The sequence below is a fragment of the Nocardia sp. NPDC003183 genome, from assembly GCF_053590715.1.
The window spans coordinates 679,276-736,282 of the sequence record NZ_JBSFTG010000001.1; the positions used below are offsets into that span (position 1 = coordinate 679,276).

50 protein-coding genes, 1 tRNA gene, 2 pseudogenes and 1 riboswitch (1 of these 54 cut by a window edge) are annotated in these 57,007 nt (G+C 66.0%); of the genes and pseudogenes, 30 read left to right on the top strand and 23 right to left on the bottom strand.

All coding sequences use genetic code 11. The features are described 5' to 3' along the window. Positions 1-425 (top strand): annotated as a pseudogene (locus tag ACWDXS_RS03050) (recombinase family protein); its annotated part reaches 484 nt to the left of the window's first position; the annotation flags it as partial. 733 nt (positions 426-1,158) lie between these two features. Here the strand turns inward: ACWDXS_RS03050 and ACWDXS_RS03055 are convergent. Next, positions 1,159-1,243, bottom strand: a tRNA-Leu gene (locus ACWDXS_RS03055). Positions 1,244-1,766: 523 nt separating this feature from the next. Between ACWDXS_RS03055 and ACWDXS_RS03060 the strand changes: the two genes are divergently transcribed. Continuing rightward, positions 1,767-2,738, top strand: a complete 972-nt coding sequence (locus ACWDXS_RS03060) for a DUF6670 family protein (protein ID WP_378990419.1) — start codon at positions 1,767-1,769, stop codon at positions 2,736-2,738. Positions 2,739-2,832: 94 nt separating this feature from the next. On the opposite strand, the gene ACWDXS_RS03065 is transcribed toward ACWDXS_RS03060, so the two are convergent. Together ACWDXS_RS03065 and ACWDXS_RS03070 are read right to left on the bottom strand one after the other, a co-directional pair. Next, positions 2,833-3,225: a hypothetical protein gene (locus tag ACWDXS_RS03065; RefSeq protein ID WP_378990417.1), complete on the bottom strand. Its 393-nt coding sequence runs from the start codon at positions 3,223-3,225 to the stop codon at positions 2,833-2,835. 86 nt (positions 3,226-3,311) lie between these two features. Next, positions 3,312-3,698, bottom strand: a complete 387-nt coding sequence (locus tag ACWDXS_RS03070; protein WP_449961381.1) for a hypothetical protein — start codon at positions 3,696-3,698, stop codon at positions 3,312-3,314. Positions 3,699-3,779: 81 nt separating this feature from the next. Here ACWDXS_RS03070 and ACWDXS_RS03075 point away from each other — a divergent pair, with 81 nt between their 5' ends. After that, a complete protein-coding gene (locus ACWDXS_RS03075) occupies positions 3,780-4,523 on the top strand; it encodes a hypothetical protein (RefSeq protein ID WP_449961383.1) in 744 nt (247 codons plus the stop codon). Positions 4,524-4,677: 154 nt separating this feature from the next. On the opposite strand, the gene ACWDXS_RS03080 is transcribed toward ACWDXS_RS03075, so the two are convergent. After that, entirely contained in the window at positions 4,678-5,589 is a 912-nt protein-coding gene (locus ACWDXS_RS03080) for a LysR family transcriptional regulator (RefSeq protein ID WP_449961386.1), read from the bottom strand. 226 nt (positions 5,590-5,815) lie between these two features. On the opposite strand from ACWDXS_RS03080, the gene ACWDXS_RS03085 reads away from it, so the two are divergent. From ACWDXS_RS03085 to ACWDXS_RS03095, 3 genes are all read left to right on the top strand, one after another. Then, the gene (locus ACWDXS_RS03085) at positions 5,816-6,550 is read left to right on the top strand and encodes an SDR family NAD(P)-dependent oxidoreductase (RefSeq protein ID WP_379218653.1); all 735 of its coding nucleotides are present in this window, start codon (positions 5,816-5,818) and stop codon (positions 6,548-6,550) included. 113 nt (positions 6,551-6,663) lie between these two features. Beyond that, positions 6,664-7,287, top strand: a complete 624-nt coding sequence (locus ACWDXS_RS03090; protein ID WP_449961389.1) for an NADPH-dependent F420 reductase — start codon at positions 6,664-6,666, stop codon at positions 7,285-7,287. Positions 7,288-7,339: 52 nt separating this feature from the next. After that, entirely contained in the window at positions 7,340-8,281 is a 942-nt protein-coding gene (locus ACWDXS_RS03095) for an SDR family oxidoreductase (RefSeq protein WP_449961392.1), read from the top strand. 677 nt (positions 8,282-8,958) lie between these two features. Here ACWDXS_RS03095 and ACWDXS_RS03100 read toward each other — a convergent pair. Then, on the bottom strand, positions 8,959-10,053 hold the full coding sequence (locus tag ACWDXS_RS03100) for a hypothetical protein (RefSeq protein WP_449961394.1): 1,095 nt from the start codon (positions 10,051-10,053) through the stop codon (positions 8,959-8,961). Positions 10,054-10,253: 200 nt separating this feature from the next. Here ACWDXS_RS03100 and ACWDXS_RS03105 point away from each other — a divergent pair, with 200 nt between their 5' ends. From ACWDXS_RS03105 to ACWDXS_RS03115, 3 genes are all read left to right on the top strand, one after another. Continuing rightward, positions 10,254-11,093 carry a S8 family serine peptidase gene (locus ACWDXS_RS03105; RefSeq protein ID WP_449961396.1) on the top strand — a complete coding sequence of 280 codons (840 nt, stop codon included), beginning with the start codon at positions 10,254-10,256 and terminating at the stop codon, positions 11,091-11,093. A 668-nt stretch (positions 11,094-11,761) separates the two neighbouring features. Then, entirely contained in the window at positions 11,762-12,097 is a 336-nt protein-coding gene (locus tag ACWDXS_RS03110) for a YnfA family protein (RefSeq protein WP_449961399.1), read from the top strand. A gap of 602 nt (positions 12,098-12,699) precedes the next feature. Further along, on the top strand, positions 12,700-13,494 hold the full coding sequence (locus ACWDXS_RS03115) for an SAM-dependent methyltransferase (RefSeq protein WP_449961401.1): 795 nt from the start codon (positions 12,700-12,702) through the stop codon (positions 13,492-13,494). Between the two features lie 83 nt (positions 13,495-13,577). Here the strand turns inward: ACWDXS_RS03115 and ACWDXS_RS03120 are convergent, their stop codons facing one another. After that, complete coding sequence (locus tag ACWDXS_RS03120; protein ID WP_449961404.1) at positions 13,578-14,558, bottom strand: zinc-dependent alcohol dehydrogenase family protein; 981 nt, start codon at positions 14,556-14,558, stop codon at positions 13,578-13,580. 103 nt (positions 14,559-14,661) lie between these two features. Between ACWDXS_RS03120 and ACWDXS_RS03125 the strand changes: the two genes are divergently transcribed. Beyond that, positions 14,662-15,225, top strand: a complete 564-nt coding sequence (locus tag ACWDXS_RS03125) for a TetR/AcrR family transcriptional regulator (RefSeq protein ID WP_449961406.1) — start codon at positions 14,662-14,664, stop codon at positions 15,223-15,225. Positions 15,226-15,318: 93 nt separating this feature from the next. Here the strand turns inward: ACWDXS_RS03125 and ACWDXS_RS03130 are convergent, their stop codons facing one another. Further along, complete coding sequence (locus ACWDXS_RS03130; protein WP_449961408.1) at positions 15,319-16,524, bottom strand: PucR family transcriptional regulator; 1,206 nt, start codon at positions 16,522-16,524, stop codon at positions 15,319-15,321. 140 nt (positions 16,525-16,664) lie between these two features. Here ACWDXS_RS03130 and ACWDXS_RS03135 point away from each other — a divergent pair, with 140 nt between their 5' ends. After that, a complete protein-coding gene (locus ACWDXS_RS03135) occupies positions 16,665-18,134 on the top strand; it encodes a long-chain-fatty-acid--CoA ligase (protein WP_449961411.1) in 1,470 nt (489 codons plus the stop codon). A 47-nt stretch (positions 18,135-18,181) separates the two neighbouring features. After that, positions 18,182-19,048 carry an alpha/beta fold hydrolase gene (locus ACWDXS_RS03140; RefSeq protein WP_449961414.1) on the top strand — a complete coding sequence of 289 codons (867 nt, stop codon included), beginning with the start codon at positions 18,182-18,184 and terminating at the stop codon, positions 19,046-19,048. An 86-nt stretch (positions 19,049-19,134) separates the two neighbouring features. Here ACWDXS_RS03140 and ACWDXS_RS03145 read toward each other — a convergent pair whose 3' ends face one another. The 4 genes from ACWDXS_RS03145 to ACWDXS_RS03160 all read right to left on the bottom strand — a co-directional run bounded on the left by ACWDXS_RS03145 (position 19,135) and on the right by ACWDXS_RS03160 (position 31,690). Further along, complete coding sequence (locus ACWDXS_RS03145; protein ID WP_449961418.1) at positions 19,135-21,624, bottom strand: FAD-dependent monooxygenase; 2,490 nt, start codon at positions 21,622-21,624, stop codon at positions 19,135-19,137. Positions 21,625-21,659: 35 nt separating this feature from the next. Further along, positions 21,660-28,823, bottom strand: a complete 7,164-nt coding sequence (locus ACWDXS_RS03150; RefSeq protein WP_449961421.1) for an amino acid adenylation domain-containing protein — start codon at positions 28,821-28,823, stop codon at positions 21,660-21,662. A gap of 309 nt (positions 28,824-29,132) precedes the next feature. Further along, positions 29,133-31,226 carry an MMPL family transporter gene (locus ACWDXS_RS03155; RefSeq protein ID WP_449961424.1) on the bottom strand — a complete coding sequence of 698 codons (2,094 nt, stop codon included), beginning with the start codon at positions 31,224-31,226 and terminating at the stop codon, positions 29,133-29,135. A gap of 293 nt (positions 31,227-31,519) precedes the next feature. Next, positions 31,520-31,690 carry a VOC family protein gene (locus tag ACWDXS_RS03160; protein ID WP_379318691.1) on the bottom strand — a complete coding sequence of 57 codons (171 nt, stop codon included), beginning with the start codon at positions 31,688-31,690 and terminating at the stop codon, positions 31,520-31,522. A gap of 106 nt (positions 31,691-31,796) precedes the next feature. Here ACWDXS_RS03160 and ACWDXS_RS03165 point away from each other — a divergent pair, with 106 nt between their 5' ends. Then, the gene (locus ACWDXS_RS03165) at positions 31,797-32,030 is read left to right on the top strand and encodes a winged helix-turn-helix transcriptional regulator (protein ID WP_449961428.1); all 234 of its coding nucleotides are present in this window, start codon (positions 31,797-31,799) and stop codon (positions 32,028-32,030) included. A 28-nt stretch (positions 32,031-32,058) separates the two neighbouring features. Here the strand turns inward: ACWDXS_RS03165 and ACWDXS_RS03170 are convergent, their stop codons facing one another. Continuing rightward, entirely contained in the window at positions 32,059-32,526 is a 468-nt protein-coding gene (locus ACWDXS_RS03170; RefSeq protein ID WP_449961430.1) for a VOC family protein, read from the bottom strand. 108 nt (positions 32,527-32,634) lie between these two features. On the opposite strand from ACWDXS_RS03170, the gene ACWDXS_RS03175 reads away from it, so the two are divergent. After that, positions 32,635-33,618, top strand: coding sequence for a helix-turn-helix transcriptional regulator (locus ACWDXS_RS03175; RefSeq protein WP_387448356.1), 984 nt, complete (start codon positions 32,635-32,637; stop codon positions 33,616-33,618). Positions 33,619-33,703: 85 nt separating this feature from the next. Then, on the top strand, positions 33,704-34,345 hold the full coding sequence (locus tag ACWDXS_RS03180; RefSeq protein ID WP_449961433.1) for a hypothetical protein: 642 nt from the start codon (positions 33,704-33,706) through the stop codon (positions 34,343-34,345). A gap of 88 nt (positions 34,346-34,433) precedes the next feature. Here ACWDXS_RS03180 and ACWDXS_RS03185 read toward each other — a convergent pair whose 3' ends face one another. Together ACWDXS_RS03185 and ACWDXS_RS03190 are read right to left on the bottom strand one after the other, a co-directional pair. Further along, positions 34,434-34,784 (bottom strand): histone-like nucleoid-structuring protein Lsr2, encoded by a 351-nt coding sequence (locus ACWDXS_RS03185; RefSeq protein ID WP_378990390.1) that lies wholly within the window; start codon positions 34,782-34,784, stop codon positions 34,434-34,436. A gap of 118 nt (positions 34,785-34,902) precedes the next feature. Beyond that, on the bottom strand, positions 34,903-35,205 hold the full coding sequence (locus tag ACWDXS_RS03190) for a hypothetical protein (protein WP_378990388.1): 303 nt from the start codon (positions 35,203-35,205) through the stop codon (positions 34,903-34,905). Positions 35,206-35,268: 63 nt separating this feature from the next. Between ACWDXS_RS03190 and ACWDXS_RS03195 the strand changes: the two genes are divergently transcribed. The 5 genes and pseudogenes from ACWDXS_RS03195 to ACWDXS_RS03215 all read left to right on the top strand — a co-directional run bounded on the left by ACWDXS_RS03195 (position 35,269) and on the right by ACWDXS_RS03215 (position 39,126). Further along, entirely contained in the window at positions 35,269-35,937 is a 669-nt protein-coding gene (locus ACWDXS_RS03195; RefSeq protein ID WP_387448348.1) for a TetR/AcrR family transcriptional regulator, read from the top strand. Between the two features lie 124 nt (positions 35,938-36,061). After that, positions 36,062-36,268, top strand: a pseudogene (locus tag ACWDXS_RS03200) (helix-turn-helix domain-containing protein); the annotation flags it as partial. 15 nt (positions 36,269-36,283) lie between these two features. Then, positions 36,284-36,862 (top strand): MmyB family transcriptional regulator, encoded by a 579-nt coding sequence (locus tag ACWDXS_RS03205; RefSeq protein ID WP_378990432.1) that lies wholly within the window; start codon positions 36,284-36,286, stop codon positions 36,860-36,862. Between the two features lie 355 nt (positions 36,863-37,217). Then, positions 37,218-38,867 (top strand): alpha/beta hydrolase, encoded by a 1,650-nt coding sequence (locus tag ACWDXS_RS03210; RefSeq protein ID WP_449961438.1) that lies wholly within the window; start codon positions 37,218-37,220, stop codon positions 38,865-38,867. Between the two features lie 28 nt (positions 38,868-38,895). Then, entirely contained in the window at positions 38,896-39,126 is a 231-nt protein-coding gene (locus ACWDXS_RS03215) for a LapA family protein (protein ID WP_378990384.1), read from the top strand. A 36-nt stretch (positions 39,127-39,162) separates the two neighbouring features. Here the strand turns inward: ACWDXS_RS03215 and ACWDXS_RS03220 are convergent, their stop codons facing one another. Then, entirely contained in the window at positions 39,163-39,996 is an 834-nt protein-coding gene (locus ACWDXS_RS03220; protein WP_449963389.1) for an alpha/beta hydrolase, read from the bottom strand. Positions 39,997-40,402: 406 nt separating this feature from the next. Between ACWDXS_RS03220 and ACWDXS_RS03225 the strand changes: the two genes are divergently transcribed. Both ACWDXS_RS03225 and ACWDXS_RS03230 read left to right on the top strand, forming a co-directional pair. Next, entirely contained in the window at positions 40,403-40,978 is a 576-nt protein-coding gene (locus ACWDXS_RS03225; RefSeq protein WP_449961442.1) for a hypothetical protein, read from the top strand. A 167-nt stretch (positions 40,979-41,145) separates the two neighbouring features. Beyond that, entirely contained in the window at positions 41,146-41,805 is a 660-nt protein-coding gene (locus ACWDXS_RS03230; RefSeq protein WP_378990382.1) for a DUF3159 domain-containing protein, read from the top strand. Here ACWDXS_RS03230 and ACWDXS_RS03235 read toward each other — a convergent pair. The 4 genes from ACWDXS_RS03235 to ACWDXS_RS03250 all read right to left on the bottom strand — a co-directional run bounded on the left by ACWDXS_RS03235 (position 41,752) and on the right by ACWDXS_RS03250 (position 45,127). Next, the gene (locus tag ACWDXS_RS03235; protein ID WP_378990381.1) at positions 41,752-42,591 is read right to left on the bottom strand and encodes an ABC transporter ATP-binding protein; all 840 of its coding nucleotides are present in this window, start codon (positions 42,589-42,591) and stop codon (positions 41,752-41,754) included. The genes ACWDXS_RS03230 and ACWDXS_RS03235 overlap by 54 nt on opposite strands. Beyond that, positions 42,584-43,423: an ABC transporter permease gene (locus ACWDXS_RS03240; protein ID WP_449961446.1), complete on the bottom strand. Its 840-nt coding sequence runs from the start codon at positions 43,421-43,423 to the stop codon at positions 42,584-42,586. Before ACWDXS_RS03240 ends, ACWDXS_RS03235 begins: the two co-directional genes overlap by 8 nt. Then, a complete protein-coding gene (locus ACWDXS_RS03245; RefSeq protein WP_378628503.1) occupies positions 43,401-44,423 on the bottom strand; it encodes an ABC transporter substrate-binding protein in 1,023 nt (340 codons plus the stop codon). Before ACWDXS_RS03245 ends, ACWDXS_RS03240 begins: the two co-directional genes overlap by 23 nt. Beyond that, positions 44,420-45,127, bottom strand: a complete 708-nt coding sequence (locus ACWDXS_RS03250) for a TenA family protein (protein ID WP_387448334.1) — start codon at positions 45,125-45,127, stop codon at positions 44,420-44,422. Before ACWDXS_RS03250 ends, ACWDXS_RS03245 begins: the two co-directional genes overlap by 4 nt. Continuing rightward, positions 45,118-45,214, bottom strand: a riboswitch (TPP riboswitch). Its footprint overlaps the gene before it by 10 nt. 165 nt (positions 45,215-45,379) lie before the next feature. Between ACWDXS_RS03250 and gndA the strand changes: the two genes are divergently transcribed. Then, positions 45,380-46,825, top strand: coding sequence for an NADP-dependent phosphogluconate dehydrogenase (gene gndA / locus ACWDXS_RS03255; RefSeq protein ID WP_449961451.1), 1,446 nt, complete (start codon positions 45,380-45,382; stop codon positions 46,823-46,825). Positions 46,826-47,149: 324 nt separating this feature from the next. Beyond that, the gene (locus tag ACWDXS_RS03260) at positions 47,150-48,358 is read left to right on the top strand and encodes an alpha/beta fold hydrolase (RefSeq protein WP_449961454.1); all 1,209 of its coding nucleotides are present in this window, start codon (positions 47,150-47,152) and stop codon (positions 48,356-48,358) included. 13 nt (positions 48,359-48,371) lie between these two features. Here ACWDXS_RS03260 and ACWDXS_RS03265 read toward each other — a convergent pair whose 3' ends face one another. After that, on the bottom strand, positions 48,372-49,019 hold the full coding sequence (locus ACWDXS_RS03265) for a TetR/AcrR family transcriptional regulator (RefSeq protein WP_449961458.1): 648 nt from the start codon (positions 49,017-49,019) through the stop codon (positions 48,372-48,374). A gap of 76 nt (positions 49,020-49,095) precedes the next feature. Here ACWDXS_RS03265 and ACWDXS_RS03270 point away from each other — a divergent pair, with 76 nt between their 5' ends. From ACWDXS_RS03270 to ACWDXS_RS03290, 5 genes are all read left to right on the top strand, one after another. Further along, the gene (locus tag ACWDXS_RS03270; protein WP_449961461.1) at positions 49,096-49,476 is read left to right on the top strand and encodes a DUF1761 family protein; all 381 of its coding nucleotides are present in this window, start codon (positions 49,096-49,098) and stop codon (positions 49,474-49,476) included. A gap of 25 nt (positions 49,477-49,501) precedes the next feature. Beyond that, a complete protein-coding gene (locus ACWDXS_RS03275; RefSeq protein ID WP_379315572.1) occupies positions 49,502-49,789 on the top strand; it encodes a DUF1905 domain-containing protein in 288 nt (95 codons plus the stop codon). 160 nt (positions 49,790-49,949) lie between these two features. Next, positions 49,950-50,909: a non-homologous end-joining DNA ligase gene (gene ligD / locus ACWDXS_RS03280; RefSeq protein ID WP_449961464.1), complete on the top strand. Its 960-nt coding sequence runs from the start codon at positions 49,950-49,952 to the stop codon at positions 50,907-50,909. 545 nt (positions 50,910-51,454) lie between these two features. Further along, positions 51,455-51,781, top strand: a complete 327-nt coding sequence (locus ACWDXS_RS03285) for a hypothetical protein (RefSeq protein ID WP_378990368.1) — start codon at positions 51,455-51,457, stop codon at positions 51,779-51,781. A gap of 75 nt (positions 51,782-51,856) precedes the next feature. Continuing rightward, the gene (locus ACWDXS_RS03290) at positions 51,857-52,453 is read left to right on the top strand and encodes a hypothetical protein (RefSeq protein ID WP_449961468.1); all 597 of its coding nucleotides are present in this window, start codon (positions 51,857-51,859) and stop codon (positions 52,451-52,453) included. 261 nt (positions 52,454-52,714) lie between these two features. Here ACWDXS_RS03290 and ACWDXS_RS03295 read toward each other — a convergent pair whose 3' ends face one another. The 3 genes from ACWDXS_RS03295 to ACWDXS_RS03305 all read right to left on the bottom strand — a co-directional run bounded on the left by ACWDXS_RS03295 (position 52,715) and on the right by ACWDXS_RS03305 (position 56,380). After that, positions 52,715-53,200, bottom strand: a complete 486-nt coding sequence (locus tag ACWDXS_RS03295) for a hypothetical protein (protein ID WP_449961471.1) — start codon at positions 53,198-53,200, stop codon at positions 52,715-52,717. 497 nt (positions 53,201-53,697) lie between these two features. Then, entirely contained in the window at positions 53,698-55,929 is a 2,232-nt protein-coding gene (gene katG, locus ACWDXS_RS03300) for a catalase/peroxidase HPI (RefSeq protein WP_449961474.1), read from the bottom strand. A gap of 22 nt (positions 55,930-55,951) precedes the next feature. Next, positions 55,952-56,380 carry a Fur family transcriptional regulator gene (locus ACWDXS_RS03305; RefSeq protein ID WP_449963392.1) on the bottom strand — a complete coding sequence of 143 codons (429 nt, stop codon included), beginning with the start codon at positions 56,378-56,380 and terminating at the stop codon, positions 55,952-55,954. 386 nt (positions 56,381-56,766) lie between these two features. On the opposite strand from ACWDXS_RS03305, the gene ACWDXS_RS03310 reads away from it, so the two are divergent. After that, positions 56,767-56,985 (top strand): hypothetical protein, encoded by a 219-nt coding sequence (locus ACWDXS_RS03310; RefSeq protein WP_449961476.1) that lies wholly within the window; start codon positions 56,767-56,769, stop codon positions 56,983-56,985. The last annotated feature ends 22 nt before the right edge of the window (positions 56,986-57,007 follow it).

Genomic DNA, 57,007 nt, shown 5'->3' on the forward strand with positions numbered 1-57,007 from the left:
GTCGACCTCCATACGGGTACCGACTCGCCGACGCCGGCCCGCATCCGCATCCGGGCAAAGCCGCCGACGGCAAAAGGCTGCACCGTCTCGAACCGGATCCCGTCGCTGCGCCCGTCGTCCAACGCATCTTCGCCACATATCTGTCTGGTGTGGGTGTTTTCGCCATAGCCCAGCAACTGACGGCCGATGACATCGCTAGCCCTTCGGCTCACGACCCCGCGCGCAACCGTCACCGCTCAGGTATCGCCTGGTCCAAAAGCGCGATCCGAGCAATCCTGACCAACCCCCGCTACACCGGCTACGAGGTTTGGAACAAGCAACGAAAGCAGGAATCACTTATCGACGTCGAAGACGTCGCCTTGGGGCACGAGACACACTTGGCGTGGAACGCCAAGGATCAGTGGGTCTTCTCCGATCAGCCAGCACACGAGGCCCTCGTCGACCGCTCGGCATTCGAGCAAGTACAGCTTCTCCTTAAATCGCGCGGCCCTCAGACAACCGGACGAGTCACCTCCCGACGTAAGCACACCTACGTCTACAAGGGCCTCATAATCCACGAAACCTGTGGCCGGCGGATGCAAGGCAACTGGAACCACGACAAGCCCTACTACCGCTGCCGCTACCCCTCGGAGTACGCGATCGCCAACAAGATCGACCACTCACCGACCGTCTACCTACGCGAGGAGCAGATCGTTGGCTCCGTCGACGAGTGGCTCGCCCAAGCCTTCGCCCCGGAGCGGATCGAACACTCGCTGCAGATGCTCGAGAGCGTCCGAACACAACACAATCCCGAAGTCGAGGTGACTCGACGGCTACTGACCGAGCAGAACCGAAAACTGGCAACCTATCGGGAGGCGCTCGAAGCGGGGGCCGATCCACAACTCGTGGCCTCTTGGACCAATCAGGTGCTCAGCGAGAAGCACGTCATCCAGAGTCGTCTTGCCGCGCTTGATCAGCAGACAGCTGGACACTCACTGATGAGCAGGGACGAGATCAGAACCTTAGTCAGCTCCGTGGGCGGACTACTCAACGCCCTGCGCCGGTCAGATCCCGCCGACAAACATCAGGTATATCGACAACTCGGCGTAAAACTGACCTACAACGACAACACACGGATGGTGATCGCCGAAGCGATACCATCCGTGTGCGTAAAGAACGTGTCCGGAGGGGGACTTGAACCCCCACGCCCTAATACGGGCACTAGCACCTCAAGCTAGCGCGTCTGCCATTCCGCCACCCGGACTTGCTGGTGTGCCAAAAGATTATCCGACGCGCCGTCGGAAACCAAATCGCCTAGCTGACCTGCTGTTTGTTCAGGTTCTGCACTCGGCGCTGAGATCAGACCGACGAGGGATACCGAGGGTCCGCGGTGTGGTTCGGCGTTGGTCTGCGCCCGGCGCCGTCCAGGTGCCGGTTGGACCACCGTGAAGCGACCACTCCATCGCGTAGCCCAGGTCGGGAGGCCGACCGATAGCGTTCGGTCGCTCTTGACGGTTCGGAATCCCGAGCGTAATTTACCAATCAGTCAATTCTACCCGTGACTATCGGTAACACACACATGTGGCTCTCACCGGCAGGCGCGGGCCCGGCCGTCCAGCGAAGGAGCAATGGCGCTCATGGAACACCCCACGGCATTCACTCAGCACCCCGCAGCCGACCGTCGATCGCGCGTACTCGATCGTCTCGCACGCCCGATACTGGACGCAGTCCTGCCACGAATCGACTCGCGCGTCCTGGATTCGACCAGGCCGTTCAGGACACCGGAGATGATGCGACCGCACGCCGAGTCCCGGCGGTGGGCATGGACGCACTACGGAGTGTTCCTCCCCGAGCTACCCGGCCCGCACCGCTACCTGAACACGATGACCTTCATCGGCGCGACTGGTGCACTGGCCTTCGACAACGACTACCTCGCCGCCGATGACGCCCGCGACACGGCCACCGTCCTGTCGTCTACTGCTGCCGAGGGGCAACACCACTACCGCGCCTACGACACCGGACGCGACTGCTCTTTCGCCGACGACGGCTCCCGTCTCGATTGGGGCCGCGAGCTCAGCATCACCGGGGCGTATCCCTATTTCCACGTCCGCGGTCAGTATGACGATTTCGACGTGAGCCTCGATATCCGAGCAACGGACCAGGTTTCGTGGTTCGTCCGCACCCCCTTCTACGACCACCTCAGCCTGTTCGCGACCGCCACCGGAACCCTGACCGACAAGACCGGCACGGTCGCCATCGAACAGACGTTGTGCACGTTCGAATACGCCCGTTGCATGTCGCCGCAATCGGTTACGGCACAGGCGCTTCCGACACAACGCAAGCTCCCCGTCGACTTCTTCACCTACCAGATCATCAACCTCGACAGTTCGACGCAGGTGCTGCTCACCGAGGTTCGCGCCGCCGGCGCGGTCGCGTGCCTGCTCGCGCATGTGCGGTGCGTCGACGGGACAACGCGGGTGTACGACGACGTCGCCATGACGGTTCTGTCCTATCAGCCGAAACCGCTGGTCGATCCTCGCGGCCGCCCGATGCGCGTCCCGCAACAACTGCGCTGGCGGGTGCGCGATGCGGCGGGTGCGGAGGTCCTGACATTCGACGCCGAAGTCGACAGCCCGCTCCGCTACGGGCACGGCCGCGGCTATGTCGGCGCCTACACCTACCGAGGAACCTGGCAGGGCCGACGTTCGGTCACGGGAAGCGGCTACCTGGAGTGGATCGACTGCGAACCGGGGCAGTGACAACGGCACACTCCAGCATCGTTGTCTCGACCTGAGAATTCACCGCGATTCGGCATCCACGGCGTCGCGCGACGCCGTGGAGCTGTCCGGTCCCTCAGGGCGCGTCCAACACGCTTGCCGGAACCCCGTAGGGCAGAAACCGCACCCGCCGGCGATCGTCGGTGTTGTCACGATGTGCGCGTAAAGCCTCGAGCTCGGTCGGAAACACCTGGTCGACGCTGGCCTGGCCGGTGTCGTCAATGCTGAAGATCGCCCACACCCCGCTGCCGGTGTCGCCGGTGGTCTCGCCCTCTGGCATCGGCGGACGTGGCTGCTCCGGCTGGAAGAACTGACCGAACAGCGACGTCAATGAACCGACGTCGGCACGATCGACGTGGCTCAGATAGTCACCAGCTTTTCCGAGCAGGTCGCGCAGTTCGGTTCCTGCCTCACGCAGCGCACGTTCGAAATCTTGCGGATCGATGCCGAAAGGTTCATTGGTAGCCATCGCATCTGCTCCTGGGGACGAGTTGGGTGCTCCGTTCCTCAGTGTCCTCGCGAAACGTCGACTTCGCCACGACGACGGTTCCGAGCTCATGGCGTCGGTGTCTGGCGCGCCGTTTCGATAATCACCTCGTTATAGGCGATGACCACCCGCCCCTGCTGCGTTGGCACCTGTGTCGTTGCGCGTGCTCCGAGAATCTGGATGCGAGCTACGACATCAGGGGCGATATCTGACACGACGATGGTCAGGGTGTCGCGTGCGTCCGGGTGAGTCGCACAGTGCTGGATCCAGTCGGCGAACTCCGGCCCGAGCTCGTCACCTCGAACGATGTAGCCTTCGCCGCCGACACGGCCTGGGCGAAATCCCCCGATCGCTGTCGCCCACCCCATGATCTCGTCCAACGCGATCGCGTACCAGGCTGCGCCGACGCTCGTGAGGAATTGGGCCAGTTCGTCGTCGCGATCGTGCCTCGACATGTGTGATTCCCCCTCATCGCTGCCATGAAAATTCGGATGACAGTCAGTCGAACCTGATTCATTATGGGCGGGGAGATTCGAGTGGGGAGTGCGGTGGGAACAGCAGTCGACTACGAGATCTATGTCCGGCCCGCGGAGGTCGAGCACGCACTGCAGATATTGGCCGATCGAGCCGCTCGACCGCTGCAGGTCGCAACGAAGGTGTTGTTGCCCGACCGACGGCAAGTGGACCTGCCCTATCGCGTTGGCGGAATCGTCGACCGGTCGTTCGTCGATTGCAGGAGTGGCAACGACCTCGAATTCTTGCTGGCGATGCGAGTCGACGTCGACGAGGAGATCGCCCACCGGTACAAGCTTTTCGAGTCGGTCATGTTCACTGAGATCGAGGGGAAGTTCTACCGCTACCGAGACGATCTGAGCGCCGATGAGATGGTGGACCTCTTCGAACTCACCGCCGAGGAACAACTCGCGCGGGGCGCCCTCGTCACGACTGGGACAACGCAGGTCAACGTGCGACTGAAGGTCCAGTTCGCCAGTCGGCTCGTCCCCTCGTGCGCACGGATACGCGTCTTCTCATGGTCGACCTCGACGCACTTCCTGTTCGGTCGTTCCCCCGCGTTCCATCGGATTTTCGCCGAGCTCGCGCGCGCCACGGATGCGGTGGGCTGGATGTATGGCGTCGAGCCTGACGACGAGAAGATCGTGTACTGGCTCAACGGCGAACCGACTGGTCGAATGGCCGTGCCGGGCAAGAGATTCGCGAACCTCGGCGAACTGGCCGATGCAATGCGACCCTCAGCCATGGACGAGCCGGCGGATCACTGATGCTGCGTACCCGGAGCGTTCGGTCGGGTCACCCAGCGCCAGAGAATCGGATTGGTGCGAAGTCTCCGTTTGCCGCCGACGATGCAGTTGCGGCCGTCGGAGCGGGGTGCGAAGTGGGCCGTCGGACCACCAGCTGCCGAGCGCACGCGACTGCTCAGCCGTGCTGTGAAACCGCATCGCTTTGACGCCGCCACATTTCATAGTTCCCGCATTCCGCCGTGATCTCAGCCGTCGCCTGAGCTGCGGTGAAGAAGTCGTCGGCCAGCGGCGAGGTGCGCGATGCCGCCATCGCGAGGTACACCTGGTCGGGCGCCAGATCCGGGACGGGCACGTAGCTGATGTCCGGACGTGAGTAGAACACGGTCTCCGAACGCCCCACGAACGAGATTCCGCGGCCCGCCGCGACGTGCTCGAGCTTCTCCTCCACACCGCGCACCCGAAGCCCTGAGTCGGGGAGCGGGCGCGTGGTGGGCTGCGTGCTCGCGTCGGCATGCCAGATCAGGGGCTCACCGGCCAGGTCGGCCTCGGAGACCTCCTCCTTGCCTGCCAACCGGTGATCGGCGGGCAGCACCACCATGAGCGGCTCGGTGTAGAGCTGAATCAGACGCAGACCGGTCTCGTTGATGGGCAGCCGCACATAGCCGACGTCGACGCGGCCGTCGAGCAGCATCGGGGCCTGGTCGTCCCATTCCATTCGCTGCACGTCCACGACCACGTCCGGATGCTGAGCCTCGAACGCCCGCGCCGCTGGGATGACCGGAATGCCGGCCCGAAAGCCGACCACCAGCCGATGGCTGCCGCGGGCGGCGACGGCCACCCGGCGCCGGACCGCGTGCGCGGAGGCGAGCAGCGGACCGGCGTCGGCCAGCAGTTGTCGGCCCGCGTCGGTCAGCGCTACGCCGTGGCGATCTCTGGTGAACAGCTCTGCGCCGAGATCGTATTCCAGCGCACGGATCTGCCGACTGAGCGCCGGCTGCGCGATGTGCAGCTCATCGGCGGCGCGGCCGAAGTGCAGCCTGTCGGCGACGGCGGCAAAGTAGCGCAACTTGCGCAGATCCAGATCCATGGCGCCTCCTGGTCCGGTGATGCCTCCAAGGTATCACCACGGCTGAAATGGGTCTTGGACGCCAACTCGACCCAGTGGCATCGTTCATGGGGCGCAAGCGAATTCGGAATCGAACCAGAATTCGCACGTCAGTAATCAGTCCCCTCCATCGCGTCATTCGACGGAATTGACGAGCGCAACAAAAAACCGAACTGTTTCGGATACCCATCAATTCAAGGGAGTTATCGTGGGAAAGCTCGATGGCAAGGTAGCGGTAATCACCGGCGGATCCACCGGCATGGCACTGGCCGGCGCCAAACTGTTCGTCGAGGAAGGAGCGCACGTCTTCATCCAGGCCCGGCGCCAGGAAGCGCTGGACGCCGCCGTCGAGCTGATCGGACGCAGCGTCACCGCCGTCCAGGGTGATGCGTCCGATCTGGACGACCTGGACCGCCTGTACGACACCGTCAAGCGGGAAAAGGGCTCGATCGACGTGCTGTGGGCCAGCGCCGGGACGGGCGAACCCGCTGTCCTCGGCGAGATCACCGAGGAACAGTTCCACCGCTCCTTCTGGCTCAATGCGCGCGGCACCCTGTTCACGGTGCAGAAGGCACTGCCGCTGATCAACGACAACGGCTCGATCTTCATGACCGGATCCAACGCCTCCCTCGGCGCCTTCCCCGGCTGGAGCCTCTACGCCGGAAGTAAAGCCGTCCAACAGGCTTGGGCCCGCGTCTGGCTGAACGAATTGCGTGACCGCAAGATCCGGGTCAATGTCCTGACCCCGGGTCAGGTCGCCACCGCCAAACAAGAAGAATTGTTCGACGAGGCCACCAGGGCCGAATTCGAGTCGCTCATCCCCCGCGGGAAAATGGGCCGCCCAGAAGAAATCGCCACCGTCGCACTATTTCTCGCGTCCGACGACTCCAGCTATGTCAACGGTCTGGAACTGGTCTCCGACGGCGGCACCACCGCCATCTGAACCACACGGCAACGGGGTAGGCCACTGGGATTTCGCCCTCGGCGTCGGCGAGTTCACCGGCTGAGCCCCGGTCCGAGCAGTTCGATTCAGATCAGAGAAGGACGGACACATCCATGAGCAGCATCAGTTTCATCGGTCTGGGAACCATGGCCCACGCCATCGCCACTCGCGCGGTCGCCGGCGGCAACATTGTGCAGATCCTCGGCCGCGACTCGGCCAAGGCCGAGGGCCTGGCTGCCGCGCTAGGCGGCGGTGCCACGGCCGGGACATTCGGCACCGTCCCTGCCGGCGACATCGTCGTCCTCGCCGTGCCGTACACCAGCGCGGTATCGGTCGTCGCCCGGTACGGGGATGCACTGGCCGGCAAGGTGATCATCGACATCACCAATACCTTCAACGCCGACGCCACCGGGCTCGTCACTCCGGACGGTACGTCCGGTGCGCAAGAGATCGCCGAGGCCGCCCCCGCGAGCGCGCACGTCGTGAAGGCGTTCAACACCGTCTTCGGTCACATCATCGCCCAGGGCCGTCCGTTGGACGTGTTCTTCGCCGGAGATGACGCGCGGGCCAAGGCCGGCGTGGCGGCGTTCATCGAGAGCCTGGGACTGCGTCCCTTCGATGTCGGCGGACTCGAGATGGCGCGCTGGCTGGAAGGGGTCGGTCCGCTGCTGATGGGCCTGGCCCGCCACGGCGTGGGGAGCTTCGACATCGCCCTCAGCGTCGACATCGCCGACTGAGTGGGCGCGCACCGCCATTTCTTCCGCCGCATCACGCACAAGGAGCAATAACATGCGCGTTTTCGTCACTGGCGGGACCGGCCATTCCGGTTCGTACATCATCCCCGAACTCGTCACCGCCGGGCACGAGGTCACCGGCCTGGCCCGGTCGGACACGGCCGCGGCGGCCCTGTCCGCGCTCGGCGCGAAGGTACGTCGCGGCGACCTGGAGGATCTCGACGGGCTCAAAGACGCGGCCGCGGATTCCGAGGGTGTCATTCACGTTGCGCACCGGCAAGACCTGCTTCCCTCCGGCGGGCTCGACGCCGTGGCCGCCGCGGAACTCCCGATCATCCTCGCCTACGGCGAGGCACTCGCGGGAACCGGAAAGCCGTTGGTCGCGGCGGGGAGCATCGGCTCAGCCGGGAACCTGGGCCGGCCGGCCACCGAGGAGGACCCGGCCCTTCCGGGCGGCGATGAGTACAAGGGCACCCTGCGGGTTCGCAACGTCGTGGAAACCGCCGTAGTCGACCTCGCTGAGCAGGGAGTGCGGTCTTCGGTCGTGCGGTTTGCCAACATCGCGCACAGCACGACCGATCGTGGCGGGTTCCTCGTGCAGCTGATCGCGCTCGCGAAGGAGAAGGGTTTCGTCGGCTACCCCGGAGACGGCGCGAACCTGTGGAACGCCGTGCACGTCCGCGATATCGCCCCCGTGTTCCGCCTGGCTTTGGAGAAGGGGCCGGCCGGCAGATACTGGCACGCGGTAGGGGACGGGGCCATCCCACTCCGGGATATCGCCGAGGCCATCGGCAGCCGACTGGGCCTGCCTGTCGTGAGCATTCCCTCGGACGTGCTGATGGTGCCGGGATACTTCGGGTTCCTCGCGAACATAGTCACGCAGAGCTACCCGGCGTCCAACCACATCACTCGCCGGACCCTCGGCTGGGAACCCGCTCAGCCCGGCCTGCTCGCCGATTTGGACAACGGCCATTACTTCCCCGGGCAGGGAGCCTGATCACAAGGACTGCTACACGATCGGGTGGCAGCACTCACGCGCAGTCGTGAGTTCGCTGTGGCGACGCGGACTTTCAACCCGCTGAGTCAGGGCATCCATGGAAATCGAAATCTGTTGTGAAAGGACAGGAAAGGCTGTTCCACCCGCCATTTTGCTCCAACCCGACCGGCGTGAGCAGGGGTGCGTAACAAGCGTCTCACCCCAGCGAGTGGTACCACCTCAACACCCCCGATGGCCGGAGCGGCGGCGTCGGGTGCCGTCTGGCGATGGTGCGCAGCTCGAAAGGGCGAGGTGAATGTTGTCCCCACCTTGATCAGACATTGTTGCGCCGTCAGACCGGCCACGGGCGCTCGGCGGCGTGCACATGGTCGGAGGCTGAGGCGGGTCGGCTAGATGTCGGAAGCGTAGGTGCAGAAGTGATCCACGACTTCGACGAGAAGGGGGTGGACGCTTCGCACCGAAGATAGAACGGGGCAGACCAGCGAAGACGGGCGAGTTCGCGGCGTTCCGTTGCTTCGCGCTCAACGGCACCGATCGCCGCAGCCCTGTCGTGCAGGATACGGCGATCGGCGGCAACATTCGCTGGCACAACCAGCACGCCCGCCCGACCCGAAACTTCGCTGTCGGTGCGAAGATCCGGCGGTAAAATTACCCAACCAAGGTCGCCTGACGCGGCATTAGATGATTCCTAACCCGGCTGTCGAGTTGTACAGCAACCAGTCGTACCAGAGCTGATACCGCGCCTGTGGCGCCTTGGTCTCCAGCATTCGATCCGTGCTGTCCTTGCGGCCGGAGCTGACCCATACGCTGTCGTACGAGCCGATGTGGGCAGTGACAGTGAGGGGCCGGAATACAGTGTCCCGCCATCCCGAGGAAATGTAGTCGATCAGCTCACCGAATACCCAGGCGGAAATGGTTCCGACCACCAACCCGAACGGCCCTCCGATGGTCGTACCCACCTTGACCAGAGCGTCCTGAACCTGCTTCTTGATCTCCTTCGTGACCCGATCCAGAAATGTTTGCATAGCCTTACCATTGTCTCGTTCGACTAGCACGAGTGTTACGAGATAGGCCTTGGGGAAGGAATTTCCGCGCTCGGTGATATCGAAATTCGTGAAGGTTCGCGGGGGATTGTAGTGCTTGATTTCCTTATTGTTGAAACTCCCGAGTTTGATCGGCTTGATGGTTTTCGTGTCACCGCTTTCATCGACGGATGTACCACCGAGCCACATGTCGTCTTCGCCGATGTGACCGCCGAACGGGCTGTTGGTCTCGTTGGCGCAGCGGATCTGGGTCACTCGCAGCAGGAGGCTATCCGACCGTGTCGCTCGAGCGGGTGCATGCTGGGGGATCATCCCGCGCAATGTGCCGAGGAACGCCGGATTTTGCAGTTTCGCAAGGTCCGCGGCGGAGAACTTCAGGTTGGGGATGGCGAAAGCGGAGCCTTGCGAGGCGATCGGAGTCCGTGTCTGCAGATCGACCCCGGCCAGTTCCCCGAGATGCGCCGTGCGGATCGCGGTGGTATGCACCCGCTGGATAGCGGCGACTCCGGCGGCGGCCCGCTTCTTTTCGGGCATGGTGTCGAACCAGCTCGCCAAAATATTCTCGGCGGAATCTCGTTGAGTGGGCAGCGGGAACCGCGCTGCGTCGGCAGCGTGTGCGGCGACTTTATCTGCCGCCAGTTCGAGCTGGCGAACCACGCGCTCGCCAATTTTGCGCAGTTTCGGATCGATGATATCGCCGAGCTGCGAATCGATGCTGTTGATGGCCATGTCGATTTCCTTTCGTGTTTCATCACTTCGATGAGAACTCGACACTATGTATGAATTCTTTGGCGCACTTCGGTGCTGACACCGAAAAGGGCACCGTGGTAGCCCGGATGCGGTCGGCGCGTTCGCGACACATGCTGCTGTGGAAGGTGATGAACGGCTGCAGTCAGTAGCCCGTGGGTAGATCGAAGGAAGTGCCCCGGATGTGCGGAATCAACGACAACTCGCGGTCGACGGTGGAGCGCGAGCGCACGGCCGTCATCGATGCGGTCGACTATCTGCGGCCGCGGATAGCCGCCGCGCACGATCCGCGCGTCGTGTGGTGGCCGAGCTCGATGGCCGAGGAACGGGAGACGCGCCTCACGATCGGACTGATCGAAGGCGGCTTCGATCAGTCGGTTGCCGACCTGGACGGCGCCGGCATCACCGTCCGCTGGTTCGGTGGCGGACGGACCGCCCCACTGTGGTTCCGCGAACACGGGGCCTTCTCCGCATCGCTGTTGGTCGGACAGGGCATATTTCGACTGCGCGGAACCGTGCCACGTGCGCGCCTGAACGTTGCCTGCACCGCGTCAGCGGACGGCGTCATCCGGCCCGATGATGTCGCCACCGCCATTCGATGGCTGACGTCTTCGGGTGCAGACGTGATCGTGATCCCGCTGGGCCAGCCCGACGCTCATGCCGGACTGACCGCCGCGCTGCGGGCAGCGACGCACGCCGGGATCGCGGTGATCGCGGCAGCGGGCAACTCGGCAGCAGGGCCGATCCTCTTCCCGGCGAGTGACCCACGATGCCTGGCAGTCGGGGCATGCACCGCGACTGGTGCGCTGCTACCTGGTTGTGTGAGCGAACCGCGGGTGGACCTGTTCGTGCGCGGCGACCGGGTCCGCGCACCTGTCCGCGGACGGTTGCTGCGAACCCGCAGCGGGACCTCGGTCGCGTGTGTACTCGCGGGAGGGCTCGCGACTACTTTGATGACCGAATACGGTCGGACTGCTGCGATCGAGTACTTGGCGAGTCGGCGGAAATCAGTTAGGGATTGAAGTGGCCGAGGCGGGTGCGTAACAAGCGCCCCATCGAGCAGGCCGAAACCGGCGTGTGAACGAGTCGTTCCCGGATCAGATGTGGGCGTGGACTCCAGGTCGTTGTCACCATCGACGGGCGGCAGGTGCGATTCCTCAACATCATCGACGAGTTCAGACTAGAAAGCCCCGGCAACCAGAGCGAGATTTCTTCGACTGGCTGCTCGAACGTCGTCTACGCGCCGGGCCCGCTCCTAGGGCGTTCATCGGCTGTACTCCGAGCAGACCGTCACGGTGTTGCACGTGATCAAGGTCGCCCGGCGCCTCGGGTTAACCCCTCGATGAAGTCGCCGATCGCTCGCGGCAACCCAGTTCGGCAAAGCGGCGTCGCTGGGCTACAGGCCCGCGCCACCTAGAAATCAGCTGACATCGACGCGAAGCTCGCCAAGCTGACCGCGGTACGTAACACATTGCGCGCCGCCCTTGCCGCAGGCTTTGATGACCTGCTCGTATGTAGCGAAAGCCCCACCTGCCCAGTCCCTTTAGACGATCTGAACCGCAAATCGAGTACAGGAGACAGCGGCTGTGGCTACTGAATCGATCACGAGGACGGTCGTCGTGTTCGGGCTCGGTCTACAGGTACGCCACCACGATCACAGCATCCTGAACCGGATATCTAGGCTCTGCCCATGACCGTGGTGCGCTCGATCATACTGTTCGTCTTTGCTGCAATCGCCGAGATCGGCGGGGCTTGGCTGGTCTGGCAGGGCGTGCGTGAGCATCGTGGCTGGGCATGGATCGGCGCCGGAGTCATCGCCCTGGGGATCTACGGTTTCGTCGCAACGTTGCAGCCCGACGCCAACTTCGGACGCATCTTCGCAGCCTATGGTGGCGTGTTCGTCGCCGGATCACTGTTGTGGGGGATGGCGCTGGACGGCTTCCGTCCCGATCGGTGGGACGTAGTCGGCGCGGTGATCTGCCTGGTCGGTGTCGCGATCATCATGTACGCGCCCCGCGCCGCTTGATCGGCTTCTCAGTAGCAAGACACATCGTCGGCGCAATCGGTAGATGGACAGATTTGCTGGGTAGGTCCGGGGAAACCGTCGGGGTACAGCCTGCCTGAAATCAACAAGGCAATGAGTACGTGCCGCAAGTTCATCGCCGCTGGCAACCAGGTGCTGGCCGATCGGATCCGTGAGGCTATTCAGCAGTAGGAGCGGCTCTCCCGCAACAATTTCGCGGTGCTCGCCTAACCCTGCTGCCCTGACCTTCCGGCCTGGCGATGTCGCCGCACCTCGGCCTTGCCTCATGCGCTTCCAAACCACCTGAATGCCACCAAGTCGACCGGCGGCCCAACGCCGGAGGAGCCGAGCTAGACCGATATTCGTTGCAAGGGAACCGAATTCACCTTTGCGGCGTCTAAGTCATTGAAGGGCCCCACGCCGAAGGCGTCGACGAACTCCAACGGTGCAACAACTCGACAGGAGTCGACTCGTGCTGATGACCTACGACGCGGAAGCAGCGCCGCGATGACCTATCCCCAATGGCCTCGCTAGCTAGCTCATCCAATTCTGTTGCACCGCAACAACAGGCACAACTTGCGATGCCCAAGCGGCAGGAGCCCGCAATGACCACCGCCGACCCGTACCGGCCCACCCCCGCCCGCCTGCACAACGCGATCCTGGGTGGGAAGGACCACTACGCGCCTGACCACGCGCTGGCCACCAGCCTGGCGGCGAACAAGATCACGCCCGCGATCACCGAATCACGCCGCTTCATCCTGCGCGCGGTCGAGTACCTGATCGACCAGCACGAGGTTTCCCAGTTCGTCGAACTGGGCTGCGGCTACCCGCACGCCCCGAACATCCACGAAATCGCGGGAGACCGGAACGACGACCTCACCCGAATCCTCTACATCGATAACGACCCCGTTGTCGCCGCCTACGGCCGTGCCCTGCTGACCGGACCGAACCGCTTCTTTACCGATACCGATCTGACCGACACTTCGGCGGTCCTCGGCGACATCATTGCCGTGATGGACACAGCCAGGCCGATCGCGGTGTTTGTGTCGGGGACCGCGGAACTGATCAGTGACGCTCCCACGATGGTCACGGCGTTGACCGACCGCCTTGCTTCCGGGACATGGATGGTGTTCACCCACATCACCGACGACATCCACACTCACCAGATCCACTCAGCCACTGACACTTTCCGCAGTGCGGGCATCGCCTACCACGCACGCGGGCGCGACGAGATCACGGCCATGCTCACCGGGTACCGACTCGTCACACCCGGCCTGATCGCCCCACACCGGTGGCGACCCATACCCAGCAGCGGGGTACCCGCACTCTCCACCACGCCGCGACACCGCGCGGCGTCGGATCTGAGTGCTTACGCTGCAGTGGGCCGACGCCACCGATGACCGCACCGCGTTCACCGTCTCTGCCTCGCGCCCAACGAGATCGGGACGACAGTAGGCGCGAGGACGCCCGGGCGGCGTCGGCGTCAAATGGTGACAACGATTTTGCCGGTGTGGTGGCCCTGTTCCAGGTAGCGGTGGGCGGCGACGATGTCGTCGAGGGCGAACACGGTGTCGATGATGGGGCGCAGGGCGCCGGTGCGGATGCCGGCGGTCAGGAATGCGGTGATGCGGTGCACGGCAGCCGAGTCGAGGGTGTGCTCGAAGCTCATGTACCGGATCATGGTGATGGGGCTGGCCGGATACGGTGCCGGCCGGGGATCCAGCCAGCCGACGGTGATCAGCCTGCCGCTGAATCGCTTGGCCGCATCGGCGAGTTCGGCCAGGCCGGGACCCATGACCGAGTCCAACACGATGTCGGCGCCGACGCCGTTGGTGTGTCGGTGTGTGGCCTCGACGACATCGTCGCGGTCGGTGACGATGACGGCGACGGCACCGGCAGCCAGCAGGGTGCGTTCTTTTGCGGCGCTCCGGGTGACGGCCAGGGGGATGGCGCCGATCTGGTTGGCGATCTGGACGGCGGCCAGGCCCACACCGCTGGAGGCTGCGGTGATCAGGACATGGTCGCCGGGTTGCATCCCGGCCTTTTCGACGAGCGCGCCGTAGGCGGTGGAGTACGCCACCCACAATGCTGCTGCGCTGATGGCGTCCAGGCCGGCGGGCCTGGCGACGACCCGGTCGGCGGGGAGGACGAGGTGTTCGGCGTAGGTGCCGTTGGTGTCCATGTCGGGCACGGCCGTGGCGATGACCGCATCGCCGGTGGCCCATCCGGCGACTCCCGAGCCGAGGGCGTCGATCGTGCCGGTCGCTTCGATGCCGAGGCGGGCGTGTGGCAGGCGGATCGGTCGCGGTGACATGCCCGCGCGGATCATCTGGTCGAGTCGATTGATACCGACGGCTTCGACCTTGATTCGCACCTCGTCGGGGCCGGGGTCGCCGACCGGTTCGTCGACGATCTGCAGGACTTCGGGGGTGCCGGTCTCATCGAAGACGACGACTCGTGACATGGGGGCTCCTGACCGCTCATCTATTTCTCGTACAGTCGTACTATGAATATAGATAGTACAGTCGTTCTAGGAATGTCAATCGTGGTGGATCCGGAGGCAAGTGATGGCAGGACGTCCGGTCGACTATCAGCGCAGGGACGAATTGCTCGACGCGGTAGTGGATTACATGGTCGAGCACGGGCTCTCCGAGCTGTCGTGGCGGCCCGTCGCCGCCGGCCTCGGCGTCTCGCCGACCACGCTGGTGCACCACTTCGGCACCAAGGAGCAGATGCTCCAGGTCGTCCTCGAGCGGTTACGGCGGCGCATGTTCGCCGCCACCAGTGATGCGGCGGGTCCGCATCCCGACCTGGCGACGGCAGCACGCGCGGTCTGGACGCGAACCTCCGACCCACGCATGCAGGCGGAGTTCCGGCTGTTCTTCGCCGCCTACGGCCGCGCCCTGCAAGCCCCCCAGCAGTTCGCGGACTTCCTCGACCACGTCGTCACCGATTGGATGACCTCATTGCGCAAGGCCCCCGACGTTGACCCCGAGACCGCCTCTCGCGCAGCCACATTGGTGATCGCGACGATTCGCGGACTGCTGCTCGACCTACTCACTACCGGCGACCGGAACCGGGTCCAGGATGCTGCCGAAAGCTTCCTGAGCGCCCTCGAACGCCGACCGTAACCCTCGCCAACCCCTTGTGCGGCAGGACAGCAGGTGGTGCGAAGGTTGGAATGGATCGCCAGCACGGGTAAGGGCGAACTCCGGGACCTCAGGTTACAGGCGTTGATCCGCGCGCACTGTGGCCAGTACCTTCCAAGCCTGTAGTGCCGCACCGAGATCGCGTACTGCGGCGGGGTCGGTGAGGGAGCGGCCGGTGAGTTTCTCGATGTGGCGGAGGCGGTAGCGCACTGTGTTCGCGTGCAGGTAGAGCCGTTCGCCGGTGGTGGCCGCGGAACCGCCTGCGGCGAACCAGGTTTCGAGGGTTTCCAGGAGGCGGTGGCGGTCGTCGTGGGGGAGGGCGAGCACCTCGTGTAGGCGCAGGTCGACCATGCGCGCAGCCTCCAGTGGCGCGGCGGCGACGACCATGCCCAGCGGATTGTCGTCGAATCGGGCGACGCCGGAGGTGTGATCGCCGAGGCCGACCACCGCGAGCCGGGCGAAATGCAGCGCCTGCGGGGTGTCGGTGAGTGACTCGTAGGGCGGGCTCATGCCGACGCGTGCTCGAAATTTGCGCAGCGTGGCCAGCGTGGTGGACTCCTGATTCGCCGGGAGCGCGAGAACGCCGATCTGCTGATCCGGGCGGAGTCGCCAAGCGGAGATGATCTGCGCACGGCGCAACTCGGTTTCGATGCCGGGCAGCGCCTCCCGGCCCGCGGCGCTGACCTCCGCGGCGACCACCACGTAGCGTCCCCGCGGCGGCAGCCCGAGAACGCGCGTGGCCTCGCCGAGGGTGGCCGGGTCGGCGATGACGCCGGTGAACAACGCCTCGACCAGCACCGACCGCTCGTGCTCGCGTTGCAGCACGAGTTCTGAGCTCATCTCCCGGTAGGCGGCCGCGACGGCGACGGAGTACTCGCCTGCCAGCGCCCAGACCTCGGCCGCCAGATCGACGAGGACGGCGTCGGTGACCGCCGGATGCCGTCTGGCTTCGGCGACCAGTTCCGACCACAGGAATTCGAAGCCGATCCGGAAGGCGTGCAGGGTCTCGGCCAGCGGCACACCCTGCTGGGCGCGCAGCCTGCCGGTTTCCTTCGGCGGCTCGGGATCCACCGGTTCGGCGGTGGTGAAGTGCTGCACCATCAGCGTCAGATTGCGGGTGCAGGAGGTGCGGATTGTGTCGAACGGAACCTGGTTCTCGTTGCGGTAGGTCTCGAGTTCGTCGACGAATCGCCGGGCCAGCTGTAGTCCGAGATCGTCGATGCGCGCGAGCAGTGCCGCGGCGACGTCGACGATCGGGCTCGGTGGCGATGTTCGGACCATTTCCGCAGCTTACCGGGGGTGTGGTTGTTCCCGCGGACAATGCTTTCGCGGCGATGTTGTCCGGCGATCCATGGGATCGCGGTCACAGCGGTGCGACGATTTTTGCGTTGTCGACCGCTTTCGTCCCCGAGGATCTGCCGATGCCCGCTCTGAGCGAGAACCTGCTCCACTCCGCGCTGTGCCACCCGAACCGGCCTGCGCTGCGCTCGGGTACGACCGTGCTGACCTACGAGAAACTCGAGGAGCGCACTGCTCGGGTCGTTGCCTTTCTGCGCGAGCGTGGGATCGAGCCAGGGGATCGGGTGGCGCTGATGCTGCCGAACGTGCCGGAATTCGTCGTGCTGTACTACGGCATCCTGCGATCCGGCGCGGTGGTCGTGCCGATGAACCCGTTGCTCAAATCGCGCGAAGTTGCCTATTACCTGCGGGATTCAATGGCGGCGCTGTTGTTCGACTGGGTCGACGGGCCGGGTGAAGGTCCGCATGGCGCGCAGGAAGCCGGGACCACGGCGCTCACCATCGACGCCGACCTCCTGGCCGAACTGCTCGCCGGGCACGACCCCCGCCGCGACGATCGCTCGATCACCGCCGAGGAACCGGCCGTGATCCTCTATACCTCCGGCACCACCGGCACGCCCAAAGGCGCCGCGCTGTCGCATTCCGGGTTGGTCCACAACGCCGACGTCTATTCCACGACCGTGCTCGATATCGGCACCGACGACGTGATCCTCGGCTGCCTGCCGCTGTTCCACACCTTCGGCCAGACCTGCGCGATGAACGCGGCGATCCGCAGCGGCGCCTGCCTGACCCTGGTGCCGCGCTTCGAACCCGCGGCGGTCTTCGAGGCGATCGCGCGCGATGGTGTGACGGTGTTCGCCGGTGTGCCGACGATGTATTCGGCGCTGCTGCACGACTCCGGCGCCGCCGAGGCCGATGTCTCGACCTTGCGCCGCTGCGTCTCCGGCGGCGCCTCGCTGCCGGTGGAGCTGTTGCACGGCTTCGAACAGCGTTTCAGCTGTGTGATTCTCGAAGGATACGGGTTGTCGGAGACCAGTCCGGTGGTCGCGTTCAACCATGCGGGACAGCCACGCAAACCAGGCTCGATCGGTACGCCGATCCGCGACGTCGAGGTCGAACTCGTCGACAGCATCGACGGAATCGGCGAGATCGTGGTGCGCGGCCCCAACGTGATGCTGGGGTACTGGCGCCGACCCGCCGACACCGCCACGGCGATCCCCGACGGCTGGTTTCGCACCGGTGACCTCGCCCGTCGCGACGAAGACGGCTACCTCTACATCGTCGACCGCAAGAAGGACATGATCATCCGCGGCGGCTACAATGTGTATCCGCGCGAGATCGAAGAGGTGCTCTACGAGCATCCCGAGATCACCCAGGCCGCGGTCATCGGGATCGCCGACGCGCATCTGGGCGAGGAGATCGTGGCCGCCGTCGCCCTGCGCGTCGGCGCGACCACGACCGGCGAGCAGATCCAGGAATTCGTCCGGGATCGGGTCGCGGCCTACAAATACCCGCGGCAGGTGTGGCTACTCGACGCCCTGCCGACCGGGCCGACCGGCAAGATCCTCAAACGCGCCATCACCGGTCCGTGAAAGCCGCTGTCGCACAACACTGTCCGCACATCACACAGGAGTGATCCATGTTCAGCTACCCCAGCAGTGACGGCACCACCATCCACGTCCGGTCCTGGCTGCCCGCCGGCGACGACGTCACCGGCGTGGTCCAGATCGCGCACGGCATGGGAGAACATGCCGCGCGCTACAGCCATCTCGCCGAACGTCTCGTGGCGCTCGGCTACGCCGTCTACGCAGCCGACCATCGCGGACACGGACACAGCATGGCCGGTGCACCCGGTGCACCCGGTGACCTCGGCGACAACGGCTGGAATCTGCTCGTCGAGGACATGGCGGCGCTCACCACGATCCTGCGCGAGCTCCATTCCGATCGGCGCGTGGTGTTGTTCGGGCACAGCCTCGGCTCGTTCGCGGTCCAGCAGTACCTGCTCGATCACGATGCGCTGGTCGATGCCGCGGTCCTGTGCGGTACCACCGCGGTGGATGAACTGTTCGTCGAGATCGCCGCCGCCGACGGCGACCTGCTCGCCCTGTTCAACCGGGAGTTCCAGCCGACCCGCACGCCCGCCGACTGGCTCAGCCGCGACGAGGCCCAGGTCGACGCCTACCTGGCCCACCCGTGGTGCGGGTTCGAGATCGATGCGGTGAATATGGCATCGCTGGCGAAGCTGGGCAACGAACGGCTCGCCCGGCCCCGCGGCATCCGGACCGACCTGCCGCTGTATGTCATGGTCGGCGGCAGTGACCCGCTCAATGACGGTGCGCGACTGAGTGATCTGCAGGTGCGGCGTTACCGCGACGCGGGGCTCAGCGACATCACCTACCGCGTGTACCCGAACGCCCGCCACGAAATCCTCAACGAGATCAATCGCGACGAGGTGGAGAACGAACTCATCGCGTGGATCTCGCGGGACCGCGTTCCGGCGATCTAGGTGCCGGCGCGTCGATCCGAACGACCACGGCACTTCGATGTCGAGATCGATACCGAAGTGCCGTCGTGGTCGGTCGGGGGCGGAACTCAGTGCGCAGCAGCGACTTCCGGTGCGGGAACCACGCTGAGCAGAGCGTCGACGACGGTGTCGATCAACGCGTCGGCGCGTTCGGGCGACAGGAGTCCGTCGATGTAGCCGAGATTCAGCGACAACGCGTCGGTGCCGTGACCGACGGTCAGCATCATCAGACCACTGATCGACATGCCGGAGACGACTTCGGCGCCGGAGACCTCCCAGTTGCCGATACGGGCAGGGAAGTCGCGAGTGTCGACGAAGGTCAGGCACAGATTGCCCGGCCCGCGGGCGTCCAGCAGGCCGACCACCTTGTCCGGTTGTGCCGGTGTCTTGGGCAGCATGAATCCGATTCCACCCAGGTTTGCCAGGTGCTGGCGCTGTTCGATACGACTCGCGAAGTCGGTGGCGAAGTCGGTGGCCGTCTGCCACAGCGGTTGTCCCGCCGGTGTGGGAAGGGCGATCATCGCCTGGTAAGCGCCGGTGTGGGTGGCGTCGAGCGGTCGCTCGAGCTGCTCGCGGAACAGCACCGAGACACCGACCGGGAAGTGGGCTCGCGGTGCATCGGCGTCGTTTCCGGCGGCGCGCGCGAGTGCGGCGGCGACCAGACCCGACAGTGGTACGTCGCGTGTGGCGCAGGCGTCGAGGAGTGCCTGGTACTGGGTCCCGTCCACCACTCGCCGCGTCAGCTTGGTGAAACGCTGCGCAGGTGCAACTTCGGTGCCCGCGCTGACTCGCACCGGCTTGACCCGCAGATCGCGCACCCCGTCGGCCGCCAGCCGGGCGATGGCCTTGCGCTTGCCTCGCCAGCCTTGGAAAGGCCGGGGGAACAACGCTTCCGGCGCGGGTGGCGCGGGCACTTCGGCAACCCAGCCGCCGGTTTCGGCGGCGAGCTCGAGCACCTGCCGGGCGAACGACAGCACGGTCACCGCGTCGGCGATGGTGTAGGTGGAGGTCAGCACGAGGTCGTGGACGTCCGGTCCGACGGTGATCAAGGTGGCGCGCAGCAGCGGTGCCTCTGCTTCGAATCGTGTCCGCAACTCGGCGTCGACCTCGGCGATCCAGTCCTCGGATATCACCTCGCGCAACGGAATCGACTGAATCGCGACCGGGACGAAGCGTGGATTGCGGCCGTCATCGCTGCGCACTTCGGCATGCAGCATCGGATGCCGCCGAGTCAGCGCGGCCAGACCGGCACGGACCGTATCGGCGTCGAGGTCGCCGGTGACGCGCACTCGCGAGACGATGTGCAGCGGCGCCACCTGATCCACGGTCCAGTGCCAGCGTTCCAGCGTGGACAACGGCCGCGGCAGCGCGGCGACCGGCTCGAGGTCGCCCAGCCCGGGCCACGTCATCGGTTCGGCGAGACTGGCCTGCAGTTTCGCTTCGGCGCTCTTGACGATGAAGCCGTCGCGAACGACGATCAGCGCACGATTGCGGGTCTGTTCGAGGCGGCCCAGCTTGCGGGATCCGTCGACGAGCATCGTGGTGCGCGGAATCCGCCGCTGTTCGTAGACCCGCAGTCCGGCCCCAGCGTCGTCGTGGGTGGCCAGCGCGTGCGCGAGCACCACCGCGTCCTCGATCGCCGAGTTCGCGCCCTGCCCCAGGCTGGGCAGCATCGGGTGGGCGGCGTCGCCGAGCAGGGTCACCCGGCCGCTGCCCCACGCGGTCAGCGGCGGGCGGTCCTGAGCGGGCAGTGCGAGAATGTCCGATTCCGGTGTGGCGGTGATGATCTCGGTGATCTCGGGCGCCCAACCCGTGAATCTGGCGAGCAGATCGTCTTTGCCGTGCGGCCAGTCCGCGGCCTGCTCGGCGGTGGTGGTCAGGGTGGCCCACCAGTAGACATTGCCGTGTCCGATGTCGTGGATGCCGAAGCGCATGCCCCTGCCCCAGTAGTGGATCGAGGCGCCGGGCTCGATCGCTGGGTGCGCGAACGGCACCAGCGCCAGCCAGCACACGAACTTGCCCGGCCGCGGAGCCTCGGCGCCGTGCAGCTGGGCGCGGATCGCGGAGTTGATTCCGTCCGCGCCGATCAGCACATCGGCGCTCAGGGTGCGGCCGTCGGTGAACTCGACCTGCACCGCGTCGGCGGTCTCGGTGAACGCGACCGCCTCGGCGCCGAGCTCTACCCGCAGGTCGTCGCCGCAGGCTGCCAGCAGCACGTCGTGGAGGTCTTTGCGGGCGAGTGCGACCGCGGGAGCGCCCAATTCGGCGTCGATGCCGGACACGTCGATGCGTCGCATGTCCGAACCGCCGGGCCGGCGAAAGGTGAACGATCGCGCCTGTGCGCCCGCTCGGAGCAGTTCCTCGTCGATGCCGAGATCGAGGGTGCGCAGGGCGTTCATCGCGTTCGACTGCACCGACAGACCGAATCCGGCCGCGCGCAGTTCCGGGCCGCGCTCGCACAGCACGACATCGATTCCGGCCCGGCGCAGGGCCGCGGCGGCGGTGAGACCGCCGATGCCTGCGCCGACCACTAGTGCCGACTTCACGGGTGAGTTCACTGGATTTCCTTGCTGTGTCGCGGGATTCGTCAGAGTCATGATGCGGTCGCTGCCGCTTGTTCGAGCAATCGAGCCAGTCGGGCGGCCACCTCGGCGACGTGCGGGGACTGGATCAACGTCAGATGGTCACCCGGTACCTCGACGACCTCGAGATGTCCTGCCGCGTAGGCATCCCAGCCGTTGGTCGGGTCTCGGTGCAGTGTGCCCGCCCGATCATGGGCGGGACGAAGCACCTGCGGCAGCGGCAGCGCGGCGCGCAACAGGGTGATGTCGCCGTCATAGGCCTGCGGCCGGTAGGCGTCGATCGCGCGCCACCCCGCCACGAACACCTCGAACAACCGCCGGACCAGCGCACGGGATCCGGTCGGCGGCAGCACGCCCGCTTCGACGGCGGTGTCGAGGATGAAGTCGAAGACCGCATCGTCGGTGTCGAGCTCCTGCGGGATCTCGATCACCGCGGTGGCGGCGCCGCGCGCCAGCCACAGCAGTTCCCACAGGAAGAACTCGTAGAGCGCGTGTTCGGGCACCGGCATGCCGTCGCCGTGGCGCACCGTCATGGTGTCGATCAGCGCCAGGGTGCCCACCTCGTGACCGGCCTCGGACAGTTGGCGCGCCATTTCGAAGGCGACCATCCCGCCCAGTGACCAGCCGCCCAGATGATAGGGCCCCGCCGGTTGGACGCGGCGCAGTGCCGCGATGTAGTTGCTCGCCATCTCCGCGATGGATTCGGCCGGGGTGCTGCCCGTCTCGAGACCCGCGGCCTGCAGGCCGTACAGCGGCAGCCCATCGGGTAGGTGTTTGCTCAATTCGATGTAGCAGAGCACATTTCCGCCGATCGGGTGCACGAGGAACAGCGGTGTCCCGGTACCCGGTCGCAGGAGCACCAGCGGATCGACACCCGCCTCAACACGTTCGTCGAGCTGCGCGGCCAGGGCGGCGACTGTGGGGCCGGTAGCCAGGGTGGAGACCGGCAGCGACACCCCGTAGCGCTGTTCGATGGACACGATCAGGCGCATCGCGGTCAGGGAAGTACCGCCGAGAGCGAAGAAGTCGTCGTGCACGCCGATTTCGGGCAGGCCGAGTGCTTCGGCCATCAGCGCCGCCAGCCCTGATTCCGCGGGCGTGCGCGGGCGAACCCGGCCCGCCGAGGTGGCGGCGGGCAGTGCCATTGCGGCCAGGACCGCGTCGGCCCGCTTGCCGCTCGGAGTCAGTGGCATCGCGTCGAGCCAGACCAGCCGACTGGGAATCATGTAGTCCGGCAACCATTCCCGCAGTGCGGCGGCGATCTCCGCCTCGTCGGCACCGGCACGGGAGCCGACCAGGAACGCCACCAGTACGGTGTGGGCGCTGGAGGCCCCTGCGACGGTGGTGTGCGCCACCACGGCGACTTCGCTGACGCCGGGCAGCTCCGCGGTGACACGGTGCAGCGCCAGCTCGACTTCCCTCGGTTCCACCCGGTGACCGCGGATCTTGACCTGCCCACCGCGGCGACCGTCACTGATCACCTCGCCGCCGGGCAGCCGGCGACCGATATCGCCGGTCCGGTACAGCCGGCGCGGCGGTGCGAACGGGTGCGGAACGAAGGCGGCCTCGGTGAGATCGGGCCGGTGCTCGTAGCCGTCGGCGAGGGCGGCACCGCCGAGGTAGATCTCGCCGGGCACGTGGTCGGGAACCGGGCGCAGCCGGTCGTCGAGGACGAGGATCTCCACGCCGTCGATGGCGGTGCCGATCGGTGGCAGCACCGGGAACAGCGCCGGGTCGCCGGTCATCGTGTATCGGGTGGCGACATGGGTTTCGGTGGGGCCGTACTGGTTCTCCAGCAGCACTTCGGTCCCTGCCGCGCACAGCGCCCGGATCTCGTCGGTGACGCGGAGTTGCTCGCCGGAGGAGATGATCACCCGCAGCCCGCTCGGTGCCGTGCCGAGCCGGATCGCGGCCTCGGCCAGTTGCTGCAAGGCCACATAGGGCAGGAAGATCCGTTCGGTGCCGGTGCTCGTGAGTACGCGGGCCAGGGCAGGTAGATCGCGGCGCTGCTCCTCGCTCAGCACGATGAGGCGACCCCCACCGCACAGCGTCGAATAGATCTCCTGGAATGACACATCGAACGACAAGGGGGCGAATTGCGTGGTCGCCGGGGCCCGTTCGACACCGGGGAGTGTCCCGCTGGCGGTCGACAGCTGCCAGCGGATCAGATTGGCCAGCGCGCGATGCGGCATGGCCACACCCTTCGGCGTCCCGGTGGAGCCCGACGTGAACAACACGTACGCGGTGGCCTCGGGATCGCTCGCCGGCAGTTCGGCAATACTTCCGGGAGCGAGCAGTTCGTCGAGGGTGAGTCGCGAATACCGGGGTGGCACCAGAGTCTCGTGGCCGGCGCCGGTGATCACCGCGAACGGCTGTGCCTGGTCCAGCATCGCGTGCAGGCGCGAGGTCGGATAGCTGACATCGAGCGGCACGCAGGCCGCGCCCGCCTTGGCGATTCCCAGAACTGTCGCGATCTGCTCGGGTGATCGGTCTACGGCCACCGCGATGCGGTCGCCCCGGCGTGCCCCGCGCGCCACCAGTGTTGCCGCGACCCGATTGGATAGGGTGAGCAACTCCGCGTATGTCATTGCCCGACTGCCGAATTCGACGGCAATTGCATCGGGTGTGCGGGCCGCGCGGGCATCGAAGAGGTCGATCACCGTGCCAGAGGCAGGTGCGGCGACCAGCGTCTCCGGGGAGGGAGCCAGCGAGCCGAAGTCCACCGTGGCCGAGGGATCGCCGGTGAGCAGGTCGAGGACCCGCAGGTAGGTTTCACCGATGCCGACCAGCTGGTCGCGGGTGTAGGTCGCGGGATCGCCGTCGACGCGCAGTGCCAGCGTTCCGTCGAGCGGGTTGCGGATCACGTTCACCAGCAGCGCGAAGTTGGTGTCCTCGCGAATGTCGATGCCGAGCAAAGTCACGTCCAGCGCGTCCATGGCCGCGCCCGCGGCATGGAAGTGGACATAGTTGAACGCGGTGTCGACGACCACGCCTACTTCGCGCTGGATGTCGGTGAGCGGGAACCGCTTGTGCTGTGCACTGTTGCGCTCGCGCTCGAAGACACCGGTGAGCACCTCACGCCCACTGCGGCCGCTGAAGTTCAACCGCAGTGGCATCGTGTTCAGGAACAGTCCGGCCGTGCGCTCGGCATCGATGCGCTCGGGCCGCCCATGGGTGACGACGCCGGTGGTCACATCCGTGCGACCGGACAACAGGCCGACGGTGCACAGGTGCGCGGCCAGCAGGACTGCCTTGACCGGGATATGCGCGGCGGCGGCCACTTCGTCGGCGCGTGCCAGCAAATCGGCGCCGACCGCAACCGGTACCGAAACACGCGCCTGCGCCGGGCCCGCGGTCGGTGTCGCATCCACGGGGACATGGGGGCGCAGTCCGGGGACACCGATCGTGTCCGCACCGTCCAACTCCCGTGCCCAGTACTCCCGATCGGCCGGATCGTCGAGCGAATCACGCTCGGCACGAACATATTCGGCGAAGGACGGAAGCTCGGCGGGGAACTCGCCCGCGCCCCGATAGTCCGCCAGCAGCTCCGAGATCAGCGTCGCCACACTCCAGCCGTCGAGGATGGCGTGGTGGAACGCCAGCACCAGCTCGATCCGGTCGGCGAGCCGGTACACCGTGAGATCGAACAGGCCTGGCTGGTCGAAGACGTACGGGCGCAGGCGTCGTTGCTCGACATGGTCACGGATCAATGCCTCGGCCTGGTCGGTTTCGGTCGCGCGCAGGTCGACGATCGTCAACGGGGGATCGAGGTAGGCGTGCACGAGTTGCAGCGGCTCGGAGTAGCCGGCGAGCTCGAAGGAGGTGCGCAGCATCGGATGCCGGGCGACCGATCGCGACGTCGCGGCACGCAGTGCTGCCTCGTCCCACGGCATCCGCAGCGAATACCGGAAGACATCGTGGTAGAGCGAAGATTCGGCACGTTCGCGGCTGTGGAACAGCATGCCCAGCTGCAACCTGGTCAACGGGTACGCGTCCACCACATGCCGTAGGCGGGCTCGGTCGATCCCGGCCACCAGCTCGAACGGGGCGAGAGCGGTCGCGACGACAGCACCGGTGCCCGCCCGCTCGGCCAGTTCGGCGATGGTGGGGCATTCGGCGATGTCACGAGCGCTGATCACCAGCCCCCTGGCCTCGGCCCTGGCTCGCACACGCAGCAGCAGAATCGAGTCGCCACCGAGGTCGTAGAAATTGTCGAACACCGATACCGACTCGCGGTCGAGCACCTCGCGCCAGATGAGCGCCAACTGTTCCTCGACCGGTGTGCGGGGTGCGGTGTGCTCGACGGTCGAGTTCTCGGCGGTGATCGCCGCGAGCGCGGCGCGGTCGGCCTTGCCGCTCGGGGTCAGCGGGATCGCGTCGACGCGAACGAACAGCGACGGAATCATGAACTCCGGCAGTGTCTTCGACAAGGCAGCACGCAGTGCTGCGGGCTCCGGTGCGGATGCCGCCACGCAGTAGGCGGCCAGATAGGTGGCGCGGTCGGGGGCGGCCCGGTCGATGACCGTGGCGGCGGTGATGCCGGGCAGTGCGGCCAGTGCGTTCTCGACCTCGCCCAGCTCGACCCGGTTGCCCCGGATCTTCACCTGCCGGTCGATGCGTCCCAGGTACTCAAGTTCACCGTCGGCGAGGCGGCGAGCCAGATCGCCGGTGCGATACATCCGCTCGCCCGGGTGGAACGGGTCGGCGACGAATTTCTCCGCCGTCAATTCCGGGCGATCGCGGTAGCCGCGCGCCAGACCGGCTCCGGCAATGCACAATTCGCCCGCGACGCCGACCGGTTGAGGCTGGTCGGACGGGCCGAGCACGTACAGGCGGGTGTTGTCGATCGGTCGGCCGATCGGTACGCGGGTCACCGTTCGGGCCGGGTCGACCGGGCAGTCGTGATAGGACACGTCCACGGTGGCCTCGGTCGGGCCGTACAGGTTGACCAGGCGTGGCGCGCGGGCACCGAGCCCGGCGAAAGTCTGATTCCACCGGTTGACCTGATGGGGGAGCAGCGCCTCACCACTGCAGAACACCGTCCGCAGACCGGCGGCCTCGTCCACCGCGGTCGGGTCGGACTCGAGCAGATCCAGGAAGGGCGTCAGCATCGACGGCACGAAATGCATGACCGTGACACCGAAGTCGGCGACGGCGGCGAGCAGTTCACGGGGATCCTTCTCACCGCCCGGCCGCAGCAGCGCCACCTGGGCACCCTCGAGCGCCCACCAGAACAGCTCCCACACCGACACGTCGAACGAGGACGGCGTCTTCTGCAGGATCACATCGGTGGGGCCCAGCGGATACTGCCGCTGCATCCAGCCGATCCGGTTGAGCACCGAATGGTGCTCGACCACCACACCTTTGGGACGACCGGTGGAGCCGGATGTGTAGATCACGTAGGCCGGGTCGGTGCCGGTCGGGGCCGGAGTCCGCGCCGGGGTGTCCGTCGACCAGTTCTCTGGCGACAGCACGAGCCCGCCGGACATCTCGGTGTCGGTCAGCACCACCTTGGCGGCACTGTCGGCCAGCAGGTAGGCGATGCGGTCGGCAGGATAGCCGGGGTCGATCGGGACATATGCGGCTCCGGCGTGCACAGCGCCCAGGATCGCGACGAGCATGTCCGGACCGCGTTCGAGCAGCACCGCGACCAGATCGCCGGCCTCGACCCCGGAATCGCGGAGCACACCGGACAGGGCGGCGGCACGGTCGGTGAGCCCGCGGTAGGTGATCGAGTCGGCGGTCGCGGTGTGGACCGCGACCGCGTCCGGCGTGCGCTCGGCCTGAGCCATGATGCGGGCGATGATGGTGGTCTGGTCCTCGTAGGGGCGCGCCGTCGCGCGAGCGCGGTCGACCAGCAGGTCGTGCTCGGCCGCCGACAACATCGGCAGCAGCGACGGATCGGTGTCGACAGCGTCGATCCCGGCGTGCAGCAACGCGATCAGATGCTCGGCGACGGACTCGATCGGGTAGTCGGCATCGAAGATGTCGGCGGCGTGATCGAGGCGGATCAGCAGCGGCCCGTTGTCATCGATCTCCGAGATCGTCCAGGCCATCGCCAGCGGGCTGTACCCCTGGGAGGGTTGCTGCACTTCCTCGAGTCCGTCGATCAAGCCCGCGGCCGAGGGCAGGCGCGGGTAGGCGACCGTCACGTCGAACAGCTGTCTCGCCGGGTTGCCGAGGCGGCGCAGCTCACCCATGAGATCGCCGAGCGGATAACGCTCGTGCTGCTTCATGCGGCGCACATCGGCTTTTACCGCGGACACCAATTCGCGCACGGTGCGAGGGCCCGCTGTCCGGATGGACAGTGGCAGCGTGTTGGCGAAGTGACCGATCGTGGCCTGCTCGGTGGGGTTGGCGCGATTACCGAACGGGATACCGATGGCGACCTCGTCGGTGCGCAGGACACGCGACAGGTAGAGGCCGAGCATCGCACAGAAATACGGGTACAGCGACAGCCCTGATTCGCGAATCCGGTTGACCAGCAAGCGATCCAGCGTGAACTCGTACGCCGTGACCGGTGCCAGCCCCTCGGTGGCGCGGGGCCGGTCGAACAGTGCGGGGGTGCTGGTGGTCAGCGCGGCGACCAGAGCGTCGCGGTCGAGCAGGTACTGATCGCTTGCCCGATAATCACGTTCGAACGGCAGGCATCCCAGAAACGACGATCCCGGTAGCTCGATCGGATTCCCGGTCATCGTCGTGGCGTAGTCGGTGAGGATCTGAGCGCCGATATGGAACAGCCCGGTCGCGTCGGCGGCGACGTGGTGGGTGGTCAAGACCAGGTAGGAGGCCTCCGCGCCGACGCGGATGATGTGCGCCCGGAAGGGCACCGCCCCGGTGAGGTCGATCGCCGAACCGGTGAGCACCTCGATCCGGCGCTGCGCCTCGGCATGTGGATCGGGGGCAGCACCGACGTCGATGACCTGGACCTCCGGCATCGGGTCGGACGAGAGCTCCTGGTAGGGAACACCGTCGAGGACGCGGTACCGCAGCCGCAGACCGTCGTTGCGCGCCCAGGTCCGCTCGATCGCGGCGACCATCACGTCGACGTCGACGGCGAGGGAGAAGCGGCCGACCACGTTGGAGAGGTAGCTGGGCAGACCGGGAAAATGTTCCACGATCGTCCAGATGTCGCGCTGATAGGCAGTCAGTGGATGGCGCATGGAAACGGACATGGATATACCCCTGAGGTGAAGAGCTGAAATGTGCTCGATCGCGCGGCGCTGCAGCGATCCGAATTCCGTCCGGTGGCGGTCTTCGCCCGGCTGATCGGGCGATTCACGAGTGGTCCGTGCGCCCAAACGGCGCTCGTTTCACTGTGTCATTCGGGTTGGTCGATAGCCAATGTTGTTGTGCGGTAACGGAAGTCACTTATCGCGGAAATGGACCGGCGGAACGCCGGATTGTCCGGATATTTGGTCCTGTGAGACGAATACGGAGCCGAAGAATTGCACCGGGAGCCAAACCGCCGCGCAGGCGATCGGTCAGTTCTCACGCACGGCGATGTGACGATGGACTCGTCGCAGGAACGGCGGTGCCCACCAGTTCGCGGCGCCCAGCAGGCGCATGAAGGCAGGTACCAACACGCCCCGGACGACGGTCGCGTCCATCAGCACCGCCAGCGTCAAGCCCACGCCCATCAGCTTGGTGAACGCGACCTGTGAAAAGGCCAGCCCCACACAGACAATCGCCATCAGCGCGGCGGCCGCGGTGACGATGCGGCCGGTGCGCTCCAGTCCGTACGCGACCGCGTCGGCTGTCACACCGCGCGTCCGGTACTCCTCGGCAATCCGTGACAGCAGGAACACCTCGTAGTCCATCGACAATCCGAAGGCCAAGCAGAAGACGAGCACCGGTACGGGCGCGGCCAGATAGCCGATCTCGGTGAAATCGCCGACCAGCCATTTCAGATGCCCGTCCTGGAAGATGTAGACCATCGCACCGAAGGTCGCCGACAAGCTCAACGTGTTGAGCAGCACCGCCTTCAACGGGATCACCACGCTGCCGGTGAACGCGAACAGCAACACCAGCATCGCGACCACGATGAGTGCGACCACCAGCGGCAGGCGCCCTGCCAATCCGGATTTGGTATCGGTGTTCTCGGCCGTGGCGCCGCCGACCAGCAGTGGCGCGGGCGAATCGGTCCGCCGGATGTCATCGAGCAGGGTTTCGGCTGCCGGCGAATACGGGTCGACGTCGGGGATCACCGTCAGATGTGCGCCCTCGGGCCCGGACTGGCCACGGACCAGCCGCACATGCGAGAGGTGCTGTATGCGTTGTGTCAGCTGGGCCAGTTCGTCCGCGCTGATCGGTCCGTCGACGACCACATCGAATCGGCCCGCCGAGGTCGCCGGGAATTCGGCGCGCAGCACGTCACCGACCTGACGGCTCTCCACCGTCACCGGTAATGCTCGGTCGTCGGTCAGTCCCAATCGCAACCCGGCGAACGGGACGCCGAGCAAGACCACCACCAGCAGCGCGGCACCACCGAATACCCAGGGGCGCGCGGTGACTCGCCGTGCGGTGCGATACCAGAAACCGTTCTCGGGCCGCATCGGTGCTGGGTCGGCTCGCCCGCGCAGCCGCCGTAGGCCTCGACGCAGGTCGAGTGAGTCGATGCGGTGCCCGAACAACATGAGCAGGGCAGGCAGCAAGGTCACGGTCGCGAGCGCGGCCAAGAGTGTCACCGACAGGCAGGCCGCGGCCAGTGAACGCAGGAACGGCATCGGGAACAGCAGCATCGCCAGCATCGCGATGACGATCGTGGCGGCCGAGAACAGCACCGTGCGCCCGGCGGTCAGCACGGTCACCCGCACCGCGGTCGGTACGTCGCGACCACCGTGGCGCTCTTCTCTGAATCGGCTGACCAGGAACAGGCTGTAGTCGATGCCGAGACCGAGTCCGAGCACCGTGGTCAGGTTCAGCGCATAGCTGGAAACCTGGGTGATCTCGGTGAGCAGACGCAGGATTCCGAAGGTGCCGATGATCGACACCACGCCGAGTACCAGCGGCAGCCCCGCGGCGATCAGACTGCCGAAGATCAGCACCAACAGCACCAGCAGGATCGGAATCGTCACCGCCTCACTGACTTTCATGTCATGCGACAGTTGTTCGGTGACATCGTGATAGCTCACCGCGGCGCCACCCAGCCGCAGGTGGAGCTCGCCGTAGTCCCGATCCCGGTAGCTGTCGATCAGCCTGGACACCACGGTGTCCACCACGATCTCGTCACCGGGAACATCCACGGCGACCAGTGCCTTGCCGCGATCGGTAGTGCGAAGGAACTCTGGCGATCCGGTGGACCAGTACGAGCTCACCGAACGCACACCGGATACCGCGGCCAGCTCGGTGGTCAGCCGTAGACCGGTGGCGGCGACCGCGGGTGTATCGACGGTTCCTCCTGCGGCCGGAACATCGACCAGCACAATGACATTCGGTGTTCCTGTGGTGTACTCGTCCGCCAAGATCCGCGCGGCGCGCGCGGATTCGGCGTCCGCGTTCCAGAACCCGCCGCCGGACAATCGCTGCTGCAGCGAGACGCCACCCGCACCCGCGAGAACGAGCAACAGCGTGATCACCGCGATCACGGTCTTCGGTCGACCAACAGCTGTCCGCGCGAGTACTCGCACCGTCCCTCATCTCATCGCGGGCCCCGCACGTGCACTCCGGCGCCGACTTCATCGCGACGGCCATCACTACCGCCGCGACCCCGGGCATGGAGGGGGCGGCGCCGGTGCCATCCCGCGACCCGGGTCGAAGCAAGTATCGATGCGGCGAACAGCCCCTGTCACTGCATCCTCCGGAGAATTTCCGCCGGAGAACTTGTCGTAGCGACAGGATTTCTGAGCTGGAGTCGACCGGCCCGCCGCTGTCAGTCGAGCACGTGCGAGCGGATGCCGGCTGCCCACTGCACGTATTCGACGTTCGTGCCGTCCGGGTGGCGCGCGTACACCACCCGACCTGTCGCCGAGACAATCGGTCCGCCGGTGATTTCGCCGCCGATGTCGGTGACGAACTGCCTCGCCGCGTCGAGGTCGTCCACGATCACCGGTCCGATGGTGTCGCGGTATGCGCTGACCGCGTCTTGCGGCCCGGCGATGACAAGGCCTACGCCCGACTCTTTGTCACCGACCTCGAGCAAGCGCTAGTTGCATCGGTCGGTCGACGGCATCAGCTACAAGATGCTCACCCAGACGCTACGTGGGTTGGAAGCCGACGGAATCGTCGCCCGCTACGACCACCACTCCGCCAACCCCCGCGTCGACTATTCGCTCACCGCGGCCGGGATCGACCTGCTCACGACCGTGCACGAACTGTGTGGCTGGGCGCGCACGCACCTGGAATCACTGCTCGCCGCCCATCCCACCGCGGACCCTCGCTGACCGATCACTGTGCACCCCGAACCACGGCTCAAGCCGGGACGTACTCGGCTGCCACGTCGAGAATCCAGGTGACATCGAAGCGATCGCTCAGCATCCCGAAGGCGGGCGCCCACTGAGCTGGGCCGAATGCCTCGATCACCGTCGCGCCCTCGGCGAGGCGTTCCCACAGCGCGCCGACCTCCTCGACGGTCTCGCCGCGCACCGAAAGGAAGAACCGCTCCTCGGTGATGGTGGTGCCGTTGTCGCGGCGGGTGGTGGGCGTGGCCGCAGCGGCAGGGGAGTCGTGGCCGGGCACGTCGTAGGCCATGACCCGGAATCCGTTGTCGGCAATGACCTGACCGAAGACCACCTTGGCGGCGTCGGGCAGTTCGGTCGGCATGCCGAAGTCGGCGTAGGTGGCGAGGGTCAGCCGGCCACCGAATACCGACTGGTAGAACTCCAGGGCCGCACGGGCCTGGCCGTGGAAATTCAGGTGGGCAACAATATTGACCGTCATGTCTGATCAGTGTCCCTTCGAGTGGTGTGCGCCGCCGGGGGGCGACGAATTCCACACTGTCACCGGTAGCGGACAGGGAATGTCCGCTACTCCTGGCAATCTGGAACCATGCCGACATCGACTTCGACGGCGACTTCTCGCCGCCTGCTCTCGCTGCTGTCTTTGCTGCAGGTCCGCAGGGACTGGCCAGGAGCTCTATTGGCCGAGCGGCTCGACGTCAGCGCGCGCACGGTGCGCCGCGACGTCGACCGTCTGCGCGAGCTCGGCTATCCCATCCAGGCGATCAAGGGCCCCGAGGGCGGTTACCGGCTGGAGGCAGGCAGTGAACTACCGCCGCTGTTGTTCGACGACGAGCAAGCCGTCGCGCTCGCGGTGGCGTTGCGCATCGCGGTCGGGACCGGGGCGGGCATCGAAGAAGGCGCCGCGCGAGCCCTCGCCACCGTGCGACAGGTCCTACCGGCGAGGTTGCGGGCGCGAGTCGACGCGCTCGAGCTCGCCGCGAGCGGTGCCGATATCCAAGTCGACACCCGAATTCTGGTGGAACTGAGCACCGCGATTCGATCCGCGGCGGAGGTGCGCTTCGACTATCAGGGGTCTGCACACACAACCGAGTTGCGCGCGCCGCGCCGCGTCCAACCCCATCATCTCGTGGTTCGGAACGGGCGTTGGTACCTGATCGGCTGGGATCCCGAGCGCGCGGGCTGGCGGAGCTTTCGCGTCGATCGGATGAGTTTGCGCATCCCCCACGGCCCGCGCTTCGCAGCTCGGGAGTTACCAGGTGGAGACGTCGTCACGTTTCTCTCCGCGCGGTTCAAAGGCTCTGAGAGCGACGATGTCTGGCCGTGCAACGGTGAGGTAATCCTCGATCTTCCCGCCACCCGGGTCGCTCCGTTCGCCGGTGAAGCAGTCGTGGAGGCGCTGGGCGAGGGGCGCACCAGGCTGTCGATGGGTTCGTGGTCCTGGGCGGCGCTCGCCGCGGCACTGGCGCGTTTCGACACCGACATCGAGGTCATCGGCCCCCCAGCGCTACGCGATGCCTTCGCGGCGCTGTCCCGGCGCGCCGAGCGGGCCGCGCGGGCGCCGTCGGTGTGATCAGGCCGCCGAAGTAGTGGGTGCGAGATCTTAGGATGGCGCGTGGGCCCGCGATGGTGGGTGCCGTCGAGATGAGGAGCCGGTTGTGTCGGACACGTTTGTCGTTGCTGCTCGAATTCCCATGGAGCGACAGGCATTCGAGCAGTGGTTGGCGACACCGGCGCCGGGGCCGGAGACCATCGAGAATCACGGCGCGATGTATGACGGGTGGTTCTGGGACGGCAAGGCGCCGGATTGGCGGCAGGCCGAGGAGGGGATCACGCCTCGGGAGTACTTCGCCGACTGCTTCGGGGAGGACACCGGCGGGCTGACCTATGTACTGAGGTATCGGGCCGGAGCGCTCGAGGCGTATTTGATGCACTTCGGTTTTTGCGAGTCGAACATCTATACCGCGCTGGTGATGCTCGCCGCAGCGGGGCGGTTGAGCTCTGACATGGCACCGAGCGCGGTGTTGTTCTGGGCCGAAACCAGCGGGTCGATGTTCGCGGCGGATTCGGGTGGGTGGCTGGCGACGCTGTTGGTGGGTCTCGACCGGGCGCGGTTCGCCGCCGATTTCGATCTCACGGCGACGATCGCGGAGTTGCGTCCGGCTGAGGCGAGCTATTTCGATCTACTCGTCCGGTTGGCAGAGGTGCAGGAATCGGTCGGTGCCGACAGTGAGTCGAGTTTTGCCGCGATCGCCCGTGATCCGCGGTATGTGGATGCTGCGGTCCTCGCCGAGATCTGAACGGGGAGCGGTGCTGGACCCGGACGTTTGACTGTGTCCGGGTCACCCGTCGCAACCGGCGAACGTTCAGCACGACAACGGTCGTGCTTTATGCAGACGCTGCGTCGTATGCGGCGATAACGTCTGCGGAGATCCGTCCGCGAGTCGACACCGGGTGGCCGTTGTTGCCGGCCCACGCACGAATGGCGGTGAGATCATTGCGTCGAATCGGTGTGCTCGCCGCGGTTTTCGCGGAGAGTCGACCGGTGGAAGTCTTGGTGCGGCCGATTCGGCGGGCGTAGGGAAGCCACTGGTCGAACGTTTCGCGCAGTTTGGTGGCGTTGGTCTCGGACAGGTCGATTTCGTAGGCGACTCCGTCGATTCCGAATGTGACGGTCTCGTCGGCTTCGGATGTGCCGTCGAAGTCGTCGATAAGGCTGACAATGATTTTGCGCGCCATGGGAATCCTTCTCATTCGGGTGCGGAGGTGTCCCCGGATCGTAGTAGCCGAATGCGGGTCGAGTGCGCCTAGTGCCAGTGCACAGGCAGCAGAAGGGCGCGAAGCGCAGCGTCGACGGTCAGGTGTCCTTCGCGATCAGGAGCGAGCCGGTGGCGTGGACGACAGTGAGGTGTTGAATCGTCGGCTCGCCGGGACGAGCGCCCGCGAAGGCGGCATCGACGGCGGGGTGGATGCGTTCGTCGAAGGCGCGAGCGCAATGCGCCTCGGACTCCCACACGTCGATATAGCGCAGTCCGCCGTCGTCGCGACGCACGCACAGGTGCAGTAGCGAGCCGTCGAGTGGTTCCGGGCCCAGTCCTTCGATGATCCGGTTGTAGAGCTCCTCGCCGATAGGGACATCTTGAATGTAGGCGTAGACCATGGCCGGATCCCTTCTGAATTCACCCGAATAGGTATCGGATGAATATTGGTAGAATAGGCGCCGATGAGCGAGAACGTCAAGGCAGACAAGCGTCGATACAACGCCCCTCGGCGCGCCGCGCAGGCCGCGGATACGCGTCACGCGATCCTCGCGGCGGCGCGAGCGCTGTTCGTGGAGCGGGGCTATGCCGCCACCACGGTGGCTGAGATCGCCACGCACGCAGGTGTCTCCGTGGACACGGTCTACGCATCGATCGGACGCAAGCCGGTATTGCTCCGAGAGTTGGTCGAGACTGCTCTGTCCGGGACCGATCGTGCGATTCCGGCTCGGCAGCGCGAGTACGTGCGGGCAATCCGAGAGGCGAACGGGGCCGAGGACAAGATCGCGATCTATGCCGACGCGCTGGTCATCATTCAGCAACGCCTCGCGCCGATCTTCCTGGCGCTACGCGAGGCGGCGACGACCGACGCGTCGTGCGCGCGCGTATGGGCCGAGATCAGCGAGCGCCGCGCAGCGAACATGCGTGAATTCGCTGCAGACCTGCGCAGTACAGGGCAGTTGCGCGAGGATCTGTCCGACGACGAGGTCGCCGACATCATCTGGAGCATGAACGCCACCGAGTACTGGGTACTGCTCGTAGGCGAACGCCATTGGACGGCAGAGCGTTTCCGTGACTGGCTGGCCGATGCCTGGATCCGACTGCTCCTGCGCGATCGGCAGGTCGCGCGGTAGCGCCGCACAGGAAAGCACCCTTGTCACCGGTCCGAACCTGCGTGTTCCGGGCCGGTAACGTGCTGTGGTCGCTATCGTGCAGGGCGTAGGCAAGGCTCGAACGGGAGTGAGTGCCGTGAACCAAATGACCAGGTCGCACGATCCGGAACTGCTGACGCTGCCGACATTCGGCAGCTTCTTGCGGTGGTTGCGTGACGAACGCCGAATGTCACGCGAGCGACTGGCCGTGTCGGCAGGAGTCAGCGCCAGCTATGTCACCCACCTGGAATGGGGTGACCGGGATCATCCAGCGCGTGCGGTCGTCGAATCCTTGGTCGACTGCCTGGGTCGAGCCCGTGCGTTGACGATGACCGAGCGACGGCACCTGTTCGACCTGGCAGGGCTGCCGATCACGTCGACTCCCACGGTTGAGCAATTGCGCGCCCGAATCAGCGACGACGCGCTTCGTATACTCGAAGCGCAGCGCGGCGGAGTGGCGGGATATTTCGACGCCCGCGGCAATATCCTGGCGCTCAACAGCGCCGCACAGTCGATGTTGCCCGGGCTGCGCGTCGGGGAAAATGGGCTGCACTGGTTGTTCGGGAACGAGATTGCCCGGCAGGTCTTCGTGGACTGGGACACCGTCGCACAGGCGACGGTGAGCGGATTACGTGGCCGAATCGGCACTTTCGGTCACGCCGACTGGCCAGAGCAGCTTCTCGACGAGCTCGGTGCCTACCCGGAGTTCTGCTCGATATGGAACGCCGGCGAAGTGACGTTCACCTCGGAGCTGCCGCCGATCCGACTCCGCGAATCAGGGGCGCCACGACCGGTCAGTCTCTTCGTTCAGGTGTTCGACGTCGATGTCGTGGATTATCCGGGCTGGTTGCGCGCCTTTGTCGGGATTCGCCGCGACCTTCCGATGGCGAGGGTATCGAACGTGTAGCGGACCGATCTTTGCCGACCACCGTCGAGGCCCGATGCTCCGGTCGTCGACCTCGACGTGCGGCGCCTTCTCAGGATTTTGTTCTGTCCAGTGGTTGTACTGGATGGGGCTACCACGTTTGACCCGCGTTCAGCTCACATATCGGTGTCGATTGCCCGAATTCCGCGTCGTGGCATCACCGGGTCGTATAGTTCACACCACTGAAAGAATCCCGGACCAGGCCTCGTGTCGGCTTGATTGCGCGACAGAGCTGCACCGGGTTCGGTAGTGAATTCCGTGCGCCGGTGGGTCGTTGGCCGATCACAGGGGAACAAATGAATTCCACGCGAAGATACCACCGACATCGGGTCGGCTGATGAGCAGCAGATCCGATGCCGCGATGCCGACCGGTCGGAGATTCCATTTCGGTGGGGCCGTGGGGGCGTTGGTATTGGTGTGGTTGTCGCTGACGCCGTCACTGCTGCCCAGAGGACCGCTGTTCCAAGGAATCGTCACCGGTGCCGCCGCTGCCTTCGGCTACGGACTCGGCATCGCGGTCGCGGCCCTGATCCGGTGGATGCTGCAACGACAGCGTGGGCCCGCGCCGTCGGTGGCGCGGTGGGCGTTGGGCATCGTGGCCTGCCTCGGATCGGTCGCGGTGCTGGTCTGGTACGCCGATTGGCAAAGTGATCTGCGTTCGCTCATGGGCGTGAGCGGACTTGCCTGGCACGCCTATCCGATCATCGTGGTGATCGCCGCCGTCGTGTTCGCGGTATTGATCGCGATAGCGCGGTTGTGCTGGGCGCTGTCGCGAGGGGTCGGTGGGCTGTTGGCGCGGGTGATGCCGCCGCGCGTCGCGGCGGTGCTCGGCGGTGTGGTGGTGGTCGCACTGGCTGTCGCCGCGGTCAACGGGGTGGTCGCGGACGTGGCGATGTCGATGCTCAACGAGACATTCAAGGCCGTGAACGACGAGAGCTCGCCCGATACCGAGGAGCCCGTTATCGCGGAGCGGTCCGGTGGTCCCGGCTCGCTGGTGAGCTGGGACTCGCTGGGCAGGCAGGGTCGAATCTTCGTGTCCAACGGTCCCACCGCGAGTGAACTGACCGCGTTCAGCGCAAAGCCCGCGCGCGAGCCGATTCGCGTCTACACCGGCCTCGATTCCGCGGAGAGCATCAGAGCCGAAGCAGATCTCGCGGTTGCCGAGTTGCGTCGGGCCGGTGGATTCGAACGAGCGGTCCTCGGTGTCGCGACCACCACCGGAACCGGGTGGATCAACGAGTCGACTGCCTCGGCGTTGGAGTATCTGGCCAACGGTGACAGTGCGTTGGTGAGTATGCAGTACTCCTACCTACCGAGTTGGCTGTCCTTCGTCGTCGACCAGGAACGAGCTCGACAGGCCGGACAAGCGCTGTTCGAGGCGGTGCACGCCGAGTGGGACCTCTTGCCGGTCGATCGTCGGCCGAAGCTGGTGGTTTTCGGGGAGAGCCTCGGATCTTTCGGCGGCGAGGCGGCGTTCTCCGGTATCCAGGACATGGCGGCCCGTACCGATGGCGTCCTGTTCGTCGGTCCTACCGCCACCAACCCGGTGTGGCGCGATGCCACCGCACGACGAGACCCGGGTTCCCCGCAGTGGCTGCCGATCTACCGGGACGGGCACACGGTGCGATTCGTCGCTGACACGCCGGATCTCGCCCGTCCCGGCGCCGTGTGGATCGCACCCAAGGTGGTCTATCTCCAGCACGCCTCGGACCCGATCACCTGGTGGACACCGCGACTGCTGTTCCAGAAACCTGACTGGCTCACCGAGGAACGCGGTCGCGATGTCCTGCCGAGCACCCGCTGGATCCCGGTGGTGACGTTTCTGCAGGTGTCGGCGGACATGGCAGTCGCGGTCGATGTGCCGGACGGGCACGGCCACACCTTCCAAGCCGACATCGCCGATGCCTGGGCCGCGATCCTGTCACCGGCCGACTGGACCGTCGCCGACACCGAGCGTTTACGAGAGATCCTGCGTGGCGCCGAGTGAACGCCACCCCGTCGAAAGGAGGACTCTGATGAACGACGCCGCCGGAAAGCGGTCCCTGCTGAGTCGCGTGTCACCAACCCAATGGGTCGCCATCGGGTTGAGCATCTTCGCCGTCGTGTTCGTGTTGGAGAACAGAGGAAAGGTCACTGTCGAGATCCTGTTGATCACGGTCAGTTCCCCGATGTGGCTGATCCTGTTGGCGATGTTCGTCGTCGGCTGGATCGCCGGAGTTCTCACCACCCGTCGCGCCCGCAAATGAATGCTCGGCCGGTCGCCGGTGCCGCGGTCGGCTCGGCTATCGAACCGTGTCCGCGGCCTCCGCGATGGTGTCGGCGACGGCGATCGGCTGGGAGACCAACGAGGCATGCGAGGAGCTGATCTCGCGGGTGGTGGCCGCGGCACGTCCAGCCATGAACCGTTGTGCGGCTGCGGGGATGACGCGGTCCTCACCCGAGATCAGGTACCAGTTGGGTGTGCTCGCCCACGAGGGTGAGCCGGAGGGCTCCAAATTGGCGTTCAGTGCCGCCGAGTGCTGATGGGCATACATGTTCGCGGCGGTCTCGGCGCTGACGTCTTGGGCGAAGATGTCGCGAAAATACGGTTCCTCGATGTAGCCGTCGACATTCTTGCCCGCGATCCCGGTGGGGTCGTCCACGACCCGTACCTGCAGTGCGGGTGGGAGCAGTTGGCTGCCGGGGAACCGGATGGGGTCGATCAGTCCCAGCACGAACTCACCCTGTGCCGGGGCGAATGCCGCGATGTAGACGTTGGCCTTGACCTTGGGGTCGTGGGTGTTGGTGATGACCGACCCGCCGTAGGAGTGCCCGACAAGCACAACCGGGCCGTCGATGGAGTCGAGCACGCCCTGCAGCGCGTGCGCGTCGTTGCGCGGCCCGCGCAGCGGGTTGTCCACTGCGACAACACGATAGCCGCGTCCGCGTAGCTCGGCGGCGACTCCATCCCAGCTGGTGGCGTCGGCGAAGGCGCCGTGCACCAGAACCACGGTGGGTTCGCCCGGGTCGGCGGTCGCGAGTGCGGGGACGAAGGGGCCGAGCGCGACAATCGCCGCTGCCACGACGCTCAGCATCCGGCGCCGGCGCGGATTCGCAACGTTGGTCGACGAGGACATGATCAGTTCACCCTTACTTTCGATCGAACGGGTCCAGGCTTCGTAGTTCACCGGCACCGTGAGACGCGGGTGCCTCACCCGGATGAACCTGGCGGCATCGCGGGCGTCCATCGTGTTCCTCACCGGCCCGGTGAGACCGAACCGGATCGCACTCGGATACAGCAGCACGACGTCGACAACGAGTCGGCGGGCCACTTGCTCGAGTCCCGAAAATACACTGAGTGATCCGACATCCCGACCGCGACATGCGATCGGACCAGCCGCTGGATCGCGAATCGATGGTTCGTGCCCATAAGAAGTCGGCTGAGCGGTGGCCCAGGTCCGCTTGTTCGGACCGCAGCGGCGCTGAGTTCTCCTGATCGAAGGAAGACGCGCGCATGTCGGTGGTCGTTTCTACAATTTCGGCGTGACGCTCACCCTCGCCGACCTCGTCGGCTATACCGATCGTGGCCTCGACGCCGATCTCGCCCGCTGGTTCGGTGACGGCGAATCTGTCGTCGTCTCCGCCGGAACTCGTTCGGTGGAACCGTTTCTCGAACGATTGCCCGCGGTCGGCGCTGCCGCACTCGCGGCCTTCGACCGCCGGGTCCGTTCCGGTCGGCTGCCGCAGTTTCTCGACATCTTCGACTGGTCCTACGCTTTCGACTTCGCCGGCAACGGCTGCGGAATTCTCGATGCGGACTACACGACCGAACTGACCGACGAGGACGTGTTCTCCCTCGGGGCCGACGGCGGCGGCAACCTCTACGTCGTGCTCACCACCGGTCAGGTCGCGGTGTGGTTTCACGAGGAAGAGGTTCTCGAGGGCGGGACCCGCTTCGACAACCTCGACGTCTTCCTCTGGTCGTATGTGCGCTACCGCGCGGTGCGCGCGGGCAAGCTCGCCCTGTCGGAGGTGGAGGCCGACTTCGCGGCGCTCGGCCAGGACGGCGCGCTCGCCGAGGATCTCGGGTTGCTGAGTCTGATGGAACCCATGCGCTGAGCACCGCAGGTCATCCCGAGCCGGTTGTCGTGACAGATGTCATGTCGCATCCATGAGGGTGTCATCGGAAAAGGTGTTGGCGCGCACTGGTTTCCGACCTTCGCGGCGACGAACGTTGGAGCTGTTCCTCGCACAACACCTTTTCGCGCAACCGCTTGGAGAGCACGATGATTCAGCCCGAATCCCACCGCGACGTCGACGAGTCCGCCGCCTCGCGTGTATCGACGGCCGACCCTGCACAGCGGCTGGTCGACCAACTCGGCGGCACCACGGGAATGATCTACACGGCGATACCGGTCATTGCGTTCGTCGTGGCGAATGCGCTGGTGGCACTACCTATTGCCATCGGGTCCGCCGTCGCCGTCGCGGTGGTGATCATGGGATGTCGGATCGTTCGCGGTGAGCCGGTCGTCCAGGCGAGCGGCGGGCTCGTCGGAGTCGTCGTCGCCGGTGGCGTCGCCGCGTGGACCGGCTCGGCGGGCGGATTCTTCCTGGTCGGCATCTGGGCCAGTCTGGCCGGCGCCGTTGTCGCACTCGTCTCGCTGCTGGCACGCCGACCACTGACCGGCGTGCTGTGGAACATGCTGCACGGCAACGAGTTCGCCTGGCGGCAGGACCGCCCGTCCCTGCGCGGGCACGATATCGCCACCCTCGCCCTCGCCGCGGTGTTCGCGGCACGCTACTTCGTTCAGGGCTGGCTCTACGACATCGACGCAGCCGGTTGGCTGGCCACCGCCAAGATCGTCATGGGAACACCGCTGCTGGCGCTGGCGCTAGTGGTCGTCGTCTGGGCGTTTCGTCGCTCGACCCAGCGACTGCTCGAGTGAGCGACGCGACTCCTCGTGCAGGATCGCGAGCAGTTCTTCCTCCAGCGCGACGAATTCGGGGGCGGTGATCATGGACAACCCGCGCGGGCGCGGCAGGTCGATGCGCAGTTCGCGGCGCACGGTGGCCGGCCGCGCCGACAGCACGATCACACGGTCCGACAGGTAGACCGCCTCACGGACATCGTGGGTGATCATCAGGACCATCCACCGGTAGCGCTGCCAGACCTCCTGCAACCACGACTGCATCTCGGTGCGAGTCAGGGAGTCGAGCGCACCGAAAGGTTCGTCGAGCAACAGCAACTCGCGCTCCTGGACGACGGTGCGCAGCAGTGCCGCCCGCTGTCGCATCCCGCCCGACAGCTGAGACGGGCGGGCGTCCTCGAAACCGGACAGGCCGAATATCGGGAACAGTTCGCGCGCGCGGCGCCTGGCCTCTGTTTTCGGGACACCCTGCACACGCAAACCGAGAATGGTGTTGTCGAGGACGGTTCGCCACGGGAACAGCAGGTCTTTCTGCGGCATATAGGCGCAGTGCGACGCGGTGTCTTCGCCGTCGGCCGTGTGGAAGCCGACGCTGCCGGAGTCGGGGGATTCGAGTCCGGCCAGCATGTTGAACACCGTGCTCTTGCCGCAGCCGCTGGGGCCGATGACCGTGACGAACTCGCCCGATCGGACCGCGAACGACACCCCGCCCAACACCTCGAGGCCAGGGCTGCCACGACCGGGCTGGGGGAACGACTTGGTGAGTCGGTCGACGACGATCCGGTCGCCTTCGGTGTCAGTCACGCCGGCTCCTGTTCTCCGCGCGCGCCCACGGCGCGACGAGGCGCTCGACCGCGAACGTCGTCAGGTAGAGCGCGATACTCAGCAGCGCGGTCACCAAGACCGCCGCCAGCACCAGATCGGTGCGGAACGAATTCTTCTGCAGGCTCATATAGATGCCGAGACCGACACTGGCGCCGACATATTCGGCGAACACCGCACCGACTACCGCGTAGGTGATCGCGATCCGCAACGAGGTGAAGAACCGCGGCAGCGCGGATGGCAGCCGCACATACCGGAACTCCTGCACACGGGAGGCGCCCATACTGCGCAGCAGCGCGCCCGCGTCACGGTCGGCCGCGGCGAACCCTTCGATCAGGCCGATGGCCATCGGGAAGAAGGTGACCAGTGCGACCACCAGGATCTTCGGCAGGAGGCCGAACCCGAACCAGATGATCATCAACGGTGCGATCGCGACGATCGGCACGGTCTGCGACGCCACGAACAACGGCACCAACGCGCGTCGCAGCCAGGGTGAGAAGTCGACGATCACCGCCAGTACCCATGCCGCGCTCAGCGAGACCGCGAAACCGATCAGCGTCACCTGCAAGGTGGCGGCCGCGTGAGTGGCTATCGCGTCGCGATGCGCCCAGCCCTGCTCGACCACCCGCACCGGCGAGGGCAGCACCTGCGGACGCACACCGCTGGTGATGACATAGATCTGCCACACGGCCACGAGGACCGCCACCGTGACGATCGATGGCACCGCCCACCGGATCCCGGCCCAGCGACCGGGCCGGTCGCCGGACAGGACTTGCGCGTCTACGGACCCGTCACGGGTTGGCAAGGTAGTCATCGGTGAAATATGTCGACCAGTCGGGCTCGGTGGTCAGTGGTTTACCGTCGGGCCCGTTGAGCAGGCCACTGCGGTACAGGAATCGCGAATTCGCCGACCACTGCTCCACGGTCTGAGTGCCGACTCGCCCGTTCGGGTCCTTCATGAACTGGTCGGCCAGCATGCGCTGACTGTCGAAGACCAGCTTCTCGTCGTTGAACGCGCCCGGGTTGGCGTCGATGAGGTCCTGGGCGGCGGCGTCCGGGTTGTCCGCGGCGAACTGGTAGCCGCGTTGCAGGGCCTGGACGAACTTCTTCGCGCGGTCGGGGTTCTCGGCGAGCCAGCCTTCGTTGGCGTCGATCACGATGGCGTAGGAGTCGGGGAATCCGAAATCGGTGTAGCGGAAGTACTTCATCGGGGTGCCGTGGTGTTCGGCCTCGATGCCCTCCCACGCCAGATACGAGACGGTGAAGTCCGCTTTCCCGGAGTAGACGGCCTCGTATGCCGACGATCCCAGCATGACGGAGGTGAATTCGCCGGTGCCGCCGTCGTTGCGGATGACCTGTGCGAGTGACTCCTTCTCACCCGGGTCACCGAAACCGGCGTAGGTCTTGCCGTCCAGATTCTTCGGGCTTGCGAGGTCGGCACGGTCGGCGCGCACGCCGATCCCGGTCGCCCAGTGCTGCAGGGGTGCGAGCACCGACTGGATGCGCGCACCCGAGGCGCGGGCGAACGTCGACGAATTGTGGGTACTGATCCCGAATTCCGCATTCCCCGCATCGACCACCGTGTCGACCGAGGTGTTGTTGTAGGGCAGCACCTGCACATCCAGACCGGCGTCGGCGAAGTAGCCGCGCTGCAAGGCGACATACAACCCGGAGTGGTTGGTGTTGGGCGTCCAGTCCAGCGCGAAGCGGATGGTCTGGTCGGAGCCACCGCCCGAACCGCAGGCGGTGACCAGCGACAGGGTCGCGACGGTGGTTGCCATGACCGCGAGTGCGCGGCGCAGCCGCCCGCTCATCCGGCAGGCCAGGGCTGCGGGTGCAGGGCGGTGTCCCAGAACATCAGCTCGTAGCGCACGGCGAGGATGAATGCCTTCTCCATCGCCGCCCGCTCACGCTCGCTCGCCGACTCGGCGGCGGCGTCGACCAGCGATCGCGCCGTGGCCGCGGCCTGCTGGAACTCTTCCGCGCCGTAGGTGGTGACCCACTGGGCATACGGGTGGGCGGCGTCGGCGGCGATCACCTTCGCGGCACTCTCGGCCAGGCCTCGTCCCACGTCGGCGTAGATCCAGAAGCAGGGCAGCGCGGCCGCCGCCGCGACCGCGTAGGACTCGGTCGCCGCGGCGGCGATCAGGTAGGAGACGTAGGCCAGGCAGGTCTGGGAATGCTCCGGCTCGCCCTGCCGCGGGGGCAGCGCTCCGCCGCTGAGCATCTGGTCGTGCATGGCCGACTCGACAGCCGCGGCGTTCGCGGACGAGGTGGCCCAGAAGGCCGCGGTCTGCGGGTCCGGTGACTTGGCGGCGAGAATCGCCAGCGCCTTCGAATACCCGGTCAGATACAGCGAATCCTGCTCGATGTAGGTCCGGAACACCTCGAGCGGCAAGGTGCCCTCGCCGAGGTGCCGCAGGAATTCCAGCTCATCGATCGCGCTCCGCAGGACCTTGGTGCGGTCCCAGAGGTGATCGGTGAACAGGCCGGTATCTGTGGTGTGGGCGTGCAACACCGTGACATCCCTTCGTCAGCATTACCTGAACAGGTTCAGCGGGTCTGTTCTCAGCCTCGCGGTCGCGAGACACCCCGTGTCAGAACTCGACCGACACTAGCAGCGACCGCCGACACGCGGGCCGGGCCCGGTTCGCCGTGTAGCCCCGGTCACGGTGGTAGGTGTTCGGCGGCGAACCGGCACCCAGTAACTTGCCTGCCAAGGAGTTCGTCTTCTGCACCCATCGAATCGCCGAACGAAGAGAGCTGATCAATGTCGACCTCTACCGCGCGTGCACACATCGGTGTCACCGGCCTGGCAGTGATGGGCAGCAACATCGCCCGCAACTTCGCCAAGCACGGCTACACCGTCGCGCTGCACAACCGTTCCGTGGCCAAGACCGACGCACTGCTCGCCGAGCACGGCGGTGACGGCGATTTCGTCCGCACCGAGACCGTGGAGGAGTTCGTCGCGGCGCTGGAGAAGCCGCGACGGGTGCTGATCATGGTCAAGGCGGGCGAGGCGACCGACACCGTCATCGAGGAGCTGGCTGCCGTGATGGAGCCGGGCGACATCATCATCGACGGTGGCAACGCCCTCTACACCGACACGATTCGCCGCGAGGCCGCCATGGCCGAACGTGGCCTCAATTTCGTCGGGGCAGGCATCTCGGGTGGTGAGGAAGGCGCGCTCAACGGTCCCGCGATCATGCCGGGCGGGCCCAAGGAATCCTACGAATCGCTCGGCCCGCTGCTCGAGTCGATCGCGGCGCAGGTCGACGGCACGCCGTGCTGCACCCACATCGGCCCCGACGGTTCCGGACACTTCGTCAAGATGGTGCACAACGGCATCGAATACGCCGATATGCAGCTGATCGGTGAGGCGTACCACCTGTTCCGTGACGCGCTCGGTTTCGACGCCGGGCAGATCGCGGACGTGTTCACACAGTGGAACTCCGGGGACCTGGAGAGCTATCTGGTGGAGATCACCGCGCAGGTGCTCGCGCAGGTCGATGCGAAGACCGGCAAGCCGCTGGTCGACGTCATCGTCGACGCCGCCGAGCAGAAGGGCACCGGCCGCTGGACGGTCAAGTCCGCGCTCGATCTCGGTGTGCCGGTGACCGGCATCGCGGAGGCGGTCTTCGCCAGGGCGCTGTCGGGTTCGCGTGCCCAGCGCAAAGCCGCGGTGGGTCTCGCCTCGGGCACGCTCGCCGACAAGCCCACCGATGTCGAGCAGTTCACCGAGGACATCCGGCAGGCGCTGTACGCGTCCAAGGTCGTCGCCTACGCACAGGGCTTCGACCAGATCGCCGCGGGCAGCGCCGAGTACAGCTGGGATCTGCACCCCGGCGATCTGGCGACGATCTGGCGCGGCGGCTGCATCATCCGGGCTCGGTTCCTGAACCGGATCAAGGAAGCCTATGAGCAGGACCCCGCCCTGCCGAGCCTGATCCTCGCGCCGTACTTCCGCGAGGCCATCGAGACCGCGATCGACAGCTGGCGGCGCGTGGTATCCACCGCCACCCTGCTCGGAATCCCGGTCCCGGCGTTCGCGTCCTCGCTGTCGTACTACGACGCACTGCGCGCAGAGCGCCTGCCCGCCGCGCTGACCCAGGGCCAGCGTGACTTCTTCGGCGCACATACCTACGAGCGCATCGACGCCGACGGCAAGTTCCACACTCTGTGGAGCGGTGACCGCAGCGAGGTCGTCGCGGGCTGAGCTCTGACTGCCGGTGTGCTGAATCTCGGGGTCGGCCAAGGGAAACCGAGGATTGACCCGCTGGTGGTTTGTCGCTGATGATGGTCGTGGACCCAGGCGGCAACCCGCCCCGCGTTACTGACACGTCCCCGTTCGGGACGCAGGACGCGGGGCGGGTGTCGACCCGAATTCCGAAGTCTGCGACGAAACCACACAGCGTCATTCCCGACGTTCGCCGAGGAGCATCATGAATGCGACCGAACCTGCTGCGCGCAAGGACAATCCGCGACCGAACGGTGTGCTCACGGACGGCGGTGGCCTCGATTGCCGGCGATCGGTTCACTCATGACCGACATGAGCATCGCCCTGGGTGATGTCACCCTGCGGGGCACCGTGACCGGCGCGGGCCCGACGGTGCTGTTGCTCCATGCGGGAGGCGAGGATCGCGGCGTGTGGGCACCGGTCGCGTCGCAGATCGCCGCGGCCGGATTCCGGGCGGTGGCCTTCGATTTGCGTGGACACGGCGACAGTACGGGGGAGGCGACCGTCCTTCGGGCGGTTGCCGATGACGTGGCCGACATGGTGCGGCGTGAGCCGGCCCCGCTCGTGGTGGTGGGCGCTTCCGTCGGCGGGCTCGCTGCCATCGCCGCGCTCGGCGAACCGGATATTGCCGGTCGTGTGGCCGGTCTGATCCTTGTCGATGTGGTGCCGAATTCCGATCCGGATCGGGTACGCGCCTGGCTCAGTGACAGCGGGCTTCGCGATCAACGCACCGAACTGGTGGAAGACATCCTCGCGGCGGGGCCTGCGCTGCATGCGACGGCTGTCGGTTCGGAAGTGCCGATGCTGCTCGTGCGCGGCGGACGGTCGCCGCTCACCGACGCCGAAGTGGATCGGTTCCTCGCCGATCGTCGTGTCACGGTTACCTGTGTGCCGGAAGCCGGACACCTCGTCGCCCGGGAGGCTTCCGAAGAGCTCGCACGCATCGTCTCGGAGCACGCAGGCGCCTGGCTCGCTACCGCCCACGCTGTTCAGAGCGCATTCGACCTGCAGCGGGTTCTCGGTGCCGAAGAGATCGAACATCCCGGCGGAACTCTGCACGCTCACCTGCGCCGGGTCCACGCCCTCGTGGTCGAATGGAACGCCATGCCGCGGACCCGTCTGGCCGCGATCTGCCACGCGTCCTATGGCACGGACGGATTCGGTGTCGAGCTCCTGCCGACAACCGATCGGCCGCGGCTGGCGACCGTGATCGGGCACGATGCCGAGGGCCTGGTCTATCTCTACGGCGGGTGCGACCGCGAACGGACATACCGCGGCCTCGGGCGAGAGCCGCTGTCGGTGATCGACCGCTTCACCGGCACTTCCACGCTGGTCGGGGGTGCTGAACTGCATGATTTCGCGGTGCTGACGATCGCCAACGAGCTCGATGTCGCACGCCACGCGCACTTGCCGCCATCCGTGCGGACCGGGATCCGAAGCCTTGTCCTCGCGCTGGCGAGCTACGCGCCCGACGAGGCGGCGCGAGCGCTCGCGGACGAGGCGCTCGCCTGAGGGCGTGGCCGCATCACGGACCGCCGAGCTCGGATGCGGTCAGGGCAGGTCGGTAAGCGGCCAGGAAGAGATCTATCGCTGCGCCGGGGGGGTTCGCCGATATTGCTGTGGCATCGAGCATTCGGGCGTTCAGCGGTGCGCCCACGACCAGCCAGGTGAGCTGTTCGGCTGCGGCCCGGGGGTCGGGGATCGCGAGCACGTCGCGTGCGACGAGTGCCTGCAGCGTGGTGGCGAGAGCGCCGATATTGCGGACCCAGCTCTGGTGCAGATATGTCGCCCCGACCTCGGGCAGGCGGGCCGCCTCGGCGGTGACCAGCCTGCGCATTTCCACCACGGTCGGCGAGAGGACGCCGGCCAGCAGCGTTCGTGCCCAGACGAGTAAGCCCTCGCGGACATCCTCGGCGGACTCGAGTTCGGTGAGGGCGGGTCGCATCGCATCACGCCCGGCGGCGGTCCAGTGCTCCACGACCGCGGCGAACAAGCCCTCTTTCGACGGATGTTCGCGATACAGCGATGTCTTGGAGATCCCGGCGCGTGCGGCGATCTCGTCCATCGTCGATCCCGCGAACCCGCGCTCGAGAAACACCTCGCGGGCGACGGTGAGTAGTTCGGCGCCGGACTTCCCGGGTGGCCGGCCACGGCGTCGAGCAGAAGAGGTCATGCTCCCCATATTAGTACTTGACAGTACTTATTCATCCTCCTAGATTAAGTACTGGATCGTACTCAAGGAGCTGGCCATGATAGTTACAGGTGTCGTCGTTGCCGCGGTCGTCTCGTTCGTCATCAGCGCGGTGCTGTACGCGACACCGCCGATCGCCGCGTTGGTGTCGCGGACGAGTACCCCACGTCCCGGAATCGGCATGCCGGTCCAGATGCTGTTCGTGGTGCTGCGGGGGCTGCTGGCCGCGGGGGTGCTGGCGGCACTGCTCGTCGCCGGCGATCGGCATGGCATCGCCGCCGGGGCGGCGGTAGGTGCGATCGTGGCGGTACTACCGGTGACCATCCTCTCCGGCGCCATCGTCCACGAGAACGTGCCGATACCGACCGCTCTGGTGCATATGACCGACTGGGTCCTCAAGTTGGTCGTCAGCGGTGTCGTGCTCGGCATGTTCGTCTGAATCCCGAACCCCGACAGGAGCTCTCATGAACACCGCACCGGGACCGATCGACATCACGTTCACCGCTGTCCTCGGAAAAGTAAGGGCGGGTGACACATGGACATGCGTGCAACTGCCCGACTCCGCGCGGATCTTCGGCACCCGGGGCCTGGTCAAGGTGAAGGGAACGGTGGACGGTGTCGCGTTCACATCGTCGTTCATGGCACTCGGCGACGGCACCCACAAGCTTCCCGTCGCCGCCGAGATCCGCCGCCGCATCGGAAAGACCGATGGCGACGAAGTCACCGTCGAGCTGACTGAACGATTGAGCTGACAGACGGTGGCGCGGTGCCCTGCTTGGGGCGCAGTGGATCCGGGGACGGCCGCACGGTGGCCGAGTTGGTTTTCGCGACATCGGCGCGTAACGCACCAGGGCTATGCTGAATGTTTGCTGACGGTGTCCAGGGGATCGATCAGGTGATGGTGAGGCCTGTATGACCCGATTGCCGCACTATGCCGCGATGCTGGCCACGGCGGGTCATCTGCCTGCCGACGGTGACCGCTGGGCATACGAAGTGAAGTACGACGGAATCCGGGCCATTGCTTATATCGATGACGAACTGCGGCTCGAGTCGCGCAATGGCAACGACATCACCGTCGCCTGGCCCGAGCTGTCCGGGCTCGCTCCGGCCGAGCCCGGGTTCGTGGTCGACGGCGAGATCGTGATCGAACACGCTGGCCGATCCTCGTTTCAGGCATTGGCGCCGCGAATGCACCAGCGCAACCCAGCCGCTATCCGCGCCCTCGCGCAATCGACTCCGGCGACTTACATGATCTTCGACCTTCTCCACATCGGCGACCGGCCGCTGATCGAATTGCCCTATGCCCAGCGACGCGAGCTCCTCGAACATCTCGGGTTGACCCGCCCGCATTGGCGCGTCCCGCACTTGCTCCCCGGTCCCGCCGCAGACGCCCTGGCGATCTCGCAGGAACTCGGACTGGAAGGCATCATCTGCAAGCGTCGCAACAGCTGGTACCTGCCCGGGCAGCGCAGCCCCGCCTGGACCAAGGTCAAGAATGTCACCCACCAAGAAGTTGTGCTGATCGGTTGGAAGAAGGGCACCGGTCGCCGTGCCGGGCAGATCGGATCCTTGCTGGTCGCCGTGCCCGATGATCGCGGCAGCCTGGAATACGCCGGCAGTGTGGGCACGGGGTTCACGGCCGCGATGCTCGCCGATCTCTCCGAACGGCTCGCACCGCTGCACCGTGCTGATCCGCCGGTATCGGGCATCGGCCGTACCCCGGACGGGGTGTCGTGGGTGCAGCCGAAACTCGTCGGGGAAGTGGCGTTCACGGAATGGACCGGCGACGGCCGGTTGCGGCATCCGAGTTGGCGAGGTCTACGTTTCGACAAGGATGTCGACGAGGTCGAAACCCCGACCGGGCGCAACTGACTGTCCGCGCGCGCATTTGTTCGGTGCTGTTCTCTCGGGGTCAGCGCAGATGTCGATGCCTGGCTGCTATCACTACCTCGGGTCGGTGGATTGTGTTCGAGGTGTGCCGGTCTGCAAGTGGCAACGCAAGTGAATGAGAATTCATGCTGGAAGTGCCGAGTGTGATTCGGGCCAGGGATTCCAGCGGGAAGCAAATGGTGCGACAGGTTACTCGAAGTCATGTCGTGCCCACATTCGTCACGATTGCATAAACTACGCCGGTGAAATTCTTGCCTGTCCGATGCGTGAAGTGCCTGCTTGCCGGGTGTGACCTCGTATCAGGGAAACCTGCCAATTGTCACCGGCAAATAACGGCCCTTCGGGAGGTGAGGGAATTTCTGTTTCTGCTTCCATCGACTTCCACCATCTGGCACTGTATGGGTCACCGAGATCGCGGCACCGATTGCGGCGACCGCAAATCTCGGCTGAGCTCCTCGTTGTTATAGGGGGAATGAACGGGCGCGTAAGAGAAATGGTCCGGCTGGGGTAGCCGGGTGGGAGGATTCATGGTCTACATCAGAGCTCACTTCGATAATCGGTTCGCGCTACAGGAACACGGTGACGGTCCGCGCGGCATCTCCGAGGAACGCGGCGACGAGTTGGCGCCGTTGGCGCCGCTGGCCGTCATTGTGTCGTTCGTGCTCGTGGCGGCGGGATGCATCGCGTCCTCGGCAATGGGGGAGTGGACCCGCGACTATGGGGCAGAGCTCGTCGTCATCGCCTTTTGCCTGCACATGTTCCTTTCGGCTCTGTTGGGTTCGTGGGGACTTCGCAGGTGGCTGCAGACCACCCGGATCTGGCGTCGGTTCGAGCACCGATCTCTGCGCGACTGAGTCATATCCGCCTCAGTACTACTGCACCAGGAAAATCCGCGGCAGCCCGCGTGGATGCCATGAGTGGGAGGCGTTGTGAGAAAGTCCGTCGAAGTACCGATCTTGTCCCGGCGCGTCACCGAAGGCGGCCAGATCGTGGTCATCGAGGTGAGTCGGCCGCGACCGGTTGGCGGGAAGGTGGAGTGCGCCTATCGGCTGGCGGACACGCGGCGCACTACCGAAGGCCCCGATTCGCTGGCGGCGCTCTACCGGGCTCTGCTCGAGATCGGCGACTTGCTCGCGCAGGCGAATCGCGGCGCGTCGGCGCGGTTTGTCGTCCCGGCGAATCTCGGCTTTCCGGTACCACCCGCTGGTGATCGACCCGAGGCCGTGGATGACGCCGATGTAGTGGCGACGCAGACGATCATCCACGCAGGCGACCGGCACACGATTGCCATCTGCCGGCCTGTACAGGCCGGCGGCGGGGACGGCATGCTGTGTCTGTTTCGGGTCGACGGCGAAACCTGCGCGATCGCGAGAGGGTGGGACGGTGTCGACGCGGTGCTGAACGCGGTGTCGATGATCGGCGCAAGGTTTCGTCTCGCCACGGATTGGCCGTTGTCGCCGGCCGGAGGTGCATTCGCGTCAGAGGTGGCGACCGTAGTCGCGACGGGTGCTCCAACCGCGATCTAGGCACCAGCTCTTGTCGTCGCGGGGTCCGGTGCTGCTGTGAGCACCCATCGACACGGTGGCCTCGGATCCTGCCTCGCCGACCATGGTTGGCGGTTGCCGGGGCCGTCGTCTGGGGCAGCGTCCGAACGGGACGCGCTGGTCCCGGCAACCGCCCGCCGACCGGTCAGGAGTTCGGTCATCCTGTCCCCGGTGGCGGTCTCTGGTTTACAAGCGGGCGATACCCCGGTGTGTCGCTTCGAAACGGGGAGACCCAGCAGATTTCTATGTCGCCGCGGCCGGCCAGCTGATGGTGGGCCACGACTTCGGCAGGTTGACCGAACCGTCCAGGACCAACCGCACCAGGTCCTCGTAGCCCTCCCTCATCTCGGCCAGATGGTGCCAGGCTCGATGTCGCTGGGCGTCCTCGGCGTTGTGGAGCGCCCAGTGGGCATAGGTGGCGGCTTCCGCGACCCGGCCGATCACCCCGCCCACCGTGTCGATTCCCCGCGGAGCGCCGGGGCGTGGCCGCGGAAGCTGCGCGGTGATCCACACATCGATGGTGTGCGCGACTTCCGCGATCTGACGACCGACCCAGACGGCGGACGGTTCGGCCAGCCAGTCCCGATACAACGACCCGAGGGTGCGAGCCCAGCGCGCGAGCGGCTGATCACAATCGGCGCCCCCGTTGATCGCGGCAAGCAATTCCTGCGGCGAAAGAAACGGACCGTGCTGAGCCGACGCCGGGTACCACGAATCCGGTGCGCTCACCTGCGCTCACCGGACAGGCCTGCCCCGAGTAGACACTGCTGTGGAATTGCGGAATTCAGATTTCTGGCACCGGACAAAGCAAGCTCCTGATCAAGCACACATCCGCATGAACGGGTCGACCCAGCGGACAAGCAGGGTTCCGATCCTGCGCACGGTCCCGCCCCGGCGCCGCGAGGGTCTTTGCAGAATCCGATATTCGTATCCGTCAAGCTATCAGGCGGCAGACGTGGTCGCTGCAGCCGGTGCACTCTCTCAAGAAACATTTAATAACGTGCCCCGACCAGGGAATCTGCGGCAGATTTGGCGGCCGGGCGGTAACTTCTGACTGCACAAGGCCTTTCGCCGAAGTGCGTTCTCCGGAGCCGCTTCACCGACGACCCGCGCGGCCGAGGGGCAGCAGAAGTTCGGCAAGTAAGCGCTCGAAACGAATCGAGCCGACCGGGACACCCGGTCGGCTCGATCGTGGGAGCCGACGGCAATCATCGGCGGTCGAGAGGTCAGCGCAGATCGAACCGATCGTTGTCGACCACCTTGACCCACGCGTCGACGAAGTCGTTCACGAACTTCGCTCCCGCTGTGTTCTGCGCATACACCTCGGCCACCGCGCGAAGCACCGAGTGCGAGCCGAAGACGAGATCGTTGGCGGTGGCCGTCCATCGCTTCTCGCCGGTCCGCCGGTCGACACCGTCATAGACGTTCTCCGCCGACTCCGAGGCCTTCCACTCCGTGCTCTGGTCGAGCAGATTCACGAAGAAGTCGTTCGACAGCACGCCCGGCCGGTCGGTGAAGACACCGTGTGCGCTGCCACCGTAGTTGGCGCCGAGCGTACGCAGGCCGCCGATCAGCACCGTCAGCTGCGGCGCTGTCACGTCGAGCATGTAGGCGCGGTCCAGGAGCAGACGCTCGAGCGGCGCCTTCTCCCCGGGACGCACGTAGTTGCGGAAGCCGTCTGCCCGCGGCTCGAGCACATCGAAGGTGTCGACATCGGTGTTCTCCTGCGTGGCGTCGGTGCGCCCGGGCGAGAACGGCACGGTGATCTGATGACCGGCATCGCCGGCTGCCTTCTCGATCGCCGCCGAACCGCCCAGGATGATCAGGTCGGCCAGTGACACCGCCTTGCCATCGGGAGCAGCGGCGTTGAAATCTCGCTGGATCTGCTCGAGAACCGGCAACACCTTCGCCAGCTCGGCGGGTTCGTTGACGTCCCAGTCGCGCTGTGGTTCGAGCCGGATCCGGGCGCCGTTCGCGCCGCCGCGCTTGTCGGTGCTGCGGAAACTCGCGGCCGAGGCCCACGCCGTCTTGACCAGTTGCGCGACCGACAGACCGGACGCGAGCACCGTGTTCTTCAGCGCGGCGATGTCCTGGTCGTCGATCAGTGCGTGGTCGACAGCGGGAACCGGGTCCTGCCACAGCTGCGCCTCGGGCACCCACGGACCGAGATAGCGGCTGAGCGGACCCATATCGCGGTGCAGGAGTTTGTACCAGGCCTTTGCGAACGCCTCGGCCAGCTCCTCGGGGTGCTCGAGCCAGCGTCGGGTGATCTCCTCGTAGATCGGGTCTTCGCGCAGGGACAGGTCGGTGGTCAGCATTGTCGGGGTGCGCGCGGGCCCACCGAACGGATCAGGGATAAGGCCTTCGCCCGCACCGTCTTTCGGCTTCCACTGCCAGGCACCGGCCGGGCTCTTGGTGAGTTCCCAGTCGAACCCGTAGAGGTTCTGCAAGAAGCCGTTGCTCCACTGGGTCGGGGTGGCCGTCCACACGACCTCCAGGCCGCTGGTGATGGCGTCCTTGCCCTTGCCCGTGCCGTGCGTGCTCTTCCAGCCCAGACCCTGCTGCTCGAGCGGCGCGGCCTCGGGCTCGGCGCCGACCAGACTCGCATCGCCCGCACCGTGGGTCTTGCCGAAGCTGTGACCACCGACGATCAGGGCGGCGGTCTCCTCATCGTTCATCGCCATGCGAGCGAAGGTCTCGCGGATGTCACGTGCCGCGGCCACCGGATCAGGCCTGCCGTTGGGCCCTTCCGGGTTCACATAGATCAGGCCCATCTGGACCGCGCCCAGCGGGCCCGACAGTTTACGGTCGCCGCTGTAGCGTTCGTCGCCGAGCCAGGTGTCCTCCGGGCCCCAGAACACTTCCTCGGGCTCCCAGATATCGGGTCGGCCGAAGCCGAAGCCGAACGTCTGGAAACCCATGGACTCGAGGGCGACGTTGCCGGTGAACACGAGCAGGTCGGCCCAGGAGATGCTGTCGCCGTACTTCTGCTTGACCGGCCACAGCAGCCGACGAGCTTTGTCGAGGTTGGCGTTGTCGGGCCAGCTGTTGAGCGGGGCGAAGCGCTGGGCGCCCTGACCGCCGCCACCGCGTCCGTCGGCGATGCGGTAGGTGCCGGCTGCGTGCCAGCTCATCCGGATGAACAGGCCACCGTAGTTGCCGTAGTCGGCGGGCCACCAGTCCTGCGAGTCGGTCAGTACCGCGGCGATATCGGCTTTGAGGGCGTCGACGTCGAGCTCGGCGAATGCCGTGGCGTAGTCGAAGTCCTCGCCCAGTGGGTTGGACTTGGACGAGTGGGCGTGCAGGACCGAGACGTCGATCTGTTCGGGCCACCAGTCCTTGTTGGAGTGGGGGCGGCGGTCGGTGTCCGCGGTGGGCGAGGGGATCGCCGGGTTCTCGCTCTCGCTGTTGCTGAGAGTTTCGGCGTCAGGAGCGGGTGGGCGGCTATCGGAGGTCACGATATTCCTTCCTGGACGGGTCTTACAGGCTGGGAGCGGAGTTGTGTTCGCTGAGCGCGGAGTCCGCGCATTCGGGGCACAGGCCCCAGTAGATGACCTCGGCCTCGTCGATCACGAAGCCGAGGTCGTCGGAGGCAGTCAGGCAGGGTGCTTCGCCGACCGCGCAGTCGACGTCGGCGATCGCGCCACACGTTCGGCAGATCAGGTGGTGGTGATTGTCACCTACTCGTGCCTCGTAGCGGGCAAGCAGGCCGCGAGGTTGGATGCATCGGAGCAGCCCGGCGGTGGTGAGCGTGCGCAAGGTGTCGTAGACGGCCTGATGCGAGACCGCCGACAAACGGGACCGAACGGCACGGATGATCGAATCCGTGTCGGAGTGCGGGTGCGCGTGCACGGCGCTCAGCACCGCCACGCGCGGCGCTGTCACCCGCACAGAAACTCCCCGCAGCATCTGCTGGAACTCCGCGTCCGTGGGCACATCCGCAGTTTTCCGCGTTTTCTGGAATCAGTCAAGTATTTGCTGGCCGTCGTGTCTTCGTGCTGACCGCTTCGGCGCTCCGCACCCGGCACGTATTTCCGCCGCCCGGCCCGGCGTCGCCGCTGTCGTTGTGACTGTGGCGTTCGTCGCCGGTGCGGTGGCGGACGCTGCTCGCACGACGAGTCCGCGGCGGTGCCCACCAGGGTGTGACGACACCCCGGAAATAGCCCGAAGTTTGCGATAGTGGGTCGATTTCTGGCTGTTTGACGTTGTCGGAGAAGGGAATTCCGTTTGCACCCCAACAGAAGAACTTTCGCCGCGCCGGTGGCCTTGCCGTGCGGGACACGAGGAGACCGCTAATGCCGATTTCTGGTCCAGCTCAGCAGCTCGACAGAACTCCTGAAAATGGTGATATCGAGACCCTTGCGGCGATGGTGACGCACGACAACCAGCTTGTCGCCCAACTCCAAGACCTGGATCTGCGCAGGCTGTGTACGTGCGCCGCCGGATTATCCAGCCGGGCGCAGTGGCGGCTCGAAGCGGTAGCCGAAGCGTTGCGGAGCACCGAACAGCTCTGATCCCTGTTGGTCGCCGGCCGCC

What these genes read in the sequence shown, in the direction of transcription:
- ACWDXS_RS03060 (WP_378990419.1), top strand. Translation starts at nt 1,767, where the DNA reads ATGATGCGACCGCACGCCGAGTCCCGGCGGTGGGCATGGACGCACTAC.
- ACWDXS_RS03065 (WP_378990417.1), bottom strand. Translation starts at nt 3,225, where the DNA reads ATGGCTACCAATGAACCTTTCGGCATCGATCCGCAAGATTTCGAACGT.
- ACWDXS_RS03070 (WP_449961381.1), bottom strand. Translation starts at nt 3,698, where the DNA reads ATGTCGAGGCACGATCGCGACGACGAACTGGCCCAATTCCTCACGAGC.
- ACWDXS_RS03080 (WP_449961386.1), bottom strand. Translation starts at nt 5,589, where the DNA reads ATGGATCTGGATCTGCGCAAGTTGCGCTACTTTGCCGCCGTCGCCGAC.
- ACWDXS_RS03090 (WP_449961389.1), top strand. Translation starts at nt 6,664, where the DNA reads ATGAGCAGCATCAGTTTCATCGGTCTGGGAACCATGGCCCACGCCATC.
- ACWDXS_RS03095 (WP_449961392.1), top strand. Translation starts at nt 7,340, where the DNA reads ATGCGCGTTTTCGTCACTGGCGGGACCGGCCATTCCGGTTCGTACATC.
- ACWDXS_RS03100 (WP_449961394.1), bottom strand. Translation starts at nt 10,053, where the DNA reads ATGGCCATCAACAGCATCGATTCGCAGCTCGGCGATATCATCGATCCG.
- ACWDXS_RS03105 (WP_449961396.1), top strand. Translation starts at nt 10,254, where the DNA reads ATGTGCGGAATCAACGACAACTCGCGGTCGACGGTGGAGCGCGAGCGC.
- ACWDXS_RS03110 (WP_449961399.1), top strand. Translation starts at nt 11,762, where the DNA reads ATGACCGTGGTGCGCTCGATCATACTGTTCGTCTTTGCTGCAATCGCC.
- ACWDXS_RS03115 (WP_449961401.1), top strand. Translation starts at nt 12,700, where the DNA reads ATGACCACCGCCGACCCGTACCGGCCCACCCCCGCCCGCCTGCACAAC.
- ACWDXS_RS03120 (WP_449961404.1), bottom strand. Translation starts at nt 14,558, where the DNA reads ATGTCACGAGTCGTCGTCTTCGATGAGACCGGCACCCCCGAAGTCCTG.
- ACWDXS_RS03125 (WP_449961406.1), top strand. Translation starts at nt 14,662, where the DNA reads ATGGCAGGACGTCCGGTCGACTATCAGCGCAGGGACGAATTGCTCGAC.
- ACWDXS_RS03130 (WP_449961408.1), bottom strand. Translation starts at nt 16,524, where the DNA reads ATGGTCCGAACATCGCCACCGAGCCCGATCGTCGACGTCGCCGCGGCA.
- ACWDXS_RS03135 (WP_449961411.1), top strand. Translation starts at nt 16,665, where the DNA reads ATGCCCGCTCTGAGCGAGAACCTGCTCCACTCCGCGCTGTGCCACCCG.
- ACWDXS_RS03140 (WP_449961414.1), top strand. Translation starts at nt 18,182, where the DNA reads ATGTTCAGCTACCCCAGCAGTGACGGCACCACCATCCACGTCCGGTCC.
- ACWDXS_RS03150 (WP_449961421.1), bottom strand. Translation starts at nt 28,823, where the DNA reads ATGTCCGTTTCCATGCGCCATCCACTGACTGCCTATCAGCGCGACATC.
- ACWDXS_RS03170 (WP_449961430.1), bottom strand. Translation starts at nt 32,526, where the DNA reads ATGACGGTCAATATTGTTGCCCACCTGAATTTCCACGGCCAGGCCCGT.
- ACWDXS_RS03175 (WP_387448356.1), top strand. Translation starts at nt 32,635, where the DNA reads ATGCCGACATCGACTTCGACGGCGACTTCTCGCCGCCTGCTCTCGCTG.
- ACWDXS_RS03185 (WP_378990390.1), bottom strand. Translation starts at nt 34,784, where the DNA reads ATGGCGCGCAAAATCATTGTCAGCCTTATCGACGACTTCGACGGCACA.
- ACWDXS_RS03190 (WP_378990388.1), bottom strand. Translation starts at nt 35,205, where the DNA reads ATGGTCTACGCCTACATTCAAGATGTCCCTATCGGCGAGGAGCTCTAC.
- ACWDXS_RS03195 (WP_387448348.1), top strand. Translation starts at nt 35,269, where the DNA reads ATGAGCGAGAACGTCAAGGCAGACAAGCGTCGATACAACGCCCCTCGG.
- ACWDXS_RS03205 (WP_378990432.1), top strand. Translation starts at nt 36,284, where the DNA reads ATGACCGAGCGACGGCACCTGTTCGACCTGGCAGGGCTGCCGATCACG.
- ACWDXS_RS03210 (WP_449961438.1), top strand. Translation starts at nt 37,218, where the DNA reads ATGAGCAGCAGATCCGATGCCGCGATGCCGACCGGTCGGAGATTCCAT.
- ACWDXS_RS03215 (WP_378990384.1), top strand. Translation starts at nt 38,896, where the DNA reads ATGAACGACGCCGCCGGAAAGCGGTCCCTGCTGAGTCGCGTGTCACCA.
- ACWDXS_RS03220 (WP_449963389.1), bottom strand. Translation starts at nt 39,996, where the DNA reads ATGTCCTCGTCGACCAACGTTGCGAATCCGCGCCGGCGCCGGATGCTG.
- ACWDXS_RS03230 (WP_378990382.1), top strand. Translation starts at nt 41,146, where the DNA reads ATGATTCAGCCCGAATCCCACCGCGACGTCGACGAGTCCGCCGCCTCG.
- ACWDXS_RS03240 (WP_449961446.1), bottom strand. Translation starts at nt 43,423, where the DNA reads ATGACTACCTTGCCAACCCGTGACGGGTCCGTAGACGCGCAAGTCCTG.
- ACWDXS_RS03245 (WP_378628503.1), bottom strand. Translation starts at nt 44,423, where the DNA reads ATGAGCGGGCGGCTGCGCCGCGCACTCGCGGTCATGGCAACCACCGTC.
- gndA (WP_449961451.1), top strand. Translation starts at nt 45,380, where the DNA reads ATGTCGACCTCTACCGCGCGTGCACACATCGGTGTCACCGGCCTGGCA.
- ACWDXS_RS03260 (WP_449961454.1), top strand. Translation starts at nt 47,150, where the DNA reads ATGACCGACATGAGCATCGCCCTGGGTGATGTCACCCTGCGGGGCACC.
- ACWDXS_RS03265 (WP_449961458.1), bottom strand. Translation starts at nt 49,019, where the DNA reads ATGACCTCTTCTGCTCGACGCCGTGGCCGGCCACCCGGGAAGTCCGGC.
- ACWDXS_RS03270 (WP_449961461.1), top strand. Translation starts at nt 49,096, where the DNA reads ATGATAGTTACAGGTGTCGTCGTTGCCGCGGTCGTCTCGTTCGTCATC.
- ACWDXS_RS03275 (WP_379315572.1), top strand. Translation starts at nt 49,502, where the DNA reads ATGAACACCGCACCGGGACCGATCGACATCACGTTCACCGCTGTCCTC.
- ligD (WP_449961464.1), top strand. Translation starts at nt 49,950, where the DNA reads ATGACCCGATTGCCGCACTATGCCGCGATGCTGGCCACGGCGGGTCAT.
- ACWDXS_RS03285 (WP_378990368.1), top strand. Translation starts at nt 51,455, where the DNA reads ATGGTCTACATCAGAGCTCACTTCGATAATCGGTTCGCGCTACAGGAA.
- ACWDXS_RS03305 (WP_449963392.1), bottom strand. Translation starts at nt 56,380, where the DNA reads ATGCTGCGGGGAGTTTCTGTGCGGGTGACAGCGCCGCGCGTGGCGGTG.
- ACWDXS_RS03310 (WP_449961476.1), top strand. Translation starts at nt 56,767, where the DNA reads ATGCCGATTTCTGGTCCAGCTCAGCAGCTCGACAGAACTCCTGAAAAT.